This is a genomic window from Bacillus sp. NPDC094064 (genome assembly GCF_050279585.1).
Taxonomy (GTDB): Bacteria; Bacillota; Bacilli; order Bacillales; family Bacillaceae_G; genus Bacillus_A.
Map to the genome: position 1 here is coordinate 1 of NZ_JBNNUI010000001.1, position 57,671 is coordinate 57,671.

General features: G+C 36.6%; 51 protein-coding genes and 2 pseudogenes. 41 read left to right on the top strand and 12 right to left on the bottom strand.

Features of this window, described 5'->3' with window-relative positions:
- Together ACQKNI_RS00005 and ACQKNI_RS00010 are read left to right on the top strand one after the other, a co-directional pair.
- Window positions 1-409 (top strand): RNA-guided endonuclease InsQ/TnpB family protein (locus tag ACQKNI_RS00005; RefSeq protein WP_427282084.1); only part of this gene is annotated, 409 nt, incomplete at its 5' end.
- A 160-nt stretch (window positions 410-569) separates the two neighbouring features.
- Window positions 570-1,289 (top strand): class I SAM-dependent methyltransferase, encoded by a 720-nt coding sequence (locus ACQKNI_RS00010; RefSeq protein ID WP_088229882.1) that lies wholly within the window; start codon window positions 570-572, stop codon window positions 1,287-1,289.
- Window positions 1,290-1,329: 40 nt separating this feature from the next.
- On the opposite strand, the gene ACQKNI_RS00015 is transcribed toward ACQKNI_RS00010, so the two are convergent.
- Complete coding sequence (locus ACQKNI_RS00015; RefSeq protein WP_088229881.1) at window positions 1,330-1,728, bottom strand: hypothetical protein; 399 nt, start codon at window positions 1,726-1,728, stop codon at window positions 1,330-1,332.
- Between the two features lie 137 nt (window positions 1,729-1,865).
- Here ACQKNI_RS00015 and ACQKNI_RS00020 point away from each other — a divergent pair, with 137 nt between their 5' ends.
- From ACQKNI_RS00020 to ACQKNI_RS00035, 4 genes are all read left to right on the top strand, one after another.
- Window positions 1,866-2,201 (top strand): hypothetical protein, encoded by a 336-nt coding sequence (locus ACQKNI_RS00020; RefSeq protein ID WP_088229880.1) that lies wholly within the window; start codon window positions 1,866-1,868, stop codon window positions 2,199-2,201.
- A 250-nt stretch (window positions 2,202-2,451) separates the two neighbouring features.
- On the top strand, window positions 2,452-4,548 hold the full coding sequence (locus ACQKNI_RS00025; RefSeq protein ID WP_088229879.1) for a vWA domain-containing protein: 2,097 nt from the start codon (window positions 2,452-2,454) through the stop codon (window positions 4,546-4,548).
- Window positions 4,549-4,629: 81 nt separating this feature from the next.
- Entirely contained in the window at window positions 4,630-7,992 is a 3,363-nt protein-coding gene (locus ACQKNI_RS00030; RefSeq protein WP_088229878.1) for a tubulin-like doman-containing protein, read from the top strand.
- A 57-nt stretch (window positions 7,993-8,049) separates the two neighbouring features.
- Window positions 8,050-8,184: a phosphonate ABC transporter permease gene (locus tag ACQKNI_RS00035; RefSeq protein WP_088229877.1), complete on the top strand. Its 135-nt coding sequence runs from the start codon at window positions 8,050-8,052 to the stop codon at window positions 8,182-8,184.
- A gap of 79 nt (window positions 8,185-8,263) precedes the next feature.
- On the opposite strand, the gene ACQKNI_RS00040 is transcribed toward ACQKNI_RS00035, so the two are convergent.
- From ACQKNI_RS00040 to gerSA, 3 genes are read right to left on the bottom strand one after another with little or no spacing between them, the layout of a single operon-like run.
- Window positions 8,264-9,400 (bottom strand): Ger(x)C family spore germination protein, encoded by a 1,137-nt coding sequence (locus tag ACQKNI_RS00040; protein WP_088229876.1) that lies wholly within the window; start codon window positions 9,398-9,400, stop codon window positions 8,264-8,266.
- On the bottom strand, window positions 9,401-10,498 hold the full coding sequence (locus ACQKNI_RS00045; protein ID WP_088229875.1) for an endospore germination permease: 1,098 nt from the start codon (window positions 10,496-10,498) through the stop codon (window positions 9,401-9,403).
- On the bottom strand, window positions 10,495-12,033 hold the full coding sequence (gerSA, locus tag ACQKNI_RS00050) for a spore germination protein GerSA (protein WP_088229874.1): 1,539 nt from the start codon (window positions 12,031-12,033) through the stop codon (window positions 10,495-10,497). The genes ACQKNI_RS00045 and gerSA overlap by 4 nt, the downstream gene beginning before the upstream one ends.
- Before the next feature lie 447 nt (window positions 12,034-12,480).
- Between gerSA and fdhF the strand changes: the two genes are divergently transcribed.
- The 17 genes from fdhF (at window position 12,481) to ACQKNI_RS00135 (ending at window position 28,000) form a co-directional block, all read left to right on the top strand.
- Entirely contained in the window at window positions 12,481-15,420 is a 2,940-nt protein-coding gene (gene fdhF, locus ACQKNI_RS00055; RefSeq protein ID WP_088229873.1) for a formate dehydrogenase subunit alpha, read from the top strand.
- A 15-nt stretch (window positions 15,421-15,435) separates the two neighbouring features.
- Window positions 15,436-15,918: a DUF1641 domain-containing protein gene (locus ACQKNI_RS00060; RefSeq protein ID WP_088229872.1), complete on the top strand. Its 483-nt coding sequence runs from the start codon at window positions 15,436-15,438 to the stop codon at window positions 15,916-15,918.
- A 115-nt stretch (window positions 15,919-16,033) separates the two neighbouring features.
- Entirely contained in the window at window positions 16,034-16,378 is a 345-nt protein-coding gene (locus tag ACQKNI_RS00065) for a DUF2294 domain-containing protein (RefSeq protein ID WP_088229871.1), read from the top strand.
- Window positions 16,379-16,394: 16 nt separating this feature from the next.
- Entirely contained in the window at window positions 16,395-17,195 is an 801-nt protein-coding gene (gene fdhD / locus ACQKNI_RS00070) for a formate dehydrogenase accessory sulfurtransferase FdhD (protein ID WP_088229870.1), read from the top strand.
- Between the two features lie 16 nt (window positions 17,196-17,211).
- Window positions 17,212-18,228, top strand: a complete 1,017-nt coding sequence (moaA, locus tag ACQKNI_RS00075) for a GTP 3',8-cyclase MoaA (RefSeq protein WP_088229869.1) — start codon at window positions 17,212-17,214, stop codon at window positions 18,226-18,228.
- A 192-nt stretch (window positions 18,229-18,420) separates the two neighbouring features.
- Window positions 18,421-19,200, top strand: coding sequence for a formate/nitrite transporter family protein (locus ACQKNI_RS00080; RefSeq protein WP_088229867.1), 780 nt, complete (start codon window positions 18,421-18,423; stop codon window positions 19,198-19,200).
- A gap of 24 nt (window positions 19,201-19,224) precedes the next feature.
- The gene (locus ACQKNI_RS00085) at window positions 19,225-20,241 is read left to right on the top strand and encodes a molybdopterin-synthase adenylyltransferase MoeB (protein ID WP_088229866.1); all 1,017 of its coding nucleotides are present in this window, start codon (window positions 19,225-19,227) and stop codon (window positions 20,239-20,241) included.
- An 18-nt stretch (window positions 20,242-20,259) separates the two neighbouring features.
- Window positions 20,260-21,567 carry a molybdopterin molybdotransferase MoeA gene (locus ACQKNI_RS00090; protein WP_088229865.1) on the top strand — a complete coding sequence of 436 codons (1,308 nt, stop codon included), beginning with the start codon at window positions 20,260-20,262 and terminating at the stop codon, window positions 21,565-21,567.
- Entirely contained in the window at window positions 21,548-22,012 is a 465-nt protein-coding gene (moaE, locus tag ACQKNI_RS00095; RefSeq protein ID WP_088229864.1) for a molybdopterin synthase catalytic subunit MoaE, read from the top strand. Before ACQKNI_RS00090 ends, moaE begins: the two co-directional genes overlap by 20 nt.
- Window positions 22,013-22,015: 3 nt before the next feature.
- Window positions 22,016-22,252, top strand: coding sequence for a molybdopterin converting factor subunit 1 (moaD, locus tag ACQKNI_RS00100; protein WP_088229863.1), 237 nt, complete (start codon window positions 22,016-22,018; stop codon window positions 22,250-22,252).
- 86 nt (window positions 22,253-22,338) lie between these two features.
- The gene (locus ACQKNI_RS00105) at window positions 22,339-23,388 is read left to right on the top strand and encodes a P-loop NTPase (protein ID WP_088229862.1); all 1,050 of its coding nucleotides are present in this window, start codon (window positions 22,339-22,341) and stop codon (window positions 23,386-23,388) included.
- A gap of 15 nt (window positions 23,389-23,403) precedes the next feature.
- The gene (locus ACQKNI_RS00110; RefSeq protein ID WP_088229861.1) at window positions 23,404-23,628 is read left to right on the top strand and encodes a group-specific protein; all 225 of its coding nucleotides are present in this window, start codon (window positions 23,404-23,406) and stop codon (window positions 23,626-23,628) included.
- Window positions 23,629-23,670: 42 nt separating this feature from the next.
- On the top strand, window positions 23,671-24,078 hold the full coding sequence (locus ACQKNI_RS00115) for a hypothetical protein (protein WP_088229860.1): 408 nt from the start codon (window positions 23,671-23,673) through the stop codon (window positions 24,076-24,078).
- Window positions 24,079-24,260: 182 nt separating this feature from the next.
- Window positions 24,261-24,509 (top strand): DUF1294 domain-containing protein, encoded by a 249-nt coding sequence (locus tag ACQKNI_RS00120; RefSeq protein ID WP_088229859.1) that lies wholly within the window; start codon window positions 24,261-24,263, stop codon window positions 24,507-24,509.
- Window positions 24,510-24,600: 91 nt separating this feature from the next.
- Window positions 24,601-25,542, top strand: a complete 942-nt coding sequence (gene rarD / locus ACQKNI_RS00125) for an EamA family transporter RarD (protein ID WP_088229858.1) — start codon at window positions 24,601-24,603, stop codon at window positions 25,540-25,542.
- A gap of 79 nt (window positions 25,543-25,621) precedes the next feature.
- Entirely contained in the window at window positions 25,622-26,047 is a 426-nt protein-coding gene (locus tag ACQKNI_RS00130) for a divergent PAP2 family protein (RefSeq protein ID WP_088229857.1), read from the top strand.
- Window positions 26,048-26,146: 99 nt separating this feature from the next.
- Window positions 26,147-28,000: a terpene cyclase/mutase family protein gene (locus ACQKNI_RS00135; RefSeq protein ID WP_427282085.1), complete on the top strand. Its 1,854-nt coding sequence runs from the start codon at window positions 26,147-26,149 to the stop codon at window positions 27,998-28,000.
- 73 nt (window positions 28,001-28,073) lie between these two features.
- On the opposite strand, the gene ACQKNI_RS00140 is transcribed toward ACQKNI_RS00135, so the two are convergent.
- The gene (locus tag ACQKNI_RS00140; RefSeq protein WP_140417291.1) at window positions 28,074-28,223 is read right to left on the bottom strand and encodes a YfhD family protein; all 150 of its coding nucleotides are present in this window, start codon (window positions 28,221-28,223) and stop codon (window positions 28,074-28,076) included.
- 133 nt (window positions 28,224-28,356) lie between these two features.
- Here ACQKNI_RS00140 and fabG point away from each other — a divergent pair, with 133 nt between their 5' ends.
- Entirely contained in the window at window positions 28,357-29,097 is a 741-nt protein-coding gene (gene fabG, locus ACQKNI_RS00145) for a 3-oxoacyl-ACP reductase FabG (protein ID WP_088229855.1), read from the top strand.
- A 51-nt stretch (window positions 29,098-29,148) separates the two neighbouring features.
- Here the strand turns inward: fabG and dhaS are convergent, their stop codons facing one another.
- Window positions 29,149-30,633 carry an aldehyde dehydrogenase DhaS gene (gene dhaS, locus ACQKNI_RS00150; RefSeq protein WP_088229854.1) on the bottom strand — a complete coding sequence of 495 codons (1,485 nt, stop codon included), beginning with the start codon at window positions 30,631-30,633 and terminating at the stop codon, window positions 29,149-29,151.
- A gap of 273 nt (window positions 30,634-30,906) precedes the next feature.
- On the opposite strand from dhaS, the gene ACQKNI_RS00155 reads away from it, so the two are divergent.
- The 6 genes from ACQKNI_RS00155 (at window position 30,907) to ACQKNI_RS00180 (ending at window position 37,414) form a co-directional block, all read left to right on the top strand.
- The gene (locus ACQKNI_RS00155) at window positions 30,907-31,185 is read left to right on the top strand and encodes a YhdT family protein (protein ID WP_088229853.1); all 279 of its coding nucleotides are present in this window, start codon (window positions 30,907-30,909) and stop codon (window positions 31,183-31,185) included.
- A 3-nt stretch (window positions 31,186-31,188) separates the two neighbouring features.
- The gene (gene panF / locus ACQKNI_RS00160; RefSeq protein WP_088229852.1) at window positions 31,189-32,622 is read left to right on the top strand and encodes a sodium/pantothenate symporter; all 1,434 of its coding nucleotides are present in this window, start codon (window positions 31,189-31,191) and stop codon (window positions 32,620-32,622) included.
- Window positions 32,623-32,744: 122 nt separating this feature from the next.
- The gene (locus ACQKNI_RS00165) at window positions 32,745-33,677 is read left to right on the top strand and encodes a nucleoside hydrolase (RefSeq protein ID WP_088229851.1); all 933 of its coding nucleotides are present in this window, start codon (window positions 32,745-32,747) and stop codon (window positions 33,675-33,677) included.
- Window positions 33,678-33,794: 117 nt separating this feature from the next.
- Entirely contained in the window at window positions 33,795-34,904 is a 1,110-nt protein-coding gene (locus ACQKNI_RS00170) for a serine hydrolase (protein WP_098357649.1), read from the top strand.
- A gap of 101 nt (window positions 34,905-35,005) precedes the next feature.
- Window positions 35,006-36,514: an argininosuccinate lyase gene (gene argH / locus ACQKNI_RS00175; RefSeq protein WP_088229849.1), complete on the top strand. Its 1,509-nt coding sequence runs from the start codon at window positions 35,006-35,008 to the stop codon at window positions 36,512-36,514.
- 66 nt (window positions 36,515-36,580) lie between these two features.
- Window positions 36,581-37,414, top strand: a complete 834-nt coding sequence (locus ACQKNI_RS00180; protein WP_088229848.1) for a GNAT family N-acetyltransferase — start codon at window positions 36,581-36,583, stop codon at window positions 37,412-37,414.
- 35 nt (window positions 37,415-37,449) lie between these two features.
- Here ACQKNI_RS00180 and ACQKNI_RS00185 read toward each other — a convergent pair whose 3' ends face one another.
- Complete coding sequence (locus ACQKNI_RS00185; RefSeq protein WP_088229847.1) at window positions 37,450-38,199, bottom strand: (S)-benzoin forming benzil reductase; 750 nt, start codon at window positions 38,197-38,199, stop codon at window positions 37,450-37,452.
- Window positions 38,200-38,315: 116 nt separating this feature from the next.
- Here ACQKNI_RS00185 and ACQKNI_RS00190 point away from each other — a divergent pair, with 116 nt between their 5' ends.
- On the top strand, window positions 38,316-45,788 hold the full coding sequence (locus tag ACQKNI_RS00190; protein WP_427282086.1) for a DUF7507 domain-containing protein: 7,473 nt from the start codon (window positions 38,316-38,318) through the stop codon (window positions 45,786-45,788).
- Window positions 45,789-45,836: 48 nt separating this feature from the next.
- On the opposite strand, the pseudogene ACQKNI_RS00195 reads toward ACQKNI_RS00190, so the two are convergent.
- Window positions 45,837-46,030, bottom strand: a pseudogene (locus tag ACQKNI_RS00195) (CatB-related O-acetyltransferase); the annotation flags it as partial.
- 116 nt (window positions 46,031-46,146) lie between these two features.
- Between ACQKNI_RS00195 and ACQKNI_RS00200 the strand changes: the two are divergent.
- The 7 genes from ACQKNI_RS00200 to ACQKNI_RS00230 all read left to right on the top strand — a co-directional run bounded on the left by ACQKNI_RS00200 (window position 46,147) and on the right by ACQKNI_RS00230 (window position 50,543).
- The gene (locus ACQKNI_RS00200) at window positions 46,147-46,488 is read left to right on the top strand and encodes an ASCH domain-containing protein (protein WP_088229845.1); all 342 of its coding nucleotides are present in this window, start codon (window positions 46,147-46,149) and stop codon (window positions 46,486-46,488) included.
- Window positions 46,485-46,880, top strand: a complete 396-nt coding sequence (locus ACQKNI_RS00205) for an NUDIX hydrolase (protein ID WP_088229844.1) — start codon at window positions 46,485-46,487, stop codon at window positions 46,878-46,880. The genes ACQKNI_RS00200 and ACQKNI_RS00205 overlap by 4 nt, the downstream gene beginning before the upstream one ends.
- An 86-nt stretch (window positions 46,881-46,966) precedes the next feature.
- Complete coding sequence (locus ACQKNI_RS00210; RefSeq protein ID WP_088229843.1) at window positions 46,967-47,587, top strand: acetate uptake transporter; 621 nt, start codon at window positions 46,967-46,969, stop codon at window positions 47,585-47,587.
- Window positions 47,588-47,725: 138 nt separating this feature from the next.
- Entirely contained in the window at window positions 47,726-48,169 is a 444-nt protein-coding gene (locus tag ACQKNI_RS00215; RefSeq protein WP_071711416.1) for a flavodoxin, read from the top strand.
- 16 nt (window positions 48,170-48,185) lie between these two features.
- Window positions 48,186-49,085, top strand: coding sequence for a WD40/YVTN/BNR-like repeat-containing protein (locus ACQKNI_RS00220; RefSeq protein WP_088229842.1), 900 nt, complete (start codon window positions 48,186-48,188; stop codon window positions 49,083-49,085).
- Between the two features lie 215 nt (window positions 49,086-49,300).
- The gene (gene cspB, locus ACQKNI_RS00225) at window positions 49,301-49,501 is read left to right on the top strand and encodes a cold shock-like protein CspB (protein ID WP_001179150.1); all 201 of its coding nucleotides are present in this window, start codon (window positions 49,301-49,303) and stop codon (window positions 49,499-49,501) included.
- Window positions 49,502-49,688: 187 nt separating this feature from the next.
- Window positions 49,689-50,543: an exonuclease gene (locus ACQKNI_RS00230; protein WP_088229841.1), complete on the top strand. Its 855-nt coding sequence runs from the start codon at window positions 49,689-49,691 to the stop codon at window positions 50,541-50,543.
- Between the two features lie 133 nt (window positions 50,544-50,676).
- On the opposite strand, the pseudogene ACQKNI_RS00235 reads toward ACQKNI_RS00230, so the two are convergent.
- Window positions 50,677-51,204: pseudogene (locus ACQKNI_RS00235) on the bottom strand (DUF3898 domain-containing protein); the annotation flags it as partial.
- Window positions 51,205-51,623: 419 nt separating this feature from the next.
- Between ACQKNI_RS00235 and ACQKNI_RS00240 the strand changes: the two are divergent.
- Window positions 51,624-52,316 carry a hypothetical protein gene (locus ACQKNI_RS00240; protein ID WP_088229840.1) on the top strand — a complete coding sequence of 231 codons (693 nt, stop codon included), beginning with the start codon at window positions 51,624-51,626 and terminating at the stop codon, window positions 52,314-52,316.
- Between the two features lie 595 nt (window positions 52,317-52,911).
- Here the strand turns inward: ACQKNI_RS00240 and ACQKNI_RS00245 are convergent.
- Both ACQKNI_RS00245 and ACQKNI_RS00250 read right to left on the bottom strand, forming a co-directional pair.
- Entirely contained in the window at window positions 52,912-53,988 is a 1,077-nt protein-coding gene (locus ACQKNI_RS00245) for a DUF3900 domain-containing protein (protein ID WP_088229839.1), read from the bottom strand.
- A gap of 117 nt (window positions 53,989-54,105) precedes the next feature.
- Window positions 54,106-54,435 (bottom strand): hypothetical protein, encoded by a 330-nt coding sequence (locus ACQKNI_RS00250; RefSeq protein WP_088229838.1) that lies wholly within the window; start codon window positions 54,433-54,435, stop codon window positions 54,106-54,108.
- 443 nt (window positions 54,436-54,878) lie between these two features.
- Between ACQKNI_RS00250 and ACQKNI_RS00255 the strand changes: the two genes are divergently transcribed.
- Both ACQKNI_RS00255 and ACQKNI_RS00260 read left to right on the top strand, forming a co-directional pair.
- On the top strand, window positions 54,879-55,790 hold the full coding sequence (locus ACQKNI_RS00255) for a VanW family protein (protein WP_088229837.1): 912 nt from the start codon (window positions 54,879-54,881) through the stop codon (window positions 55,788-55,790).
- 191 nt (window positions 55,791-55,981) lie between these two features.
- Complete coding sequence (locus ACQKNI_RS00260; RefSeq protein WP_088229836.1) at window positions 55,982-56,890, top strand: VOC family protein; 909 nt, start codon at window positions 55,982-55,984, stop codon at window positions 56,888-56,890.
- Between the two features lie 47 nt (window positions 56,891-56,937).
- Here ACQKNI_RS00260 and ACQKNI_RS00265 read toward each other — a convergent pair whose 3' ends face one another.
- Window positions 56,938-57,456: a GNAT family N-acetyltransferase gene (locus ACQKNI_RS00265; RefSeq protein ID WP_088229835.1), complete on the bottom strand. Its 519-nt coding sequence runs from the start codon at window positions 57,454-57,456 to the stop codon at window positions 56,938-56,940.
- Between the last annotated feature and the right edge of the window lie 215 nt (window positions 57,457-57,671).

A 57,671-nucleotide genomic window follows, 5' to 3' on the forward strand; every position in this document is an offset into this window, starting at 1 on the left:
GAAAGCTGAGCACCTGCGGTTATCTAGGAAAATTACGAATATCCGAAATAACCATATCCATCAAGCAACAGCTAAACTGGTGAAAACCAAACCAAGGAGGATTGTTGTGGAAGACTTATCTATCTCAAACCTGTTAAAAAACAAAAAACTATCGAAAGCATTTTCCTTTCAAAAATTACACTTCTTCTTTCAATGTTTATCATACAAGTGCGAGAAGTATGGCATTGAGTATGTAAAAGCTGATAAATGGTTCGCCTCAAGCAAGATTTGCTCATGTTGCGGCGTAAAATACGACCATTCCGTTCAATCAGAAGGACAGTGGAGTTTAAAGATTCGTGAATGGGACTGTGTTCCATGCAATAGCCATCACGATAGGGATGTAAATGCTGCGATAAATTTATCAAGATGAGTAAAATAAAAGCTTGATAATAGGAGGTAACGATACTGCCTCGTGTGGAGTGTTATACCCCTCGTCCCTTCGGGGTTGCGAGAACACGGTGAAGCACTAACTTGTATAAATTTGATTGAATTGTATAGATTTAGTTAAGTTTATCGTATCGGAGAATCCCATGAGACGAAACGTATATATAGATTTTCTAGCTTATTACGGAATAGGGAGTGCCCATCCTGGTGGTTTTACATTAACGAAACAATTGTTAGAACAACTACCTCTTAGACATGAAGCGAATGTTCTTGAGATAGGTTGTGGCACTGGAAAAACAGCGGCGTATATGACAAAAAGATTTGGTTATAAAGTAACAGCGGTTGAAAAGAATGAAATTATGATTCAAAAGGCGAAAGATAGATGGATGTTTGAAGGATTGAATATACAATTAATTCAAGGGGATGCAGAACAATTACCTTGCCTAAACGATTCATTTGAGTTTGTGCTTGGGGAATCGATACTAGCTTTTACAGATAAAGAAAGAGCTATATCGGAGTGCTATCGTGTGTTACAGAAGAGTGGCAAGCTTGTTGTTATTGAAATGATTATTGATACACATATTGAGAAAAAAGAGGAAGAAAAAATTACCCAGTTATATGGGATGAAAGAACTATTAACTGAGAGAGAGTGGGTACAATTATTCCAAAAAGCAAATTTTAAAAGAGTTAAAATTGCTGGCGGTGGTACAATTGCAGAAACGATCTCCAGCTACACAGAAGAGCCAGAATGGAATGTATCATCATATATTCCAAACGATTTATATGAGGCGTGGGTACAGCATGAACATGTAAGACTTATGTACCAACATGTTTTAGGACATCGCATATTTATATGTGAAAAATAAAGAAAAAGAGTTGGCTAAAGATAGCCAACTCTTTACTATGTTAAATGAAGAATAATGCAGCTAAAGTAATTCCGAAGATAAAACCAAATCCGAGTTCAACGCCCCAGCCACAACCACCGCCGCCCCAGCCGTCTCCGCAACCACAATTACCGCAACCACGACCTCCACAGCCGCAGCTACTAAATCCACCACCACAACCAAATCCACAATTGTCACATCTGCTAAGGCCACCACAAAGGTCGCAACCACCGTTTGCATATGCATCGTAGTATCCGAATCCTGTATCAAAAGATGAGCGTTGTTGCACTGGTTCAATCCATACAGAGCTTCGTGTCACATCGATTATTTTTCCTAAATGAACCCGCCCATCACGGTCTTCAATCCGAACAACTTTTCCGAAGTACCGCTGGCATGTATCATAACATCTTTGTCTATGCATGTTCTTTCCTCCTTCCCCATTACAGTAATACGATATGTAAGGGGGACAAGTGCGGCTTGTACGAATGACCTATCTCTTATAATTGTTATGTGAAAGGGGAAATATAGGAAAAGGATTATAGTAAGGAGGAAAAGGTAATGAAATCTACAGATCAGTTTCAGACATACGAAGTACCGTGGGAAGCATTTATTGAGGCCTTACGGGATGAAATGAAAAAACAAGTAGGGGCAGATATTATTGATACGGTAGTTTGCAATTTAGAAGATGGCTTTGAAGTGTATACATATATACAAGGTGATTTAGAATTTGAATATAAAGAAGCGCTTGAAAGAAAATACGGAAGTGATGCAAAAACGCCTAATGTGTTAACAATTATGTTATTAGCTAGCATTTATAGTACAAGTGAAGAGAATATACGCTTGCATGCTGATAATAAAGATAATCCAATTGTCGAAGTGTATGTGAAGAAATAAATCGAACTTTTTGTTATGTGTTTTCAATATGAAAAGTAGGAAAAGTCTGTTTTAAGTGTAGAACTTAAACAGGCTTTTTTACCTATATAGTGGGATAGGAAATGGTAGAAGAAATATTACCAAGTTTATATTCCTGTTTACATAATAAAGTTATGATAGGTTAGTTGTCCTAAAATACAAGTCATATATCTTGTTTCCTCTCATAAATTTAAACATAGGAATTTGTCTACAAAGGTGGCGAAGCCTCATCATGAAAATCCGAATTTGTGCCACGTTCATGTTGTTTCTATTTATATGTTTACCTTTATCAGCTTTTGCAAAAGGAGAGGGGGCAAAGGAAAGGGTCGTTTCACTTGTATATGATGATTCAGGCAGCATGAGAAATAACGATCGCTGGAAATATGCCAATTACGCTTTGCAAAGTTTAGTTGCGCTATTAGATGAAAAAGATACATTTTCTTACGTTCCAATGAGCAAACCGAATAATCCGTTAAATATTTCATTAACAAAGGATAAAAGACAAACAGAAATTGCTGGAATTGGAGCGTGGAAAACATATTTAAACACGCCATTTAGCGCAGTAGAAACGGCGATGGAATCTATAAAAAAGGAAGCAGATATAGATGGAAAACGTGAATTTTGGCTTATTGTATTAACTGACGGGGCATTTAATGATTTAGAAAAAGATAAAGTTGGCGGAAAAGAACAAATTACACAGAAGTTAGCGCAGTTTAAGAAAGAAATGGATGCAAAAAAGATATCATTACATCCAGTCTTAATTACGATGGAAGAGGATTTAGAGCAGCAAGAAAAAAATCAACTAAATACGTTTAAAGAAATATGGAAGAAAGAGATAAATGGAGTTACGATGCCATCAAGTGGTGAGGATGGTATTGTAAAAAGTGTAAATCAAGTAGCAGCGTTAGTTGCAAATCGTGATCCGTTTTCCTCTGTTGAATCGATTGTAAAAACGAAAGTAGTAGGGAAAAAAGTAGAGATTACGACACCATTTCCATTAAAGCGTATGACGCTTGTACGACAATCTCCTTCTTTGCCCGATTATCAGGTCACGAAAATTTCTAAACCGTTACAATTACAATCTTCTTTTTCCATACATGCACCAGGAGAAGCGAAATTATTCGGTAATATAGTTCATATCAGTACGGAAAATCAGGAAGTCATTAAGCCAGGAACATATACGATAGAAGTGGACCAGGACATTGAGAAAGAAGGGTTACAAGTACTTGTTGAACCGGCGCTAAACTATACTGTTTCTACTTACGACAAAGATGATAAAGATCGAAAAAATGTTGAGGAAATGTATGAAGGTGTGACAGCTGTTATTGAAGCAAAACCTACCGAATTGCCAGTTCAGTCATCTTACTTCCAAACAGAAATAGAAATAAATGGAAAACAATATGCGATGAAGTGGGACGATAAAAGACATGTGTTTTATTACGAAACGAAGCTTGCTAAAGGGTTAGTGCGTGGGAAAGTTCATATGAATATAAAGGGATTTTATAGACAAACGAAAGAATTCAAAATTGAAACAGCTAAAAAGCCAGCATTATCACTTCAAACTGTTACGAAAGATTATGAAGAAAAAGTAACGAATTTAGAGAATAGCAAACCGTTCATTTTACAACCAAAGTTAGATGGTAAACCGATGACAGAAGAAGCTGTAAAAAAACTATTAAAATCTACTGGTGTCACATCTAAACAATCAATCAACTATGAAATAAAGCAACACGGTAATCAGATTTATGTTTACCCTCGTCCACATTACTCCGACACATTCAATTTTACAGATACCGGCACCGTAGAAGCTACCATCATAGTGCAGGATTCAAAGTTACAAGAAGTGAAGAAAAAAATATCGCTCCATATTCAAAATGCACCATTTTATGAAAAATATGCGCTTATTTTTAAGTTTGTTATTCCTATCACTTTATTACTGTTAATAGTAGGAATAATCGTTTTAGGATGGATTGTTCGCCCGAGATTTCACCGGAAAGCACTATTATACTATGAATGGGATCAAGAGGTAGCGAAAGATTGGCTATATCAATCAGAACCAGAATTACTTCGAAATAAATGGTGGAAACATTATTTTGGTATCCCATTTAGAGCGGAAAGAAAAACTGTGCAATCCGTTACGTTTATAGCAAAGAAAGGATCAAAATCGATATTTGTAGCAAAAGAATCACAAGTAGTAGGAATGATTATTGATGGGATGTTTATAACAGAGGACGAAGTAGGAATGGAACATAAGACACTATACCCAAATGAACTGTTAGTAATTGATAGAGGATATGGTAAGGAGATTTACAGGTACGAATGTGAATAGTAGATCGGGATAAGAGGGTAGTGGATTCGTTACGTCCTTTCTCCTTCTTTTTAAACAAGCAAGAATAGGAAGGTGGTTCACATGACATTACAAGTTCCAACGATATTAATTGGTTTAGGTGGAATCGGTAGTACTGTGACACATCAAATATATGAAAAATTACCAGAAGAACGTCGTAAGAAGGTAGCAATGCATGTATTTGATACAGATGTGAATACATTGAGTAAGTTTGATCATATTCGGAAATTTAAGACGCAAACGAGTTCAAGTAAAACGCCGAGAGAGTATATTGCGGGAGATCCAACGATTCCAGAGTGGTTTCCGATGGATCCGACTATACTTGATAAACCGTTAACAGAAGGTGCAGGACAGTTACGCGTCATTTCCCGTTTAGCATTACGTGCTGCGATGAAAGAAGATAAATTGACATCCTTTTGGCAAGAAATTGAGAAGATTTTTCCGGTTACAAGTGATCAGACAGAATATGGTGTGCGTGTCATTATTGTAACATCACTAGCGGGCGGAACAGGTTCAGGAATGTTTTTACAAATCGCATTATATTTGCGTGAAATGCTTCGGAAAAAATTACAGCATCATAACATTTTAATACGTGGTGCGTTTTTAATGCCGGATGTTTTAGTGAAGACGAGGACGGTTAGTGCGAAAGAATTTGAAACTGTGCAAGCGAATGGCTATGCGTCTTTGAAAGAGTTGCACGCTATTACGCTCGGTTCTACTGGGGAATTATCAAAACGTGGTGGTGTAACAATTGAATTAGAATACCGTCCTGATCAAGTGGATGAGGATGGAAGAACGAATCATACAATTAAACAACACCATTTACCATACAATTATTGTTTCTTGTATGATTACGAAAACTTACATGGACATCATTTGCACAACTTATCGGATTATATGGAGCAAATGGCAAATACGATTTATTTACAATTATTTAGTCCAATGTCCACGAGTCATTTTGCACAAGAAGACAATCAAATTCAGCAATTGGCGGAATCAAGTGGGAAAGGGCGATATTGCGGAGCAGGAACGGCAAAGCTCATTTATCCATATGAACATGTGTTAAAATATTGTGCTTTAAAATGGGCTGTGCAGGGATTAGATGAATCGTGGCTTCATTTAGATCAACTGTTTCAAGAGAAGAAGCAAAGATATGACCAAGATGTAAAGCGTGGTATGCAACGTGAAAAACCAGAGCGAGGTAAAAGTTATTTAGAGGACTTAGAGCATCTTGCTACTCGCCCAGAACAAGCTCATATTTTCTATAGACAAATGTACAATGAAACACGTGAAGGAGCAGAGGGCGGTAAGCTCGGAGTTGCGAAATCTAAACTGTTTTTAGAGGCTGTAGAAAGTTATGTACAACGAACGGTGCAAAAAGATGAGGAATTAAATCGTCTGCAGCACGAGTGTAAAATTTCGGCTGCGAAACTGAAAATGATGGAACAAATGAAAGGGGAAGTAGCAAGAGTTGATCATGCGGTTCGTTTATATGCGTATGCGATTCCGAGTCGTGTACATGAACATGTAACAACTCTTTTATATGACATGATTGAATCGGACCGTTTTTCACAAAGCGGATCTGAAGGACAGTCCTATCAATTAAATACATGGTTTTTAAAGAAAACAGACCCTGTTCATCCAGTAGCAGCACGTTTTATGTTATACGAAATTCGAAAGCAGTTAGTAGAAAAAATGAATCGATTACATGAAAATAATGAACAAAAGCGTAATTTAATTCAAAACTACGATAAGAAATTTAATGTGAGTAATATTGATGGGACGGTAACGGCTGTACGCCGAGTAGAAATTGCTCAGCAACAAGGTTGGTTCGGAAAAATGGTGAATAATCAGCAACGTCTATTCAAAAAAGAGTTTGAAGACATCGTAACGCAATACGTACACAAATTAAATGAGTATCGTAAAGAAATGTTATTAGAACTTGTGTATCAATCACTATATCAAGCAGTTAATAAAATGATTCAATATTGGGAAAGGTTTTTTGATAATTTACACGAAACACGTGAAAATTTATTGTTTGAAATTCAAAAACGAAGCAAGGAATTTGAAGGGAAAACAAACCCGACGAATGTATACGTATTAGCTGAAGAGAAGTTGCAAGAAAAGATTTGGCAAGATATGCAGCAACATTTAAATTTAGGTGTATTACCGAAAGATATATCTGCGGAAATTTATATGAGTTTGTACGGAGAATATTGCAGGGATGCAAAGACGGAAGAGATTCAGTCGAAAAAGGTTGAAGATTTCTACCGTGAACATATACTGAGCTATTGTTATGACGAACTACAAGTACGCTATCGTGATAAATTAGAGCTGAATATTGTAGAGGCGTTACGAAAAGAAGCAGATTATAAGAAACGTGACCGTGATGAATACGTTCGCGAAAAAATTGAAGACCTTTTCCATTTAGCAAGCCCATTCGTGCCGAAAGTTTCCCATCATAGAGAATTACAATATTGGGGTATACATCCATCTTTAAAGAAAGAACTGCAAGAGGAATTAATTCAAGAGATGTTTAAAGAAAAAGATACAGTGCATGAAGCCTTTTCGCCATTTGAAGTAATCTGTTATCGGGCGCATTACGGCTTGTCGCTACAAGACTTTCCTAAATTATCATCAGGACATATTGCGAACGGGTTTATGAATGATAAAGGTGACTACTTCCAATCGTATTATCGCCGCGTGAACAAATTAAATAGTAAAAAATCTAGTTTAACACCGCATTTAGATAAGTATTGGCACTTACCGGCCTTTATGCCAGACTTGAATGCGACTCAAACAAAATTAGACTACGATAAATGCAATCGAGCTCTTCTATACGCGTATATGTATCGCTGGATTAGTTTAGTTGCGGTTGATGGGCAATTTGTGTATCAATATAACGGCGTTGGACGTAGCTTCTTAATTCAGTCGATGGGGAAAAATATTTCAAGTGAAAGTTATAAATTACACAGAGCATTACTTCATAATCCGTTCATTTATGAAAATATCTTATCCAGGTTTGAAGAAGAACAAGAAAAAGCGATGATACAAGGTGGACATTTATATACACATCCGTTCGTATTAGGAGCCCAAGATGTAAGATGGCTCAGAAAAGAACACGTACACAATATTTTAGATATGATTTTAATGTACGATCGTGAAGCCAAATATGATCCGACGTTAGAAGAAACGTCAGATGAATTATTAAGGTTATTCCTTGATGAAATTGAGTTATACTTCCAAAACTATTACGGTACAGGTGCCGACATGGTTGCAAAGAAAGAAAAAGAAATGTTTATTAAACAATTATGGGATCGTTCGTATGCGAAAGGGTATGTGGATCCAAATAGTGCACCGTATAAAAAGTGGCAAAATTTATTACACGTTCATGATGAAGAAGAAACTCCAAAAACGAATGTATAATGAATGAAAAGGGAATCCTTAAAAGTGGCAATACAACTTTAGAAAAGAGGGATTCTGATGCCGTTTTTAGGAAGTGTATATCAAATATTTGGATTATATCCGGAAATTTATTATGGGATGATTTCAGCTGAAATCGCAGAGCAACAAAGGTTGGAACAGGCGGAAAACGAAGAAACAGAAACAGAAGCATGACTATATAGGAAGCTTCAAAATAGAAATGATAACACTCTATTTGCTCTTTGAACGTATAAGAGCAAATAGAGTGTTTTTACTATTTAATAATACCGCTTTCTAAAATTTTAATTGTAGGTGTTACTTTTACACTTGCCTTTGAAAAAGATTTCGGCCAATCATCTTCAACCTTTTTCCATTCTTTATATTGAAATGCTCTCGCATAATCACCAAATCCGAATGGATCAAGTTGCTGTTTTTGAATTTTGTGGATTAATTCATTTAAATCTTTATTTAGTTGTTTTGTAATAAGTGCAGTTAATTTCTTTTGGTCTTTATATATATCCATGTTGAATGTCATCTCAGCTATGGATATATTAAAATTCATTTTAATATTAAATTGGAAATGGTTATCGTTATAGCCGGTCCCAATCATACGTTTGATGGTAAGAACGTTTATTGTTATGAAATCGCCGCCGTCTGTATCTTTTAAAGCACTATTACTTTCAACCGAATCAGAAGGAATCTTCATTGTAAGAGAAACAGGTGTATTAGCTTTCTTTTGTAACAAAAGAAGAAGGGCGCTTTCATAACGATTTAATGACATTTTATAGATCCCTCGAGAAGTTAATAATGCAGAACCAGTAACAATTACGTCTTTTTTTCCTTTTTTTATTTCTGAAATTGCAGGTGTAATCCCTTTATTAAACGTTTGTCTGTGAAATTCATGGAATGTGGTAAAAACAGTCCGATTGTATAGTTTGTTCGTGTTAATTAAATCTGTTAAATACTCAGGAAGAGCGGGCTTATCTTTAAAGTTATTATATATAACAGAAGAAATAGGACCATTTACTGCAACCATGCGCATGTTTCCAGTGTTTTTGGGGTCACGATACCAAACATCAAGGTAAGGCATAGCACCTTCTTGTTTTAAAAAATTTGTGCTAAATAAAATGAGCTGTAACTTTTCTGTAGATACTAAACCGCCACTTGAACTATTAAAAGCTGCTTTTGCTTCTCGAGGTGTACGTACTTTCGCTTCATGTGTTTCGTACTTTTTTTCTACGTCTTCATTAAAAATAGGATTTACGTGGTACACAATTAAATTTCCTTTCGCTCTTGCGTCAAAACCGTAAATTAATGAAATCGATTGTTTTTCTAAGTCTAGCCGATCTCCACAGCCTGTTAAAAAGGTTATGAGAAAGCAAAGTATAGTGAAATGAATAAAGCATCTCATTTAAATTTTTCTCCTTTTCCAATACTGATAAAGTGTCATGTATAAGAGAAATACGACTGGGAATAGAAAAACGATAAAATAACTGGCAGTTCCCCAAAAATCCCGCAACGCATTTATTTGGTAAGAGGAAGGGATATAAAAGAATAAAACGACAATACACCCGATTAATAAAAACCAAATAGGTAACGAACTCCCTTGTTTGTTACGTAATTGATTGATTCCATCTGAAGCAGTGAAAATATAAGGAATACAAGAGTCAAAAATAATGAAGAGATAAAATGATAAAAAGATAATTTCAAATCGTTCCAGAAATGAAAAGTGAAATGGTGTAACAAGAGAAAGCGTAGGCCATAAAAACTTAGTTATGCCATCTGGGCTAAAATAAACGAAAGAAACGAACGTAACTTGTAGGTAAACGAATAACGTAATCATATTTGCGAGAACGATGCCTTTTTTTGCAGCTGATTTGTTAGTTAGATAGGGATAAAGGACAAATGCAAACTCGAATCCGAGAGACGCAATGATAGTTGATTTCACTGTGGTAACAACTGGTAGCCATCCTTCCTTTAGAAAGGGAAGAAGATATATCCAATGACCATCTTTAAGAGGAATAAACAATAGTAATGGTATCCAGAGGGTAAAAAGCACAGTGAAAACGGCAAAGCGACTAATAATAAGTACACCTTTACATGCGAGCATCAGCATTGGAATAGATAGTAAAATCATAATTAAAAACATTGGAGTTCTAGGTAAAATCCAAATATGGATGACATATAAAAGAGAAAAGATTAAGGAGACCGCAGCAAGTATAGCGTATAGAATCCAAAGAAGCATAGCGAATTTTCCTAGCCACTTCCCAAGATAACGAGTCAGCACATCAAGTAAAGTATATCCAGGATGCTTTTCCATAATTTTCACAATGCATAGACTGACTAAAGTAGTGATAGCGCATCCAATAATAATAGAAATCCATCCATCTGTATTTGCTCCTTGTGCAACTTCACGAGGGAGTGTAAGGACACCGAATCCTACTTGAACACCACTAATCGTTAAAATGTATTGGAATAAACTAATCTCCCTCTTTGCAAGCTTTGTCACTTATCTTCCTCCATTTCCTCTATATCCGGTTGTCGATTGTCTTGTTTTAAGTTAAGGGATAGTGGGCGTTTCTTCATTATTTTCCATGGTAAACGTACAAGAATATCTTTTAAATCCGAAGCAAATAACGGAGAAAAAGGACTACCATAAGGAACACCGAGAGATTCCATAGAAAGAATATGAATAATGATGATTGCCATCCCAACCATAATGCCAATGACACCAAATAAAGAAGCAATCATCATCATTGGGAATCGAAGGAGCCGAATTCCTGCAGACATCTCCAGGTTAGGGATAATGAAAGAAGCAACCGCAGTAATCGATACGACGATAACCATAACGTTACTTACTATTCCTGCTTGAACTGCAGCTTGTCCGATTACAATTCCTCCTACGACCCCGATTGTTTGTCCAACGGGACCAGGAAGCCGAACTGCGGCTTCACGAAGCATTTCGAGTACTAATTCCATCAGTAGTGCTTCAAGTATAGGAGGGAAAGGGATTTTAGCTCGAGATTCTCCAATTGTTAATAATAACTTCAGTGGAATGACTTCATAATGAAAAGAAATCATAGCAATATAAAGAGCGGGAGCAAAAATTGCAATAAATAATCCGGTGAAACGAAGGAGTCGTATAAAAGATGGGATCATTGGTCTAAAACTATAATCATCTATCGTCTGAAAAAAAGATGAAAAAGTCATAGGACCAATTAATACGCCTGGTGAGCGATCTACAACAACAGCAATTCGTCCATCCAGAATGTGATGGGCCGTTGTGTCAGGGCGTTCAGTTATTGATAATTGTGGAAAGAGAGTATAGGAGTTATCTTCAACAAACCCCTCTAATTCACCGGTAGTAATAATGGCATCTACTTTTATTGACTCGATACGGGATGCCATTTCTTGTACGACATCTTCGTTCGCGACATCTGCTAGATAAAGCAAAAAAACTTTTGAAGTTGCTCGTTCGCCAACAGTGAATTCTTTCACTTTCAATTCTCGATTTGGAATATATCGACGAATAAGAGCGAGACTGTCGCTTGCTACTTCATTAAATCCTTCATGAGAGCTTTTTATGGAGCTCTCTGTTGTAGGTTCTTCAATACTCCTTTTTGGCGCCGCTTGCGTATCAAGCTTTAAAGCGGATGCTTGCCCATTTATAAATAAAATGCTTTTGCCATGTAAAATGGACTGTTCAATGTCTGTCCACTGTTGAACCTTTGTAATATTTCCGATAGAAACAGAGGATTCCCAAAAATCGTCCTCATTCCATTCTTTAAATAAGAGAGGACGAAGAATGTCTACGTTAATAACAGTTTTATCTACAAGTCCTTCCATATATATAAGTGCAGCTTCTTGTCCGTTTTTTAACGGGAAAGTGCGTGTAATTAATTCTGGAATACCGCTAAACAATTTGGACAAGTGCTTTAGATTAAGTGGAAGAGAAGAAGAAATAGGTTTACTTAATGTATGATTAGCTTGCTCTTGTGCGGAAAAAGATTTTTCTCCACGTATCCATTTGTTATAAGACCCCATTTGTTTGCTTACCCCTTGTTATGTATTATCCCACTATTTGTAGGCAGTAAGACCCCACCTCAAAATTCAGCGAAAGCAAAGAAGTTAGGTGGGCGTGCTGCCCATAAAAGTCCGATTGGTGAAGGCGAATAATCAGTGGGGGATGAACGAACCCCCGCTGATTAAAGTTTCACTTTATATGGGTTATTATGGATAGTTCCATGCGGACATATGCGTAATTTAAATTTTATATTGTATATTTTTAGTTTTAACGCTATAATCATAGTGTTAAAGATGGAATCGTGATATGACCTGTTATGAATCTATCGTTTTATTTATGAATAAATGGATTGGTATTTTAGCAAGATTTGCTAATAAACTACTCCACCATGATGATAGCGTGCCCAAAATGTGGTGCGTATATTTTCGTGGTGGAGTTTTTTTTATTCTCAAAAAGGGGGAAAGACCATGAATAACAACATGGTTCATATTACAATTGACGGAAAAAAGTATACAGCGGAGCCCGGTTCAACAATATTGAGTGTTATTAATGGAAATGGGATTGAACATCCGCAAATTTGTTACGTGCCAGAAGTAGATCCTATTCAAACATGTGACACTTGTATTGTAGAAGTTGACGGAAAATTAATGCGTTCTTGTTCGGCGGTGGTCACGGACGGTATGAATATTGAACTGGCTTCTGGTCGTGCGAAAGAAGCGCAAACAGAGGCGATGGATCGGTTATTAGAAAATCATTTATTATACTGTACGGTATGTGACAACAACAATGGGAACTGTAAATTGCATAATACAGCAGAGTTAATGGAGATTGAACATCAAAAATATCCTTACGAGCCAAAAGTAGATGTAAGTGAAGTGGATATGACGCATCCGTTTTATCGTTATGACCCTAATCAATGTATCGCATGTGGTCAATGTGTTGAGGTATGTCAAAACTTACAAGTAAATGAAACGTTATCAATAGATTGGGAAGCGGAACGTCCACGAGTTATTTGGGATGAAGGAGTAAATATTAATGATTCTTCATGCGTGAGCTGTGGTCAATGTGTAACCATTTGTCCATGTAACGCTTTAATGGAGAAAACAATGCTCGGTGAAGCTGGATTTATGACGGGATTAAAGCCAGACATTCTTGAACCGATGGTTGATCTTATTAAAGAAGTTGAGCCTGGATATAGTGGTATTTTTGCGGTATCAGAAGTGGAAGCGGCCATGCGTGATACTCGTACGAAGAAAACGAAAACAGTATGTACATTTTGTGGCGTTGGTTGTTCATTTGAAGTGTGGACGAAAGGGCGTAAAATCCTTAAAGTACAGCCATCTTCAGATGCGCCAGTTAACGCCATTTCCACTTGTGTAAAAGGGAAATTCGGTTGGGATTTCGTAAATTCTAAAGAACGAATTACGAAACCTTTAATTCGTAAAAATGGAACGTTTGTTGAATCTACATGGGAAGAAGCACTGAATGTAGTTGCAAGTAAATTAGGATCCATTAAAGAAGAGCACGGTAAAGACGCTATCGGCTTTATTTCTTCATCTAAAATTACAAATGAAGACAATTATGTTATTCAAAAATTAGCTCGACAAGTATTTGAAACGAACAATATTGATAACTGTTCACGTTATTGTCAATCACCAGCGACGGACGGATTATTCCGTACAATTGGTATGGGTGGTGATGCAGGAACGATTAAAGATATTGCACAATCTGGTCTTGTTATTATTGTAGGTTGTAATCCGACAGAAGGTCATCCTGTTTTAGCTACACGTATTAAACGTGCGCATAAATTACACGGACAAAAGTTAATTGTGGCTGATCTTCGTAAAACAGAAATGGCAGAGCGTTCAGACGTCTTTGTTAGTCCAAAACAAGGAACAGACCAAGTGTGGCTAATGGCTGTTACGAAATATATGATTGAACAAGGTTGGCACGATCAACAATTCATTGATGAGAATGTAAACTTCTTTGAAGATTTTAACGAGAGTTTGAAAGAATATACGCTTGAATATGCAGAAGAAGTGACAGGCATTTCAAAAGAAACACTTATTCAAATGGCTGAAATGATTCGTGATGCAGATGGTACATGTATTCTTTGGGGGATGGGGGTAACGCAAAATACAGGTGGATCTGATACTTCCGCTGCGATTTCAAACTTACTTCTTGCAACAGGGAACTATCGTCGTACAGGAGCAGGTGCATACCCACTTCGAGGTCATAATAACGTACAAGGTGCTTGCGATATGGGTACTTTACCAGGATGGCTTCCAGGATATCAGCACGTTACTAACGATATGGAACGTGCGAAATTTGAAATGGCTTACGGAGTGAAAATTAATAATGAACCGGGCCTTAATAATATTGAAATGCTTCGCGCAATTGACGAAGGGAAAATGAAAGCTATGTATCTTGTCGGAGAGGATATGGCTCTTGTAGACTCTAATGCGAACCATGTACATGAAGTGTTATCAAGCCTTGATTTCTTCGTTGTGCAAGATATTTTCCTTTCTAAAACTGCTCAATATGCAGATGTTGTATTGCCCGCAGCACCATCTCTTGAGAAAGAAGGTACTTTCACAAATACAGAACGCCGTGTACAAAGACTATATCAAGTTCTTCCTACGCTTGGAGATGCGAAGCCAGACTGGTGGATCGTGCAGGAGGTTGCGAATAAATTAGGTGCAAACTGGAATTATAGCCACCCAAGTGAAATCTTTGCTGAAATGGCAAGTTTATCACCACTATTTTCACAAGCAAGCTATGAAGTACTGGAAGGATGGAATAGTTTCCATTGGGGAAGTTTTGAGGGCACGAATACACCGCTTCTGTTCCAAGATGGATTTAACTTCCCAGATAAAAAAGCTCGTTTTGCTATTGCTGACTGGGTACGTCCAGCTGAGTTCCCAGCTGAGTTCGATCTTCACATTAATAACGGTCGTATGCTTGAACATTTCCATGAAGGGAATATGACAAATAAATCAACAGGTATTCAAACGAAAGTACCTGGTGTTTTCGTTGAAATTTCTCCAGAACTTGCAAAAGAACGTGGAGTGAAAACAGGTTCATTAGTTCGTCTTGTCTCTCCTTTTGGAGCATTAAAATTACGTGCACTCGTTACAGATCGTGTAAAAGCGAATGAGTTATATTTACCGATGAACTCTACAGATAATGAAACGGCAATTAATTTCTTAACAGGTCCTGCTGTTGATACGCGTACGAATACACCTGCGTATAAACAAACGAAAGTACGTATGGAAGTGTTAGAGGTTAATGGCGAAAATCCGATGCCAAAAGCGAACCCGCGTAATAAAAAACGTCATCCTCAAGCAGGTATTGAGGTTAATCGTAAGTGGGCACGTCCAGGGTATGTGCATTTAACGGATAAGTAGGGAGGAGAAAAGAATATGGCTGCACCTATTAAAACGATTCAAAGACAAGAACAAACTGAGGAAGAAATAAAACAGCAAAAGTTAGATGATTTAAAAGAACTTCTAGCTAATAATGAAGAAGCTCTAAATCAAATGTTTAATATAGTAGGGGAATTGAATGATATTGGCATGCTAGAAGCAGCAAATTCTATGCTGAAAGCGAAAGAACCAATCGCAAAGATTGTCCTCGGTCAAGTAACTCGTGAACCTGTTACAAATTTAATTAATAATATGATGGGTGCTGCAGGTGCTTTAACAGAACTTGACCCAGAGCTTACGAAAAAACTTATAGCTAGTTTATTAGTAGGATTGGAAGAAGGTAATGAACATCTAGAAAGTAATAAAAAAGTCGGGGTATTCGATCTTATGAAGGTATTGAAAGATCCAGATATTAATCGGGCTATTGGTTTTGGTCTCCATTTCTTAAAAGGTATGGGTAAAGGATTAAAAGACGAATAAGCTTCAAAAAGTGAACCTTTTCGTCCAAATGTTTGTACAAAATAGTTTGGATGAAAGGGTCATTTTGGTAAAATATATATGAAAGTAAAATGAGTGTTTTTGGGGGTATGATTGTATGTCAAAAAAAGTACATGAATTTAATGATATGATACGAAAACTTCGAAAGGAACTTTTCGGAAAAGGACCGGAACGAATTCATACTGTATTTGCTGAAAATATGGCTATTGCAACTCTTTATGGAAATTTAACACCTACTGAAAAATTTATTTCCAGTACGATGGATGGTGCGGAAATGGTTCATATGGCTAGAACGAAAATGATTCAAGAAGTGTATGCTGCAAATTCAGGTGAACATTTGGAGGAACTTGTAGGAGCGAAATTAGTGAATCTATTTTCAGATATGAAAGTAGAAGAAGATATCGCAGTTTCTGTGTTTGTTTTTGATAAAAATATAACGTGAGGGAAGGGTACTGATCGTGAAACCGATACAGGTAGAAAGAGAAGTTTTCCGTTATGAACAAGGGGCATTTAAGCATATAGAGGACAGCATTGTAACAGAGTTTCCAGTCACGATTAAAATGAACGGACAGGAGTTTGTTACAATGGTTAGTACTCCAGAATATATAGAAGACATGGTAATAGGCTTCCTAGCATCTGAAGGAATCATTCGGAAGTATGAAGAGATTGATGACATATGGGTACAGGAAAAAGAAGGATTTGTACATGTAACGACGACAAAAGTAAACCCGTATTACGAACAAATGCAAAATAAACGTTATATTACGTCGTGTTGCGGTATGAGTAGACAAGGATTTGTTTTTGCAAATGATGCACTAAGCGCAAAGAAAATGAATGGTGTCCATGTACAGGTTGGTGTGGAAGATTGCTTCCGATTAATGAATGAGATGCAACAATCTGCGGATACGTTTCGTCATACAGGCGGGGTTCATAATGCAGCTTTATGCGATGTAAATGGTATTATTTTAAGTCGAATGGATATTGGTAGGCATAATGCACTAGATAAAATTTACGGTTATTGTTTAAAAAATAATATTTCGATAAAGGATAAAATCATTGTTTTCAGTGGTCGTATTTCTTCGGAAATATTATTGAAAGTTGCAAAGATTGGTTGTGAAATTATCCTGTCAAAATCAGCTCCAACCGAGTTGGCGTTGCAGCTAGCAGAAGAGTTAGGCGTTACCACAATAGGGTTTATTCGTAATCAGTCTTTAAATGTATATACGCATCCAGAACGTGTTTTAAATATAAAAAAGTAAAAGTGAGGCAATGAAGATGAAATCAGTTACATTAGACAAATTGCAACGTCCGTTAAAGGATTTACGTATTTCAGTTACTGATCGCTGTAATTTTCGCTGTCGATATTGTATGCCAGAAGAAATATTTGGTCCTGATTACTCGTTTTTGTCTAATGATAAAATTTTATCTTTTGATGAAATTGAAAGGATAACCCGTATTTTCGTTTCTTTAGGCGTGAGAAAGTTACGAATCACAGGAGGGGAACCGTTACTTCGAAGAGGGCTTCCAGAGCTTATCGAGCGGCTTCATAAAATAGATGGTGTAGAGGATATCGGTTTAACAACAAATGGATCGTTACTTAAAAAGTTTGCTCCTGAATTATATAAGGCGGGTTTATCACGTGTGACAGTTAGTTTAGATTCCTTAGAAGAAGAGCGATTTTTCTATTTGAATGGTAATAGGAGCAAAGTACAAAGGGTTTTGGAAGGAATACAGGCTGCGGCTGAAGTTGGTATGAAAGTTAAAATAAACATGGTCGTGCAAAAGGGAAAAAATGAACAAGATATTTTGCAGATGGCACAATATTTTAAAGAAAATAAACATATTCTTCGTTTTATTGAGTATATGGACGTTGGAAATTATAACGGCTGGGAGTTAAAAGAGGTCGTCTCTAAACAAGAAATAGTAGATGCCATTCATAAAATTATGCCATTAGAACGGATAGAAGCGAATTATGCTGGTGAGGTTGCTACTCGTTATCGTTATATTGGAAGCGATGAGGAAATTGGAATCATTTCATCTGTAACAGATTCTTTCTGTTCATCGTGTACGAGAGCTCGCATTTCTGCGGAAGGGAAATTGTATACTTGTTTGTTCGCTTCTAAAGGAAATGATTTGAGAGAATTACTTCGATCTGGGTATACTGACGAAGAAATTACAGATGTAGTGCGCGATATATGGAATAATCGAGAAGATCGCTATTCAGATGAACGCTTAAGTAACAGTAACAAAAAACCTATGCCTAAAATTGAAATGTCACATATCGGTGGTTAATATATAAAGCTGACATAATAGTGAAAAATGGAAAGTGTGCAAGAGATGTGGACTTTCTATTTGATAGTAAAAGTGATGATTGATATTTCTGTAAAAAAATGTGCAGAGAGATTAAGCAGCATTCAAAAACCTTTATTTTAAATAGGTTTTTTGAAGCTGCTTTTTTATGTGGAGAAAATGGAGGAATTAGTAATGGCATTTCATAAACCGGAACAAATTGCTGAACTCGTAATTGAGGCCGGTGTTCAAAAAGTGAGTCAGACGCTGCCAGCAATGCTTATTCTTGGTTTTTTAGGAGGCGCGTTTATTTCATTTGGCTGTTTACTTAACATTCGAGTTTTAGGTAATTTACCTGAGCGCTGGGGGAGTTTGGTGAATGTTTTAGGAGGCGCGGTTTTTCCTTTTGGACTCATGCTCGTAGTATTGGCAGGAGGAGAATTAATTACCGGAAATATGATGTCATTGTCTATGGCGCTTTATGCAAAGAAAATTACATTGGTAAATGTACTAAATAACTGGGTTTGGGTTACTCTTATGAATTTTGTTGGAGCTATTTTCGTTGCATATTGTTTTGGGCATCTTGGTGGATTAACAGAGGGAGATTATTTAAATAAAACGATAGCGATAGCGGAAGGAAAGTTACATGAATCATTTGAGAGAACTTTAATTTTAGCAATTGGTTGTAATTGGCTCGTTTGCCTGGCACTTTGGCTTGCTTATGGGACGAGTGATTTGGTCGGAAAGATAGTTGGAATATGGATTCCAATTATGGCGTTTGTTGTAATTGGATTTCAGCAAGTAGTGGCAAATATGTTTGTCATCTCAGCAGTTATTTTTGCAGGCCATCTAACGTGGATAGACCTTGTTAAGAACTTTGTTCCTGTTTTTATTGGGAATGTAATTGGAGGAGCTGGGTTTGTTGGGTTTGCATATTTTGCTTGTTATCAAAAACAACATTCTAAAGTGAAATAGATTTCTTGAAAGGAAGGGTATGCAATGGAAGAGCGGTATTCCCGGCAACAGTTGTTCAAACCGATTGGGAGTAAAGGCCAAGAAAAAATTCGAAATAAACATGTGTTAATTATAGGAGCGGGTGCATTAGGAAGTGCAAGTGCAGAGAGTTTCGTACGTGCAGGTATTGGGAAGTTGACGATTATTGATCGTGATTACGTAGAATGGAGTAATTTACAAAGACAACAACTATATTCTGAACAAGATGTGAGAGACAAAATTCCGAAAGCAATAGCGGCTAAAAATCGCTTAGAACAGATTAATTCGGAAGTGAAAATACATGCTTTCGTAATGGATGCATGTGCAGAAAACATGGCAGGGCTATTAGAAAATGTCGATGTAATCATTGATGCAACAGATAATTTTGACATTCGATTTCTAATAAATGATTTATCACAAAAACATAATATTCCGTGGGTTTATGGTTCTTGCGTTGGATCATACGGTATGAGTTATACGATTATTCCGCAAAAGACGCCGTGTTTACATTGTGTACTGAAGAATGTTCCGGTTACAGGTGTGACGTGTGACACGGCTGGGATTATTAGTCCGACAGTTCAAATTGTTGCAGCATATCAAGTGGCAGAAGCACTCAAAATTTTAGTGGAAGATTTTTCAGCAATTAGAAAAACGTTTTTCATGTTTGATATATGGAGTAATCAAAATCATTGTATCAAATTAGTAAAAATAAAAACGGACGATTGTCCATCGTGCGGTTTGAATCGAACTTATCCTTATTTATCATATGAAAATCAAACGAAGGTAGCCGTTTTGTGCGGAAGAAATACAGTTCAAATTAGACCAGTAGAAAATAGACAGCATAATTTTGATGATATTGAAAAAGTATTAAAAAAACTTGGGAAAGTAGATCGAAATCCTTATTTACTATCTGCCCAACTAGATGATTACCGCGTCGTTATTTTTCAAGATGGTCGTGTTTTCATTCATGGTACAAATGATATTCCGAAAGCGAAACAACTATATTATCGCGTATTCGGTTAATAGAAAGGGTTGTCGATAATGGAAAGAAGAGTGCCAATTACGGTTGAGGAAGCTGTGCGTAAAGTAATGGGATTTGCTAGTAATGGCTTAAAGGAGCTACTACCTATTGAATTAGCTTACGGACGTATATTAGCAGAGGATATAGTAGCTGACCATGATGTACCTTCATTCAATCGTTCACCATATGATGGGTTTGCTATTAGAGCAGAAGATACGACTTTAGCGAGCTATGAAAAACCAATTGCATTTGAGGTAGTTGGAGAGATTGGAGCAGGCTCGCTATTTCATGAAGAAGTAGGTCCGTTTCAAGCAGTTCGAATTATGACGGGAGCGCAAATTCCGAATGGGTGTGATGCGGTTGTTATGTTAGAGCTGACTCGTCAATATGAGGAGGCTGGAAACAATTATATAGAAGTGAAGCGATCATTCAAAACGGGCGACAATATTTCTTTTCAAGGTGAAGATGTTCGTAAAGGAACGGTTCTTGCAAAGAAAGGATCATACATTAATCCAGGTATTTCAGCTCTTCTTGCTACGTTCGGCTATAGCAAGGTGCCAGTGGCGAGAAAGCCTGTACTTGGATTGTTAGCGACCGGTAGTGAATTACTGGATGTAAATGATTCATTACAGCCAGGGAAAATCCGAAATAGTAATACGTATATGATATTGTCTCAAATTCGAAGAGCGGGCGGAAGAGTAAAATATTTTGGGAAGTTTAGCGATGATTTTCATACATGTTTCAAAGCTGTAAAAGAAGCGTTAAGCCAAGTAGATATGCTCATTACAACAGGTGGTGTATCAGTAGGGGATTACGATTATTTACCAGCTATATATGAAAAGTTAGGTGCATCTGTTCTTTTCAATAAAGTTGCAATGCGACCAGGGAGTGTAACGACTGTAGCACAATTAAACGGAAAGTTATTATTTGGTTTATCAGGAAATCCATCTGCTTGTTACGTAGGATTTGAATTGTTCGTAAGACCTTGTATTCGGACGTATATGTTTAGTGAAAAAGCACATTTAAAAAGAGAAAAAGCATTGTTAGGAGAAGATTTCCTAAAACCGAATCCATTTACAAGATTTGTACGAGCGAAACTGACATATAACGAAGGGCAATTAACCGCTTATCCGTCAGGTTTTGATAAATCTAACTCGGTTTCTTCTCTAGCGGAGACAAATATATTTATTGTACTTCCAGGTGGAACGAGAGGTTATAAAAAAGGTATGTTCGTAGACGTTCTCTTGTTGGAGGATAACGAGGGTAATGAATGGCCTTGGACATTTTATAAAGTGAGAGGTGGTTCTAATGGGACAAGTTCTATTTGAGATTGTAGATATACCAATTGTGGTTGAAGAAGTAACGAATAAAGTGGCAAGAAGAGAAGCAGGTGCGATTACAACGTTTATTGGTACGGTGAGAGAATTAACAAAAGGAAAACGAACGTTACATTTAGAGTATGAAGCATATAAACCGATGGCAGTAAAACAACTTACGCAAATTGGTGAAGAAATTAATAAAAAGTGGCCAGATGCAAAAGTAGCAATTACACACAGAGTAGGACGACTCGAAATAATGGATATTGCAGTTGTCATTGCCGTTTCATCACCACATCGGAAAGTAGCTTATGAAGCGAATGAGTACGCAATTGAACGTATAAAAAGAATCGTTCCAATTTGGAAAAAAGAATTTTGGGAAGATGGAACGATGTGGATTGGAGATCAACTTGAAAATACGCCTTATCCAGAAGGAAAACCAAAGAAAGAAGAATGAGAAATGATTACAATTTTACTGTTTGCAAATTTGCGTGAGGAAGTCGGATTAGATCGACTAGTAATGTTAGAAAAACAAGAAATGACTGTTGGGCAATTAAAAGAATGGATGAAAGAAAGTTATCAATTACAATCTTTGGAAGCTGTAATGGTAGCAATTAATGAGGAGTTTGTAACAAATGGAGAGACGATTCAAGCTGGAGATGTAGTTGCATTCATTCCGCCTGTTAGTGGAGGTTAATACGTTTAAGAAGGTAGTATATGATAAATTATTTTATTAGGACATGATGTTATAAAAAATTAAGAATATGAGAAGGGATGAGTGTTATGCTTACTCATGAACAAATTATGAATGCTTTAAAACATGTGGAGGATCCAGAGTTACACAAAAGTATTGTAGAATTAAACATGGTTAGAAATATACAAATGAATGGTACAGAGGTTAAACTTGAAGTAGTGCTAACAATCCAAGGTTGTCCGTTAAAAGCAAAAATTCAACAAGATATTGAAGAATCACTTCACGCAATTGGTGCCTCTAAAGTGGATGTAACATTCGGTTCTATGACAAAAGAAGAACGTGCAGCTTTAACAGAGAAGTTAAAGAAAAATAATAGAACAGAAACTGGTATGCCGAGCATGCTTCGCCTTGATTCAGGAGTACGGTTTATTACTGTAACGAGCGGAAAAGGTGGAGTCGGAAAATCAACGGTGACAATTAATCTTGCAACTGCACTAGCTCGCATGGGAAAAAAGGTGGGGATATTAGATGCAGATATATATGGTTTTAGTATTCCAGCTATGATGGAAACGAATCAAAAACCAACGATGATCGATCAAACAGCAATTCCAGTCGTTAGTCACGGTGTTAAAATCATGTCGATGGGATTTTTTACAGAAGGAAATAACCCAGTTATGTGGCGTGGACCGATGTTAAATAAATGGATTCAAAATTTCCTTGCGAATACGCACTGGGGAGAATTAGATTATTTACTGCTTGATTTACCACCTGGTACAGGAGATGTTGCCATTGATGTTGCAGCAATGATCCCGCAAGCGAAAGAAATAATTGTTACAACGCCGCATAATGTAGCTTCATTCGTTGCTTCAAGAGTCGGTGTAATGGCAAAACATACGAATCATGAGATTTTAGGTATTGTGGAAAATATGGCTTATTTTGAAGAGCAAGATGGATCGAAAAATTACCTCTTCGGAAAAGGTGGCGGTGAAATGCTCGCAGAACAACTGCAAACAGAAGTAATTGCCAAAATACCTTTTGCAAAACGTGAAGAAAATAACGGTTCATCTGTATATGATGAAGATTCTCTTGTTGGAGAAGTATTTACATCGTTAGCGGAAGATATTATTTATAGAGGATAGAGGGGGAAGTTTAGTATGGCGTGTAATATCGATCATTCTATGGAAGATGTAATGAATAAGCTTGAAAGTCAGAAGAGTTTTTTATCTAAAGAGATTTTTGCAGGATTGAAGGTTTTTTTGCAAGGTAATCATTCACAGGGAATATTAAATGATATATTTCATCTTTTAAAAAAGTATGACTTAGTTAGTGAAGAAGAACGAGAGACGAGAAAAGCACAATTATTGCACATGATGAGGTAAATACCCTTTAGCTTTAGAATTTTTTCAGGAGGGGTGAATGTGATGGATATGAAAAAGATGATTGAAACGATAGAAGCAACAAAAATGAATGACGTAACATTATCGATTCCTCAGTTACATCAAAAGCTTGTGAAGTTGTATAGCCAAAAAGATAGTGCAGCGTATACGGAGCTATTAAAATATATTTTATCATTATCCGTGCAACTTGATTTACATTTCGTATTGAAATATTTTGGGGTGCGACCGGTTGTTGTTGCAGATGAACGTATGCAATTTCAAGAGATATTTAAATGTTTAGCTAAGAAGGATGATAAAGGGGAATGGTTTTTAAATTTGGTTTCTTTATACGTAGGTTTACTTGTAGTACTTCATTTTGATGAGAAAGAGATTGAGAGAAGTTTTTTTGGTGATATGACTACAGTAGGTGAAGGAAATGAAAAAGAAATATAAATATATACTCATAATATCTTTCTTTTTAATAGCTGTAATCGCACTTTCTATTGGTTATGTAAATATGAAAGTAATGAATTAATATCGACCAACTAAACTAGTGTGCTAAAAAGTGTTCTTCAGTTGTTTCCATCGTTTTTTCATGTTACCATTAAGCGAATTTTTCATAGGGAGAGAAAGCGATGAAATGGATTTATTTTATTATTATTAATGTTATAGCTTTTAGCCTTATGGGGCTTGATAAACGAAAAGCGAAGAAGAAACAGTGGAGAACACCAGAAAGTACGCTATTTTTATCAGCGGCAGCTGGGGGAGCAGTTGGTGCTTGGATCGGTATGTATATGTTTCATCATAAAACACATAAAAAGAAATTTGTTTTCGGTATACCATTACTTGTCGTTATAACAGTATGTTTATTTTTTGCTGTATGAGAAGTGTCGAAAGAATTGCGGATTGATTATTGGTAAAGTAAGCATGTGGGACCGTATAATGGAGAAAAATGAGAAGAGGAGAAAATGGAAGATGGGGAGTCAATCAGCAGAGCAAAAAAAAGGGATCATATATGCGGCTGGTGCTTATACGATGTGGGGAATTCTACCGATTTATTGGAAATGGGTTGAGGAAGTCCCAGCAGATGAAATATTAGCGCACCGCATCGTTTGGGCGTTCGTTTTTATGTTACTCGTATTAGGTGTTACGAGGAGATTTCGCCAGTTTATCGGAGAGTTTGTGAATCTTTTTAAACGACCTAAATTATTAATGTCATTAACAATAGCTTCAGTTTTGATTAGCGGAAACTGGTTTGTTTACATATGGGCCGTAAATCATAATCATGTCATTGAAGCAAGTCTTGGTTATTATATTAATCCACTTATTAGTATTTTACTTGGTACAGTCGTTTTAAAGGAAAAGTTAAACTTTTGGCAATATGTTGCAGTTGGTTTAGCTGGGGTAGGGGTTATCATTTTAACAGTACGTTTCGGATCTATTCCGTGGGTTTCTTTATCACTTGCTTTTTCATTTGGACTATACGGATTAACGAAAAAATTGTTAAATTATGATGCGACAATTGGACTTACGATGGAAACGATGTTAGTGACGCCATTTGCGATTCTTTATCTCGTTATGACAGGAGCACATGGTTTCGGTTCATTTGGTTCTATTTCTATGGTATCGACGTTACTTTTAATTGGAGCAGGCATTGTTACAGCATTGCCACTTTTTTATTTCGCAAAAGGAGCGCAGCTTATTCCACTTTATATGGTAGGTTTCTTACAATATATTGCACCAACAATTAGTTTAATTTTAGGTGTATTTGTATTTGGTGAACATTTCACATCTACTCATATGATGGCGTTTTTCTGTATATGGGTTGCTTTATTTGTATTCTCGGTAGCAAAAACAAAGTTTTTAGTGCAGAAACAACCGAAATTTATTAAAAATAAATCAGCAAAAGTGTCATAATGCGTAGTATTTTCTACGCATTTTTCTTTATACTTATATTATATAGAATTTTCATTATAGCTAGTAGGGAGCTGAGAACGTGGAAACAATTTTACATAATGATCCGATTATGGCTGCTGTAATTTCGTGGTTTTTAGCACAGTTAACGAAAGTTGTCTTTAAATTATTTAAAACGGGTGAGTTTGATTTTGCGAAGTTTTTTGCTTCAGGCGGCATGCCAAGTTCTCATGCTTCAACTGTTACAGCACTTGCGACAGGTGTTGGAGTTGTGGAAGGTGTGGAAAGTTCCATGTTTGCGATTGCTGCCATTTTTGCCATTATTGTTATGTATGACGCTTCAGGAGTAAGGCTTGCGGTAAGTAAACAAGCGAAAATATTGAATGAATTTTTTCACGGTAGACAAACAGAATATAAGAAGTTAAATGAACTTGTCGGACATACACCGTATGAAGTAGTAGTCGGTGCTTTATTAGGGGTTATTGTCGGAGTAGGATATTGCTTATAAGCAGAACATACTATATGTTCTGCTTTTCTTTGTTTTTATACATATTCACCTGTCTTATTGAATATCGTTATACGGATTTCGAAAAGGCGGGTGAGTAACTTGTTATTATATGAAAAAGTGCATGAAGAAATAGTGAGAAGAGCAACTGCACTTCAAACGATGCAAAGGCAAGATGGTACGTGGCGGTTTTGTTTTGAAGGAGCGCCATTAACAGATTGTCATATGATTTTTTTATTAAAATTACTAGGTAGAGATAAAGAGGTAGAACCGTTTGTGAAAAGATTAGCATCACTTCAAACAAATGAAGGGACATGGAAGTTGCACGACGATGAAATGGGTGGCAATTTATCAGCTACTATTCAAGCTTATGCTGCGTTACTTGCTTCGAAAAAATATACAAAAGAAGATGCGAATATGAAGCGAGCGGAAATGTTTATAAAGGAGCGTGGCGGGGTAGCACGTGCTCACTTTATGACGAAGTTTTTATTAGCGATTCATGGAGCATATAAATACCCTCCGATCTTTCATTTGCCAACACCGATTATGTTTCTGCAAAATGATTCCCCCCTTAGTATATTTGAATTAAGTAGCGCAGCTCGTATCCATTTAATTCCGATGATAGTTTGTTTAAATAAAAGGTTTCGTGTTGGAGAAAATTTATTGCCAAATTTAAGTCATATTGAAGGCGGGGGTGGAGAGTGGTTTCGAGAGGATCGATCTCCGGTCTTTCAAACGGTAGTAAGTGATGTGAAAAAGATTATATCGTATCCGCTTTCTTTACATCATAAAGGATATGAGGAACTAGAACGTTTTATGAAAGAGCGTATCGATGAAAATGGAACGTTATATAGTTACGCAAGTGCTTCATTTTATATGATTTATGCTTTACTTGCATTAGGACATTCGATTCAATCGCCAATTATTCAAAAGGCAATAACGGGGATAACATCTTATACATGGAAGATGGAAAGAGGGCATCATTTGCAAAACTCGCCGTCAACTGTCTGGGATACAGCATTACTTAGCTATGCATTACAGGAGGCTCATGTTTCAAAGGAAAGTAAAATGATTCAAAATGCAACAGTGTACGTATTAAAAAAACAGCATACAAAAAAAGCTGATTGGGGCGTACATGCACCGGCTCTTACTCCAGGTGGTTGGGGTTTTTCGGATGTGAATACGACAGTTCCGGATATTGATGATACAACGGCTGCGTTAAGAGCGTTGGCACGAAGTAGGGGGAACGAAAATGTAGATAATGCTTGGGGAAAAGGAGTTAATTGGATTAAAGGATTGCAAAATAATGATGGTGGCTGGGGCGCTTTTGAAAAAGGGGTAACGAGCCGATTATTAGCAAATTTACCAATCGAAAACGCAAGCGATATGATAATAGATCCTTCTACACCAGATATTACAGGGAGAGTGTTAGAGTTTTTCGGGACGTATGCACAAAATGAATTGCCTGAGAAACAAAAACAAAGTGCGGTAAATTGGTTAATGAATGAACAGGAGGGAAATGGATCTTGGTATGGAAAATGGGGTATTTGTTATATATATGGCACTTGGGCGGTGATGACTGGTTTACGGTCACTAGGAATTCCTTCTACACACCCTTCCTTGAAACGAGCCGCTTTATGGCTTGAACATATACAGCATGAAGATGGTGGCTGGGGAGAATCTTGTCAAAGTAGCTTGGAGAAAAGGTTTGTTACTTTACCATTTAGTACACCATCGCAAACAGCATGGGCGTTAGATGCTCTTATTTCCTACTATGATAAAGAAACACCAGCTATTCGAAAAGGAATTTCATATTTACTTGCGAATCCTAATAGGAATGAAAAATATCCTACTGGTACAGGTTTGCCGGGTGGATTTTATATTCGTTATTATAGTTATACCTATATATATCCATTACTTACATTTGCGCATTATGTAAAAAAATATAGAAAATAAACCGAGAGATATCTCTCGGTTTATTTTGTTGGGTAGTAGGTCCCTGTTGAAAAGAATAAGGTTATGATTTACCTTATTTTTCTGTTGACTGGCGTTTTTGACGTGCATTAGCGGCATTTGCACGTGCGTTTGCTTCTAAGTCATTGTGGTCAGCGAGTTCTCGAGAGAACTCGACATCAATGCCATCAGCAGCTTTGCTCTGTTTGAAATTCTTTTTGTTCATTCGATACAATCTCCTTGTGCATTATGCGACGTTGCAAAGTTAGTTTGACACAAATAGACTTTTTTATACAAAGAGGATTTGGAAAGCAAGGGGCAGAAATATACAGTATAAGTAATAGAAATGGGGGATAGGGATGGAGTTTTTAACTGGGAAAACAGCTGTTATAACAGGTGGTGCACAAGGAATAGGAAAAGAAATAGCAAAGGTTTTTGGAAAACTAGGGGCGAAAGTATTAATAAGTGATGTGAATGAAGAAAAGTTACAAGAAACGACAAATGAATTAGTGGCAGAAGGATATGAAGTGAGGCAGTATCGTTGTGATGTGAGTAATCAAAATGACGCGAAGACATTAATTGAATATGCAGTTCAAACATTTGGTGAATTACATATTTTAGTGAACAACGCAGGTATTACACGAGATGCTATGTTACATAAAATGGAGAAATCAGCATGGGAACAAGTACTGCAAGTAAACTTAAGCGGTGTTTTTTATTGTATGCAGCCAGCGCTTCTTTATATGAGACAGCAAGGATATGGAAGGATTATTAATATTTCTTCTATTAGTAGGGATGGGAATATTGGACAAGCGAATTATGCAGCTACAAAGGCAGGAGTTGTAGGTTTAACGAAAACAGCGGCGAAAGAAGTTGGAAGTTTCGGTATTACTTGTAATGCAATTTGTCCAGGGTTTATGGATACAGATATGACAAAAACGATACCAGATAAAGTGAAAGAAAAGATGGTTGGAGCGATTCCAGTTGGTAGAATTGGAACGCCAGATGATATTGCGAACGCAGCGGCCTTTTTAGCGTCAGAATATGCATCCTATATTACAGGAGAAGTATTAAATGTGAGCGGAGGGCTGCAAGTTTAAAGGAATACAAATTGAAAAGAACCTGACCGAGTGGGTCAGGTTCTTTTCAATTTAATTTAAGTTTAACCAAACGCTCTTCACTTCTGTATAGTTATTTAATGCATAAGAGCCCATTTCACGGCCAAGACCAGATTGTTTAAATCCTCCAAATGGAGATGCTGCATCAAAGACGTTATAACAGTTTACCCATACTGTACCTGCGCGTACTTTACTTGCAACATAGTGTGCTGTCTTAACATTTTCTGTCCATACACCAGCTGCCAAGCCGAATTGTGATTTATTCGCACGTTCAATTACTTCATCAATATCGTTAAACGGTATTGCAGAAATAACTGGACCGAAAATTTCTTCTTTTGCAATCGTCATTTCATCATTTACATCAGCGAATACTGTAGGGGAAACAAAGTAACCTTGATCGAATGGATTACTTCCTCCGCAAAGTACTTCAGCGCCTTCTTCAATTCCTTTTTCGATATAGCTCATTACACGTTTTTGTTGTTCTTCGGAAACGAGAGGCCCGATTGTTGTTTCAGGGTTAAGACCGACACCTTGATTTAGTTTTTTAGAATAGAGGACGAGATCAGCCATCACGTTATCATACATTTTCTTTGGAACAAATAAGCGTGATCCAGCAGAGCATACTTGTCCTTGGTTAAACATAACACCAGAAAGTGCACCAGGAATCGCGCGAGATAAATCAGCATCTGGCAAGATGATATTTGGTGATTTACCACCTAATTCAAGTGTAACGCGTTTTAATGATTCGGATGCTTGTCTCATAATTTGTTTACCAACTGGAGTAGAACCAGTAAATGCAATTTTATCAACGAGTGGATGATTAACGAGAGCTTGTCCAGCTGATTCACCGAATCCAGGAACGATATTGATAACACCTTTCGGGAATCCAGCTTCTTCAATTAATTCAGCTAAGTATAGAGCGGAAAGTGGAGTTTGTTCTGCAGGTTTTAAAACGATTGTACATCCTGTAGCAAGTGCTGCTCCCATTTTCCACATTGCCATAAGAAGTGGGAAGTTCCAAGGAATAATTTGACCGACAACACCGACAGCTTCATGGCGTGTATAGTTAAAGTAATCACCGGAGACAGGAATTGTTTGACCAACGATTTTCGTAGCCCAGCCAGCATAATAGCGCATATGTTCAATTGCAAGTGGTATGTCTGCTGCCATTGTTTCACGGATTGGTTTTCCGTTATCTAACGTTTCGAGCTGTGCAAGCTCTTCTTTATGTTCTTCCATTAAATCGGCAAGCTTGTACATAAGGCGGCTTCGTTCAGCGGTACTCATGCGAGACCAAGGACCTTCGTCAAAAGCCATGCGAGCCGCAACTACAGCTTTATGAATATCTTCGCGACCAGCTTCAGAAACGACGGCAAGTGTTTCGCCAGTTGCTGGGTTAGGTGTTTTAAATGTTTTTCCGGAAGCGCTTTCAATGAAAGATCCATTCACATATAACTTTTTCGTGCCTTGAAGAAACTTTTCTACCTTTTCATGAAGATTTACAGCTAGTTGACTCATTGTATAACCCCCTTGAAAATATAATGTAAACGCAGTACGAGACGGCGTTTATTCCGAAATCAAGGATGTGGGAACTAGATGAAAAGCCTCTAATTCAAATCATAATTAATAAATACTGAAAATTCAAATTTCATTTGTGTTACAATTGTAAAAAATATGTAATGTAAGAAAATCTTCTATGTAATTATAAAAAATCCTGCTTGTTTTTGCTTTCTAGTAGGAAAAACTAGAAGAACAATGGTACAATAATACATCGTGAGAGGAGGGAGAAAAATGAAGGATTATCATGATGATCCACGTTTTCGAATTGCCCATAGAGAAGCGTTAATTGGTCTTGGACTGGCTATTATTAATTTTATAATATGGTACGGATTTGCTTATGGGCTTGGTAGTAAAGATCCAAGTGAATATACATACGTATTCGGTTTTCCAGCATGGTTTTTTTATAGCTGTATTGTTGGATTTATCGTTATGGTTATTTTGCTTAGTTTAGTTGTTCGTTTTGTATTTCAAGATATTTCACTCGATGAGGAAGAAAAAAGTGAGGAATAATAGATGAATTGGTATGTAATCATTCCAATGATAATTTCATTTATCGTTGTATTTTTAATTGGTGTATATGCTTCAAGGCGTGTACAAACAACGGCACAAAATAAATTTTTACAAGAATATTTTCTTGGTGGGCGTGAGCTTGGCGGTTTATTATTAGCAATGACAATGATTGCTACGTACGGTAGTGCGAGTAGCTTCATTGGTGGGCCTGGTATAGCATACAATATGGGGCTTGGATGGGTACTATTATCAGCGATTCAAGTTGTCACCGGATATATCGTATTAACGGTTATTGGTAAAAAGTTTGCAATTATCGCTAGGAAGATGGAAGCAATTACTTTGATCGATTATTTAAAAGGAAGATACAATAATAAAGCAGTCGTGATTCTTTCAGCGTTATGTATTATTATCTTTTTATTTTCAGCAACAGTAGCTCAGTGGGTTGGCGGTGGACGATTAATTGAGTCGCTAACGGGTTTATCGTATACAACAGCGCTATTTTTATTTACTTTTTCTGTACTTGTGTACGTATTAATTGGTGGATTTCGTGCAGTCGCGTTATCAGATACGATATTAGGTATCATTATGCTGGTTGGAACGACAATCATTTTAATTGCGACTGTCATCGCCGGTGGTGGAATTGAAAAGATTATGCACGAACTCGTTCAAATTAATCCGAATTTAATTACACCATTCGGAGCAGATGGTAGTTTAACGAAATCATATGTTACATCGTATTGGATTTTAATTGGAATTGGCGTCGTTGGTTTACCGCAAATTAGCGTGCGTGCAATGTCGTATAAAAATTCAAAAGCGATGCATCAAGCGCTCATAATTGGGACGATTGTCGTTGGTACAATTATGATTGGTATGCATTTAACAGGTGTGTTTGCACGAGTAGTACTTCCGGGTATAACAGTACCAGATAAAGTAATGCCGCTATTAGCAATGGAAGTATTGCCACCTTGGTTAGCTGGAGTTTTCTTAGCTGCACCAATGGCAGCAATTATGTCTACAGTAAACTCGTTATTGTTACTTGTAAGTTCATCGATTATTAAAGATATATATGTAAATTACATAAATAAAGATGCAGCAGACAGTACGATAAAAAAAGGAAGTCTGTGGATTACTGGTATTGTAGGGCTGCTCGTTTATGCAGCAGCGATTAAGCCACCAGATTTCTTAATATGGTTAAATTTATTTTCATTCGGTGGATTAGAAGCGGCTTTTATTTGGCCGATTGTGTTAGGGTTATATTGGAAAAAAGGGAATGCAACTGGAGCACTCGCTTCCATTGTAGTTGGGGTAGGCTCATATATGTGTATTCATCTTTTCTATCCAAATCCGTTCGGTATACATACAGTTGTCTTCCCAATCTGCTTTGCATGTATTGCTTACATCATTGGCAGTATGGTTACTATGAATAAAAAAATCTAGATAAAATGGAGAACGCAGCCCGTATAGGGTTGCGTTTTTTCGTATGAATTTGTTCTTTTTTATTCTGTATACGTATGGGTATTCATAAATTAATAACAATTGAGTGGATGGAGTTGAGGTCGATGAAAAAAGTATTATTTTTAGGAGACCCAGGAATTGATGACTCTTTAGCCATTATGTATGGAATCATGCATCCTGATATTGATATTGTTGGTGTTGTAACAGGGTACGGGAATGTAACACAAGAAAAAGCAACGAGTAATGCGGCGTATTTATTGCAAATGGCAGGACGTGAAGATATACCAGTTATTAACGGTGCGAAAATTCCTTTGTCTGGGGATTTTGTGACGTTTTATCCGGAAATTCATGGTGCAGATGGCTTAGGACCTATTAAACCTCCAAAAGCTTTTTCACCAAATATAAAACCTTTTTGTGCATTTTTCGATATTCTTGAGCAGTATAAAGGAGAATTGATTATTGTTGATGCAGGAAGGTCAACGACACTAGCGACAGCTTTTATTTTAGAAAAGCCGATGATGAAGTATGTGAAAGAATATTATATAATGGGCGGTGCGTTCTTAATGCCAGGCAATGTTACACCAGTCGCAGAGGCGAATTTTCATGGTGATCCGATTGCATCGCAATTAGTCATGCAACATGCTAAAAATGTGACATTAGTACCTCTTAATGTTACATCCGAAGCAATTATTACACCAGAAATGGTAAAGTATATTACGAAACACTCTAAAACGAGTTTTAATAAATTAATCGAACCGATATTTACGTATTATTATAAAGCTTATAAAAAGATAAATCCAAAAATAACAGGTAGTCCGGTACATGATGTTGTTACGATGATGGTTGCGGCGAATCCATCCCTTTTAGATTATGTGTATCGCCGTGTCGATGTAGATACAGTTGGTATTGCAAAAGGAGAAAGTATTGCTGATTTCCGGCCTCAGCCTGACTCAAAAGCATTAAAGAATTGGGTGCGAATCGGTTGGTCATTACATTATAAAAAATTTCTAGAAGACTTTGTGAAAATTATGACGTAGACATGATAGGAGCATACAAGTTAAAATAATGGAGATGGTCATGTAAATGATCATCTCCATTATTTTGTTTTTAAAAGATAGAGAGATAAGAGTTACACAATAGGAGAGGAATTTTACTTGAAAAAAACTATAGTATGCGCAGTGATTGTGGGTATTTTCGTTTTGCTAATATCGGGTAATTTTTTAGTGAAAAAAGTTTGGAGTTCAAATAATGATGATGCACAGTATATAGCATCTTTTATTGAAGAACATAAAGATGAGAAAAATAGTGCGCTTTTAGTAAAGAGAAATGATAAAGTTGTTTATTCTGTAAATCCAAATGTTGTATTGCCAGTTGCTAGTACGATGAAGCTAATAGTGGCACTTGAATATACGAAACAAGTTACAGAAGGGAAAATTGACCCCTCTAGTTTCGTTTCCATTAATGATGTGAATCGTTATTATGTGCCGAATACAGATGGCGGTGCACAAGACAGATGGCAAAATTATTTGCAAAAAAAAGAAAAAATAACTGAAGGAGCAGTCTCATTAGAGGAAGTTGCAAAAGGTATGGTTAAGTTCAGTTCAAATGCGAATACTGAATACTTAATGGAAGTGTTAGGATTGGATAACATTAACCGAAATTTACAAAGTTTATCGCTTCCTGCACATCAACCACTATTTCCGATTGTTTCATCTTTATACATTCCGGGATACTTGCATAAAGAACTACATGTTCCAAAAGATAAAATAGAGAAAAAGTTAAAAGAAATGTCTCAAGAGCAATATCGTGAGTATGCGATGATTATTCATGAACGCTTAAAACAGAAAGGGCCATTATTGCAGAAGGAACTTCCTCTTTATTTGGAGGACCGTTACGATAAAATTTGGTCAGATAGATTGCCGGCTGCTTCTGCAAACGATTATATGGTATTGCTTCAAAAGGCAAATCATAAAGGTGGCTTGACAGAAGCGGAGGAAAAAGTGTGGGCGGATATCGTTGAGACGGATATGAGTGCCAAGAAATATCGTAAAATATTCAGACACGCGGGGCAAAAGAATGGTTATACACCATGGACAGTGACAAAAGCAGTTTATGCAATGGATAAACGCGGGAACTGTACAGAAATAGTGTTCTTAGCAAATGATTTAAATGAGGACGACAGTGCGGAAATACGGAAACATTTAGCAAACTTACATTTCCAAGTGTTGCAAAGTGATAAATATGATGCGACTTTTATTAAATAAACTCGGTGCTTAAAGCACCGAGTTTATTTTTGTGTACAAGCACTTTTTTGCTATCTCTGGGTATGATGGGTAGTAATACTTAGGTGAAAGGGGAAAAGGTGATGAAACAGAGTAAAGAAGAGTTTATAAAGAGTGAAGGCGCTGATTTCCCTGGGAAAACATATGTGGATTGTGTATTACAACATGTATTTGATTTTCAGCGAAATTACTTATTGAAAGATATGTTTGAAGTGCACAAAGCACATATTATAATGTTGACTGAAGAAAATTTAATGAAAAATGAAGAAGCTAAAGTTATATTAAACGCACTAAAAAAGATAGAGGGAATTCCGAAAGATCAATTGCTATATACAGAGCAACATGAAGATCTCTTTTTTTTAGTAGAACATTTAATTTTTCAAGAAGCAAAATGTGATTTTGTAAGTAATATGCATATTGGTAGAAGTAGAAATGATATGGGCGTTACGATGTATCGCATGAGTTTAAGACGATATGTTTTACGATTAATGGAACATCATTTGTTATTGCAAGAAAGTATATTGCAACTTGCCGATGATCATAAGAAAACGATAATGCCAGCATATACACATACGCAACCAGCACAGCCAACAACATTGGGTCATTATGCGTTAGCGATTTACGATACGATGCAAAGAGATTTAGAACGAATGAAAAAAACGTATCAGCTTTTAAATCATTCTCCGATGGGGGCAGCTGCTCTTTCTACAACAAGTTTCCCAATTAAACGAGAGCGAGTGGCTCATTTACTTGGATTTACAAATGTAATCGAGAACTCATATGATGCTGTTGCTGGTGCGGATTATTTATTAGAAGTTAGCTCGTTACTTATGGTAATGATGACAAATACGAGTAGATGGATTCATGACTTCTTATTATTAGCAACGAAAGAATATGATGGTATTACTGTTGCGAAGCCATATGTACAAATTAGTAGTATTATGCCGCAAAAACGAAATCCGGTTTCAATTGAACATGCCAGAGCTATTACGAGTAGTGCTTTAGGGGAAGCTTTTACTGTATTTCAAATGATTCATAATACACCATTTGGTGATATTGTCGATACAGAGGATGACTTGCAGCCGTATTTATACAAAGGAATTGAAAAGACAATTCGTGTGTGTTGTATTATGAATGCAGTCATTCGAACGATGAAAGTAGAAGAAGAAACGTTAAAAAGTCGTTCCTATAAACATGCAATTACGATAACTGATTTTGCAGATGTTTTAACAAAAAACTATGACATTCCATTTCGACAAGCGCATCATGCAGCAAGTGCTATTGCAAATATGTCATTGGAGCAGAAAAAGGAGCTTCATGAATTACATTTCGAAGAAGTAGATCTGTACTTACAAGAAAATTTGAAAGTGCGTTTATTAGAAGAAGAGTGGAAAGAGATTATATCACCCGAAGCTTTTATTCAAAAAAGAAATGTATGTGGTGGCCCGAGTAAAAAAGAAATGGAGCGCATGATTAAAAAACGAAAAGAGTCGTTTCAACAAGAAGAAGAGGTATTTGAAAAGGAAAAACAGAGAATTTTACAAGCTGAAAATGATTTGAATACGTTAGTCTTGAATATTATTGAATCGTAAAAGAAGGATTTAATGAATTAATCGCCAATACTTAATGAAACTATAAATAGAGAGAAGAGATTGTCGATGATTCAATTACATGTGTATGAAGAGATACTTAATTTTAAAGAAGAGGTTACACCATTTTTAGAAAAGAATGAGCAGGAAAATAATCTTATATTAGGGTTATTACAAATGGTCCAAGAACCGATATTTATGGGGGCAGCGAAACAAGGAGAAGAAATTGCGGTTGTATTTCTTCAAACAGAAGAGAAGAAACAAATCATTGTTGCAAATGCTGAAATTTCGGGAGTAGCTATCAAAGTGCTTGCAAAAGAGTTAACGAAAGTATATCCGGATATTCCTGGATTGATTGGTAATAAGAAAATTGTACAGAAATTAGCGGAAGAGATCGCGATGTTAGAAAATAAGAAAACGAATGTTGCAATGGAGCAAGGTATATATGAATTAAAACAAGTAAAGAAAAAGTGGAACGGAGATGGAATCTTTCGAGAAGTAAGTAGTGATGAACTACCATTAATAGAACAGTGGATATATCAATTTTGTGAAGACGTGAAGCTCCCAACTACGAAAGAAGAAGCGAAACAAACAGCACATACATTAATCAATAATAGTCGTCTATTTGGTTTGGAAGTGGATGGAAAACTCGTTTCTGTAGCTGCAAAAACGAGACCAACTAATAATAACATAACGGTTAATTTCGTATATACGCCAAAAGAAGCAAGGAAAAAAGGATATGCGTCTAATTGTGTAGCCGCCCTCAGTCAACATTTGTTAGATGAAGGTTATAAAACGACCACATTGTATACGGATTTAGCAAATCCAACATCTAATAAAATTTATAAAGAAATTGGTTATGAGCAAATTATGGAGTCTGTACTTATATTTTTAGAGGAATAGAATGAAAAAGCGTGCTATTTTAGCACGCTTTTTCGCTATTCATCAATTCTAATAACCTCACCCTGCGGGAAGTCCTCAGTTTCTAGTAAGTTACGTATAGCTTTCGCAACGTATACAGGTGACAGTAGTTTTCCTTCTTCTTTTAATGCGATGAAGCGGTCTAAATTTGTGAAGTCTTCTTTATTTGTTTCACGAATTTGTACTTGCATATTTGTATCAACAACACCAGGTGCAAAAGCGACAATTTTTATTGGGTATTCTTTTTCCGCTTCTTCAGTAGCTACGCACTGTGTAAACATATTTACACCAGCTTTCGTTGTACAGTAAGCGCCCCATCCAAAATAAGGATTTTTTCCTGCTCCAGATGAAATGTTGATAACGCGTTTATCTATTTTCCATTCTTTCGTATGTTTCATGAACGTAGATGTAAGAATCATAGGTGCAAGTAAATTAATGTGAACGTTCGTAATGAGTTGTTCACTTTCTGCTTTTTCAATTGGTTTCATTGGTGCAAGTGTGCCCGCATTGTTAATTAAATGAATAGAGGATACATTGTCTTCTTTAATAGATGAGATGATCTCTTTAAAGTTAGTTTCTAAGTTATGTACATCTTGAAGATCTACGGAATGGAACATACAATTGCTGTTATTTTGTTCTGCAAGTTTAGTAAGCTTTTTATTTTCTCTTCTAGAAATAGAGATGACAGTTGTATTTTTTTCTAATAATTGCGTGGCAATTGCTTCACCTAAACCTTGTGAAGTTCCTGTTATGATTACATAGCGCATAATGTTACAGACTCCTCTCGCATATGCGGAATTTTGTTGGACAACGTACATCACATAGGTTGTCTACATTTTATAGTATAAATCACTTTTTACTATAGATGAAATGAGATGATTATGTGCCTTTTATGAACCGTTTTACAACAACAGTAACTGGTGCTGTCACGTTTACTGGGAACACGTTGGGACTCAGTCCTACATCTCCTGCGCCTGGCAATAACTTTGGTACGATTGATGTGTTTACTACAGTAAATACATCACTTCAAGTGCCAGGATTCCCAGCAGGAACGACAAATGATTGGCGATTAAATTCTTCAAGTGCAATTTTAAACTTGCCAGCAGGGAGTAGTGTATTATACGCAGAACTTGTGTGGGCTGGGACGTACAGGACTGATACTGAGGATGTTACAGCGTTTTTAAATGATAATATTTCGTTTACAACACCAACAGGAACATTTTCTGTTACGCCAGATCCGGCTACTGCCCAGCAAGGTTCAGTAGGGAGCCAGTTTTATTATAGTCGTTCTGCTAATGTAACAAATCTTGTTACTACGGGTGGAGCAGGAACATATACAACGGGTGTCGTACCAGCTACAAGAACATCCGCTGAGACATCAATTAGTCGTTCGGTAGGTTGGACTCTTGAAGTTGTTTATCAAAACGCGAGTTTACCACTTCGAAATTTATCAGTGTATGCAGGTCAAGAAATTATTGAGGCTTCATCACCACCAGTAGATGCTATTATTTCAGGTTTTGCAACGCCGTCTACGGGAACTGTTACAGGAAGGGTACTTGTAACTGCCCAAGAAGGTGATGCTAACATTGTTGGAGATCAACTTCGATTTGGGCCGAGTATGAATGCTACAGTTGCTTTATCTGGACCAAGAAATCCCGCAAATAATTTCTTCCAATCACAAATTTGTAATGACAATGGAAATTTAGATACGAGCGGCACATTTGGAAATTTGAATCAGCCGCTGGGGGCAGCCTTTCCTATCCGAAGACAAGGGTGGGATATTACGAATGTAGATGCCTCATCATCATTGGTAAATAATCAAACGTCAGCCACGGTTCGGTTCGTTACAAATGGAGATGGATACGCTGCAGCTGGATTTGGTGTTCAAATTGATGCGACGGGGCCGATTATAAATCCTGTTAAATCAGTTGATAAAACAGTTGCAGGGGTAGGCGATATTCTTACCTACACGATTACAATTCTAAATACAGGAACGGGAAGTGCGGATAACGTTGTATTACAAGATAGTATTCCGAATGGAACGACGTTTATAGCAGGCAGTGTGACAGTAGGGGGAGTAACCCAGCCGAGCGCGAATCCAGCCACTGGAATTAATTTAGGAATGATACCTAACAATGCACAGAGAATCATAACATTCCAAGTGAGAGTCACAACATTCCCAAGTCCGAATCCAATTCCAAATCGTGCAAGTGTGTCTTATCAATTCCGTCCTTTTGTAGGAAGTCCACTTGTTACAAGTACAGCTTCTTCAAATACAGTACAGACGACAGTAAATCGTGCGAATTTAAGTTTACAAAAGTCTGTAGATTTGCAAACCGCAACAATTAATGATGTATTAACGTACACAGTTAATGTGACGAATAATGGAAATGTCACTGCAAACAATGTGATTTTTGTTGATAGCATACCTGCTGGAACAACATTTGTCGCAAACAGTGTTACGGTAAATGGAGTAGCGCGTCCTGGGGAGAATCCCGCAAGTAGTATTAATATTGGGAGTATTAATGCTTCGCAAACGACGGTAGTGCGTTTTCAAGTTCAAGTAACATCTAACCCGCTTGTAAATCCAATTCCGAACCGTGCAAGTGCAACGTTTAACTTTATTCCAGTTTCTGGTCAACAACCAGTTTCAGGGCAAGCGACAAGTAATACTGTAGTTACTACTATTAATATAGCTGATATAAGAACGAGAAAAACAGTTGATAAAGCTTTTGCGACAATTAATGATGTTCTTACGTATACCATTACAATTGAAAATACAGGAAATGTTGCTGCGACGAACGTTATTTTTCAAGATCCAATCCCAATTGGAACGACTTTTATCGCAAATAGTGTGACTTTGGACGGGGTTTCACAACCTGGGGCAAATCCAGCGACTGGGTTTACGATAGCGAATATATCTCCAGGTGGGAGTAGGACTGTTACATTTCAAGTACGAGTAACATCTACGCCGTCAGGGGGTACGATTGCCAATCGCGGAAATGTATCAGCTAATTTCGTTGTTAACCCGAATCAGCCACCAGTAACGATTAATAGACAAACGAATACAGTTGTGACACAAGTTAATACAGGCGGTTTAAATGTAATAAAAGAAGTGAATACAACACAAGCGGCAGTAGGGGACACTTTAACATACACAATTGCCGTTCAAAATACGGGAAACGTCCCGTTAACAAACGTATTTTTCCAAGATGCTATTTCTTCTGCTGTTTCATTTGTGGCAAATTCTGTAACAATTAATGGAGTACCGCAAAGTGTACTGAATCCGAATACAGGATTTTCTCTTCCAAATATTTCTGCGGCTCAAACAGTTATAGTCACATTTGGCGTATTAATTGTACAGGATCCAGAAAATGAAGATATTTTAAATCAAGCAAATGTAACAGCAAGTTTTCAAGTGAATCCGAGTGAACCACCTGTAACAATCAATGTTCCGAGTAACGTTGTGAATACAACTGTACAATCAGGGAACTTTGAAGTTGTAAAATCAGTAAATACTGATGTTGCAACGGTAGGAGATGTTTTAGTATATACAATCGAAATCATAAATGCAGGTAGTGTACCAGCTACAAATGTATTTTTCCAAGATTCAATTCCGCAAGGGACATTATTTATTGAAAATAGTGTATTTATTAATGGCGTTTTACAAGAAGGAGCAGATCCAGAACTTGGATTCCTATTAAATAATTTGCCTACTGGCGCGAATGTAATTGTTACGTTTGAAGTGTTAATTGATGAAATTCCCCAAGGAAATAATGTTGTAAATAATGCGAATGTCACTGGAGATTTCCTTGTAAATCCAACAGAGCCACCGATTACTGTAACAGTACCAAGTAATACTGTTATGACAGTCGTGAATTCTTCAGGGTTAAATGTAATGAAAAGTGTAAGCGCTACTGAAGCCGGTGTAGGAGATACGTTAACGTATACAGTTCGTATACAAAATAGTGGAACAGTAGCAGCAACAAATGTATCATTCCTTGATCCAATTCCATCTGGAACAATGTTTGTAGCGAATAGTGTAACAATAAACGGAACACCTCAACCAGGTTTAAACCCAACAACTGGACTTCCGCTTGCTAATATTCCAGTAGGGGGGATGGTAACAGTTACTTTTCAAGTAACAATCACGAGTGTGCCACAAAATAGAGTTCTTCCGAATAATGCGAATGTCACTGCGGATTTCCAAGTAAGTCCTCTCCAACCGCCAATTACAATTGTAACGATTAGTAATATTGTTGTGACACGAGTGAATGTAGGATCAATTAATGTAATAAAGAGTGTAAATACACCACAAGCCGGTGTAGGAGATACGTTAACGTATACAATTCTTATTCAAAATACAGGAACTGTTCCCGCAACAAATATTATTTTTCAAGATCCAATCCCAGCTGGAGCTGCATTTGTAGCGAACAGTGTCACGATAAATGGTGTTGTTCAGCAAGGTGCGGATCCTATGGCAGGTTTTCAAGTACCAAATATTCCGGTCGGACAAACGGCTACGATTACGTTTCAAGTTACAGTGACGAGTGTTCCGAGCGGTGGAAATATTAGAAACCAATCGAACGTTACTGCAAGTTTTCTTATAAATCCAGCAAACCCTCCAATAACGACTATTACAAATAGTAATTTTGTAGTGACGCAAGTAAACACAGCACAATTAAATATACAAAAATCTGCATCTGTACAACAAGCAGCACTTGGAGAAACATATACGTATTCTGTTGTCATTCGAAATAACGGCACAGTTACAGCAACGAATGTTTCTTTCGTTGATCTGATTGCACCTGAAACAACATTTGTCGCAAATAGTGTCACGATAAATGGAATGCCTCAACCTGGATTTGATCCGAATGTTGGTTTCCCTCTTCCTAATATTGCAGCTGGAACGCCATTGACAGTAACGTTCCAAGTTACAGTTGTTGCACCGTCTACACGCGGAGCTGTTTTGAATACAGCATCTGCTACAGCTACTTTTTTACTAAATCCTTTACAACCACCTGTAACAACGACAAATTCAAGTAATACGACAGTAGTTACGATACCGTTACCTCCTCCTGGTGAAGTAACAGCAACAAAAACAGTTGATGTTGCAACTGGAACGATGGGGGATGTATTAACGTATACTGTGCTAATTTCGAATGTAGGAGTTATACCTGTTACAGATGTGTTCTTCCAAGACGTAATTCCAGAAGGAACGACATTTGTTGAAAATAGTGTAACAATAGGTGCGATCCAGCAACCAGGTGTAAATCCAGAAATAGGGTTTACAGTTACTCCTTTACTAATTGTTAATGGAAATATTTCAGTAACGTTCCAAGTGACGATTACAGAAATTCCAGATAATGAAGTCATATTAAATGATGCTGACGTTACATTTACTTCACAACCGAACCCGCAGGAACCGCCAATTACACAAATAATATTGACGAATTTAGTCGTTACGACGATTAATATAGCGTTTATTTTTCCGCTAAAATTAGTAGATAAGGAAGTAGCGACTGTAGGAGAAATTTTAACTTACGATGTATTGATTTTTAATTTTGGAACAGTGGCAGCGACCAATGTTCAATTTATTGATACGACTTCCGAAGGTGTAGCGTTTGTACCAGGAAGTGTAAGTATAAACTTGGTACCAGCACCAGGATTAAATCCTTTTAGTGGTTTTACAGTTCCAAATATACCTGTAGATGATTTTGTACGTGTCACCTATCAAGAGATGGTAACGAGCATACCAGAAGGTAGAACAGTTGTTAACTTTGTAGACGTTACAGCTACATTTACTGTAAGTGAAACAGAGCTGCCTATTACGGAAACGACGACAAGTAACACGACATTAACGGAAATAAATGAGTCTGGTTTGAATGTTTTAAAATCAGTAAGTAAGCCAGTTGTTGCCGTAGGCGATATACTCACATATACAACAGTAGTTCAAAATACAGGGACAGTGATAGCGACGAATGTTCAATATAGTGATGTATTACCTTCCTCTATAACATTCGTCCAAAGCAGTGTAACAATAGGCGGTGTGATACAACCTGGATTCAATCCTAATAATGGATTCCCGCTTCCAGATTTAAATCCAGGGGGAAGTGTAGAAGTCACCTTCCAAGTCACGGTTGTCAGTGTCCCAACAAACGGGACTATTGCCAATACAGCACATGCTACTGGAAGCTTTATATTAGTACCAGGAGAACCGGCAGTTGTAGTAAATCAGCCAAGTAACACAACGCTTACAACTGTAAATAGAGGACGCTTTAATGTTATTAAACAAGTAAATAGAACAGCTACACAAGTTGGAGATGTATTAACGTATACGGTGCAAATAACGAATACGGGAACAGTAACAGCTAACAATGTTCAGTTTATTGATACGATTTCAGCAGGAGCGTCATTTGTACCAAATAGTGTCACGATAAATGGAGCACTGCAACCAAACTTAAATCCGATTACTGGATTTGAGGTTGGAGATATACTTGTTGGCGAAATAGTTATAGTGGCGTTTCAAGCGACAGTTACAACGATTCCGTCATCAGGAACAATAACGAACGTTGCAAATATAACTGGAAGCTTTACTTTAGTGCCGGGAGAACCACCAGTTGTAGTAACAGAGCCGAGTAATACGACAATAACAAGAGTAAATAGAGGACGATTCAGTGTTGTAAAAACTGTAAATAAAGAAGCAACTCGATTAGGAGATACGTTAACTTATAGTGTGCAAGTTACAAATACGGGAACAGTACAAGCGGCGAATGTTCAGTTTATCGATGTTCCATCGGCTAGTTTAGAATTTGTTACTGGAAGTGTACAAATAAATGGAATTTCGCAAGTAGGTTTAGATCCTTTTGTAGGCTTTTTATTACCGGATCTTGCGGTAGGGGATAGCGTATTAATCACATTTGAAGTAAATGTAATTTCAATTCCGCCTTCTAATAGTATTATGAATACAGCGAGAGTCACTGGTGATTTTGAAATGATTCCAGGAGAACCACCGTTTACAATTACGAGTCCAAGTAATACGACAGTAACTCCAGTAAATCGAGGTAGCTTAGATATGCTAAAAGAAGTAGACAATTCAATTGTTGGAGTAGGGGAAACGGTAACGTATACTGTTCGTATATTAAATACTGGTACAGCTGATGCGACGAATGTTCAATTTATTGATACTTTATCTCCGGAAGCTACTTTTGTACCAAATAGTGTAATGGTAAATGGAGTCGCGCGTCCTGGAGTAAATCCAGAGGCTGGATTTACGATTTTAGACATTCCAGTTGGTGAAACAGCGATTGTAACATATGAAGCTACGATTACAAGTTTTCCAGATGGCGGTACAGTAGTGAACGTTGCTGGGGCATTAGCAGAATATATTTTAGTACCAGGAGAGCCACCAATTACAGTGATGGACACGAGCAATACAGTTATTGTAACGGTAAATACGGCAATCTTATTTGTTGCAAAAGGAGCAAACTTTGAAGTAGCGATGATAGGAGATGTTGTCACTTACGGAATTGCTGTTATAAATGATAGTACAGTTCCTGTGATGAATATTGTTTTAACAGATATTCTTGATCCTAATACGTTATTTATAAATGGTACGGTAACGGTAAATGATGTACCTCTTCCATTTGCTAATCCGAATACTGGTATCCTGTTAGGTGATTTTCAGCCAAATGATGCAGCAATTATTAATTTCCAAGTTGTAATAACAGGAGGACAAATAAATAATTTAGTTACAAATACTGCTACTGCGAATGGGCTTGCAACTGTAAACCCTAATGAACCGCCTGTAGTAGTTGAAGGTGATAGTAACACAGTTGTAATACCATTTATTCAGCCGAATGTCTCAACGATAGTTGTAAAAAGGGCAGATTTGCAAACAGCAACAATTGGAGATGTTATTACGTTTACGACAGTTATTACAAATACGGGGGATACTGGCATACAAAATATTCGTTTTCAAGATATGTTAGATAGTAGTGTTGGATTTGTCCTTGGAAGTGTAAAGGTTGATAATACTCCAGTGCCAAATGTAAATCCAGTATCGGGATTTTTAATAGGTAGTTTAAGTTCGGGGGAAGCACGCGCAGTTTCGTTCCAAGTAATAGTTGAACGAGCACCAGATGGTTCAGGCAATTATATTAATCAAGCTAGTATTCGCTTTGAATATGAAGTAGGAACAGTATTACCGCCTGTGACACAAATAATAGAAAGTAACATAGTTATCATTCCGTTTGTTCCAACGATTGAACAAATTTGCGAAACAAACTTTAATTGTTTAGATAAAATTCCATTTCAATGTCCCCTATGTAATCACTTGCTTATAAATAGAAAATAAATACCAAAAGCATCCTGCAAGAAAGAATAGGATGCTTTTTTCATATTATGGATAAGTCGTTATCCAATCAACAAGATGCTCACCGCCAAGTGTGAAAACAACTTCTTCTCCTAATGAACAGAACTTACCTATTTTAATTTCGTTTCATCATTCCAAGAAAAAATAGGTGGGCCAACTTTACTATAAATGTAATCATCGATATCATATTTACTATATTCAGATTTTTGATTTAAATATAACATAGCAATTTCAGCATCCTCACTAGAGTAAATAATAGATAGGGAAGTCGAAATGTGTTAATGGATTGGTAATGTGTCAGTATGTTAGTAAGTAAAGTAAATAAAAGGGAGTGGAATGTATGAAACACAAAATGGGATTATATAACAAACCTTTTCAGTCAATTCAATCAGGAAAAAAAGTGTATGAAGTACGGTTATACGACAAAAAACGTCAACTTATAAAACAAGGTGATGAAATTGTATTTACAAACCTTACAACAACAGAAACGATGGTTACAAAAGTAACGGAGATAAAACGATATGAACGTTTTCAAGAAATGTATGAACACATTGATAAAAAATTATTGGATTGTGAAAATAATAGTTTAGAGGAAATGCTAGAAAGTACATACAAAATATATACGAAAGAACAAGAGGAAAATTTGGGAACGGTTGCGATTGGCATTGAGGTAATAAAGTGATAAGACATCGTGGTGCAGCTATTATTGTGCAGGACGGGAAAGTTGCTCTTATAAAACGTATTCGAGAAGATGAGACGTATTATGTTTTTCCAGGCGGAGGAATTGAGGAAGGTGAAACACCTGAAGAGGCAACGAAGCGAGAGGCATATGAAGAATTAGGGATACATATAGAAGTGAGGAGCCTTATTACAAAGGTGAAGTATAAAGGTACCGAATATTATTATGAAGCCTATATTACGGATGGATTCTTTGGAAACGGAAAAGGGGAGGAGTTTAAGCGGAAAGATAGAGGAAGCTATATTCCGTTATGGATGCCGATAAAAGAGTTGGAAAATGTAAATGTAAAACCTTACGAATTGGTCGAAAGTATATTCGATTATTATAAGATATAAGGTCTGACAACATACAAAAAAAACCATTGACATAGCCTTCTGATTTAAGTATTGTATTCGAGTATGTTTATAATCAGGAGGTTTATATGAGCAATCAAACTACTACATATCATGTAAAAATGACAACAGCAGATCCATCTGGAATTGGTCTATTTGGATTAGCAATGGTAACACTTGTAGCATCATCTCAAAAGTTAGGTTTAACAGATGGCGTTTCACTTGTATTACCATGGGCAATCTTTTTAGGAGGATTTGCACAAATCTTTGCATGCATTCACGATGCAAAGCATAACAATACGTTCGGTACAACAGCATTTGGTGCGTACGGCCTATTTTGGTTAGGTGTTGGAACGACTTGGTTAATTCAACTTGGAGTATTTGGCGAAAAACTAGCCCAAACTGCAGATTCAAAACAGCTTGGTGTAGCCTTTATTGGATATTTGATTTTCACAATCTTTATGACGATTGGTGCAATGGAAACACATAAAGTATTATTTATGATTTTCGTACTTATTGATTTCTTATTTATTGGTCTTTCATTAAGTACTTTAGGTGTTATGCCGCACGCAATGCATAATGTAGCAGCATATTCTGAACTTCTTATTTCATTATTATCTTTCTATGGTTCAGCAGCAGCAGTGTTAAATACACACTTCGGAAAAGTTGTTTTACCAGTTGGAAAGCCATTTGGTATTTTTAAAAAGTAATAAAAAAGCACAGATGTCTGTATAGACATCTGTGCTTTTTTATATGGAATAAATAAAAACAAAAATATAATTGAAATTGATTCTCATTATTAATATAATGAGAATGAGAATCATTTATTATTAGAGGGGGATGCCAAGGTGGCGAAAATTTTAATAGCATATGCAAGTATGTCAGGAAATACAGAGAGTATTGCTGATTTAATTAAAGTAAGTTTAGATGCCTTTGATCATGAAGTAGTATTGCAAGAAATGGAAGGCATGGATGCTGAAGAATTGTTAGCTTATGATGGAATCATTTTAGGATCTTATACGTGGGGCGATGGTGAGTTACCATTTGAAGCGGAAGATTTTCATGAGGATTTAGAAAATATAGATTTAGCAGGGAAAAAAGTAGCGGTATTCGGATCAGGTGATACGGCGTATGAGCTGTTTTGTGAAGCGGTGACAATTTTTGAAGAACGTCTCGTAGAACGTGGTGCAGAGCTTGTACAAGAAGGATTGAAAATCGAACTAGCTCCAGAAGATGAAGAGGATATCGAAAAATGCAGTAATTTTGCAATTGCATTTGCTGAGAAGTTCTAAGAATGGGAGTGTCAACGTGGAGACAATGTTAAGTGCAACTGCTATTACAAAGGTAAGAGATGGAAAACTATTGTTAGCTACTACATATAACGGCTTATTCATTGAACAAGATGGAGAATGGAAACAGATTTTAAATGGGTTTCAAAAACGAATTCGAGATTTACATAGTGAAGGTAACGTAGTTTACGGAGTAGGAGACGAAGGAGTTTTTATTCGTAGTATGAATGGTGGGAACGCATGGGAAGTTCGGCGTTTCCCGACGAAAGCAACGAGCTGGAATGTGTGTAGTAATAAGAGTGGAATAGTGGTTGCCCATGGAGAAAAAACACTATATCATTCCAATAATTTTGGCTCTACATGGGAGACCATTCATCCATTTCTTGATTATGGCAGTGATGCACCGTCTATTCGTTCGTTATTTTTATATAAACATTACTTATTTATCGGTACGAAAATACATGCTAAATATGGTGGGGTTTGGCTTTTTGATTTAGAGACACGTAAATTAAAACGGATTAAAATAGTGAAGAATCAGATGATCTCTGCGTTGACTATATATAATTCTTATTTAGTAGCGGCGAGTGGATCGTGTAAAGGAATAAGTGGAAATATTTCTTTTTGTAAAATAGATGAAAGTATTGAGAGCGAAAAAACATATTGGCACACATGTCAAAGCGAGCAGAAAGCGAGTAGCTATTTAGACTTAAGTGTAGACCAAAATGTACTATATACGACTTCAACGCAAAATAAGGCGGGAATTAGTACGATTTGTCGTGTGCACCTTGCTGAAGGAATTGTTACAGTATGTGACTCGGTTAAAGGGCATGGTTGGCGCATCGTTAATCAAAAAGAAGGTTATGTTGTAGCTGGGTCAGGTGAATCAAAAGCGATGCAGTGGAAGAAAAAAGTTGTATAGCAAAAAAAGTTTGCTTTTATTATATTGATATGATATATTATATTTAAACCATTTTACTTTTAATAATATAGAGATTTAAATGAGCTGTAACTTCCGAGGAGGATAGCAATGTTAAATCTCCTCAGAGGTTGCAGTTTTTTAATGTCTGGCTTATTATTGTAAGGTGGTTGAAAATGAATATGTACATATAGGTACATTGTAGGAGGATTTTTTTCATGCAAAACGGTAAAGTAAAATGGTTTAACTCAGAAAAAGGTTTCGGTTTCATCGAAGTTGAAGGCGGAGAAGACGTATTCGTTCATTTCTCAGCTATCCAAGGCGAAGGCTTCAAAACTTTAGAAGAAGGTCAAGAAGTTACTTTCGAAGTAGAACAAGGTAACCGTGGACCTCAAGCTACTAACGTTAACAAGAAGTAATTTTTGAAAAAAGAAGGGCTCGCCCTTCTTTTTTTTGCATTTTTATTGGTGTCCTCCTACCTACATATAATAATAAGACTGAATTTTCGTTCTTTTATTCGGGTTATTTTTGCATAAAGTACATGAATAAATAAATACTGAAAATAGAGTATTGGTGTGAAAAGGAATATAGAAAGAGGTAAATAAATTGAAAAATGCTACACATTTCATTGTGTTCGATATTGAGAGGAATTTCAGACCGTATAAATCAGAAGATCCGTCAGAGGTAGTTGATATCGGAGCTGTAAAAATAGAAATAGGTACAATGAAGATAATTGAAGAATTTTCGGAGTTAGTGAAACCAAGTGCACGATTAACTCGCCATACAACAAAATTAACTGGAATTACAAAGAAAGATTTAATTGGTGTAGAAAAATTCCCTCAAATTATAGAGAAATTTATTCAGTTCATCGGAGAAGATTCTATATTTGTTTCATGGGGAAAAGAAGATTATCGTTTTCTATCTCATGATTGTACGTTACATGATGTAGCATGCCCATGTATGGAAAAAGAAAGTAGAATGGATTTGCAGAAATTTGTTTTCCAAGCGTATGAAGAATTATTTGAGCATACACCAAGTTTACAATTTGCAGTAGAACAGCTCGGTTTAACATGGGAAGGGAAACAGCACAGAGCTTTAGCAGATGCTGAGAATACAGCAAATATACTTCTTAAAGTGTATAGCGAGAGGGATATTTATAAGCGATACAAAAGACATGGTGAGCTTGAACTTGTAAAGGACGGGAAACTAACAGAAAAAGCGAAAAAAAAGATGCGAAAATGGGTATTTAAAGAAATGAGAAAAAATACAGAACGACCTTTCGTATGGAGCACATTTGAAAGTAGTGACACGTGGGAAAGTATAACGGAAAGATATTATATAAGTGAAAATACAGTGGAACTTCTGAAGAAACATTTTCGTACGGCAGTGAGAAAAGCGGAAAGACAGATTAGGTATTTGGCTGAGATGGAGAGGGTGAAGGAAGAGGGAAAGATAACGTAAATGTGTTAAGGTAGCTAAGGTTAGTCCTCTTTTTGTGAGGAGAATTTATTATTGAGCAACGTAAAAACTCCTATTCCATGTATAGATATAGGAGTTTTTAGTATTTACTTTTTAATGGAGTTAATTCGTGGTTCTATTCAATCCCATTCGGATCATACGAAAATTGCTGCTTATTCTCAGTCTGTTCAATCACATCTTGCAATTCATCTGGCTTTAAGAATTAAATAGGAGAGAATCCTTTCTCAAATGTTAGCGTATCTACTTTGATTATAAGTACATATCGATTGTTTACCTTTGCAATATATATTTGATCCCCGAAATCAGCAAGCAGAGCCTTCACAGAGATATGATCTGCTTTTAGCTTTAATTCCACTTCAGGAGCGTGCTCGACGATTTGAGCAGTCGCTTCCGTTACTTCTTCGGTTGAAAACTGTTCCATAATTTCGCGTTCTTCCGTACCTTCTTCAAATACATCTTCAATTTGGTCATATACCATGTACATTACTTGCGTTTTCATAATTTCAGGCATAGAGCGTTCGTACTCAACGAATTTTAAGAAGTCTTCAAAGTAGCGGGCATGTGATGCTTGGTGTATTTTTAGTTCGCCTATTTTCATGATACCTTCTTCAGGCATGTATGGATATTGAATAGATTCGTAATTGATATAGTGGGCTTATATAAATGATTTAATATACAGCGTATCTTTGGTAGTCCAAGTTTTTCCGTTAGATGATACAACTCTTTACGTACACATACTACTAAGTCATGATCGTTATAGTTTCGTTGGTAATACTTTTTCTCATTCGAACGTTGATTTCTGTAAATGAATCTTCCGCTCTTTAACCCATTCGTCCATGTACGCGCTGTAAGTCATCTGTGAAAGGTTTAAGATTTCGTTATCTAAGAATTCTGCTCTTAGCTTAATAAAAGCATCCTCCGCTTCTTATTGTATTTCTTTCGTGGACTCATGACTTTTGATTTTATGTTCCAAATCAAAAAAGTTATTTTCTGTAAACAAAATTCATAATATTTATTTTGAATACTTTTTTCATTATAGAATCTAAAATTGGAGGAACTACGATGCTAAGGAAAAATATAGAAGAAATTCTAACGGAATCTGAACAAAACGGCTGGGGATATGAAGGAATGGCGTTAAGCAGAAATTCACTCATTCATCTATGCTTGAGATTGGAAGATCAAGAAAAAGTTTATCATATTCTGGAACTTGGTGGTGGCCAATCTACTTTATTCTGGAAGTATCTTTCCTCTTCAGGATTATTAAAGATCAAGGTTACAACATTAGAACATGACAAAGATTGGGCAACACAATTATCAACACGTGTAGAAGATCTAGAAAACATTACGGTGTATTCACAAACACTAAAGCAAATTACTGATGAGGAATGGGAAAAAATCTTCTCACATCCTCAATCAGCTCATCTGGATTGGGAATCTTATGGAAAATCAGTTCCTCAAAACCAATACAACTTTTTCGGTATTCACAACGCTTTTTACGCTGAGGTAGATCAGCTAGCTTTGGAACAACAATCCTTTGACATCATGATTTTAGATGGTCCACATGGAAATGGGCGTTCCCTCGCTTATCCTCTTTTTTGTAACTTTTTAAAATCAGATGCACTACTATTAATAGATGATTTTGATCACTATCCGTTTTTGGAAGATTTACATAAAATATTTCACTATGAAGAAATACATCGACAAGCAGTTGGAGAAAAGAGATGGGTGTTGGTCCAGTTACAGGGAAGAAAATAATGAACGTTTTAAGGTGAATATCATCGAGGGTTTTGTTGTAAAGTTTTTTCGAATGAAACTAAACTGTAGAAAAATGAGGTGAGGAGAATGATACATGGGGTATTTTAAAGGAAACAATTATGACTTTACAGTCACAGCCCCGCATGAAAAGGAGGGCACTGCAAATTCTTTGGATTTTTGAAAGTATTAAATCGTACTATCAAAAAAAGGACTCCAACATTTAAAATATGAATATGATATTATCCCCTTAAGGTAGACAGTGTAAAAGGAGCATGAATAAACATGGATGTTACACTTTTACTTGAAGGGGATTTTATTAAGGAAGTGGTTGGTCAGGGATAGGGATATAAAATAACAGGAATTATAGCGCTTCAATATCCGTATATTTTAAGGGAATCTAGAAAAAGTAACCGTTAGTGACAGAAATAAAAAGAGCGCCTAATAATAAGCGCTCATGTTAACTAAAGGATTTCGTTCATATTCGTTTAATGATGGTATTTTTATACGTCTATTCATATTTTTATAGGTCGTCATAGCGGTCACTATTAGTGACTTCTAAAGTCACCAATAGATCACTCTCATATCGATAAAACCTTTATGCGTAAGGGTTTGTAGCCTTATTCTCAATCCGCTCAATCACATCTTGCAATTCATCCGGCTTCAGAAACTCGATAGGAGAGAACCCTTTCTCGAATGTAAGCGTATCAGCTTCAATCATAAGTACATAGCGGTCATTTACTTTCGCGATATGTATTTGATCTCCAAAATCAGCAAGCAGAGCCTTCACAGAGATATGGTCTGCTTTTAACTTTAATTCCACTTCAGGAGCGTGCTCGACGATTTGAGCGGTAGCTTCCATTACTTCTTCGGTTGAAAACTGTTCCATAATTTCGCGTTTCGGACTAGCAGCCCATACTTCCATCGCTTGGTCGAATTGTTCACGTTCTTCCGTACCCTCTTCAAATACATCTTCAATTTGGTCATATACCATGTCCATTACTTGCGTTTTCATAATTTCAGGCATAGAGCGTTCGTACTCGACGAATTTTAAGAAGTCTTCAAAGTAGCGGGCGTGTGATGCTTGGTGTATTTTTAGTTCGCCTACTTCAACCATACCTTCTTCAGGCATGTATGGATATTGGATAGATTTCATATTTTTTGTTGTGATGGCCATTTCAACGTTACGAATAAGTGTTGATTCGTCTGAAATAGAAGCGACTTTCGGTTCGAAGTCACATTTCATGACGAATACGAATGGGTCATCAAAGTATTTGCGTAATTTTGCTTGAGCAATTAAAAATACACCACCACGTACAGCGCTTGTGTCAAGATATGTATAAACGAGAGGTTCGCTCATATCTTTGAAGTTTTCTTTTGTTTCTGCAAAGCGAATACGGTTAAAAAGGTTGTAATGAGGGTTTGAATCGAGTTCGTGCCCTTCTTCTACAATAAAGCGACCGATCTTTGTTGGGGCTTGTTCTGTTTTCGCGTGACGTTCTACTTTTCGCTTTGATATTTTTAATAATTCACCATTCAAAAATTCTTTTAAAGAGCTATCTTCATATTCTTCAGCATCTAAAGTTTGAAAATGTTTATAGCGTTTATCAACTGCTTCACCTTTTCCTTCTACTTGTACTACATAAAAGGAAAGAAAATTTATTTCGAAATCCATATTTATCACCTTGTTTCATTTCGTTAACTCTTATCAGTATAGAGATGGAAAAAACTTTAGTCAATTTATATAAGGAAGGGGGAGTCCCTTCCTTATATAAATTTTTTATTTTTGAATTTAAAAGCCGTCTTCTAGTGCTGAAAATGGAATGTTCAATCTGTTTTCTACTGTACGTAAACGCTGATTTAGGCGGTTTAATCTACGGGTATGACGTTCAACTGTGTTTTCTAGTTGACGTACTCTTTGTTCAAGTTCATTTACTCGTCGTTCTAGTTGACGGTTTCCAGTGCCAGGAAAAGAGATTGGAATTTGAAATTGTCGATTTTGTTCATATGGATTAGCTTGCTCTGATTGATCTATATAAGGTTGATATTGTGCTTGTAAGTCATATTGTGGTTGTTGGTACGCATATTGATTATATGGATCGTATGGATTGTAGGGATACATAAAAACATCCTCCATTTCTTTAAAGTAGGTTGAATTCACCATAATGTATGTGCAAAAGCGGAGCGGCGGCACGGCAAATACCCATATATACAGAAAGGTAAGGGGTATGTACTTATGGGGAATGGCTAAAAATGTTGAAGTAGTATAATAGTTACAGACTTATGTAGTTGAATACAGAGGTAAAACAATAGTGTTTTTAATTTGTATTTCACTTAATTAATGGTATATACTGGATGGAGATAGTTTACATAAAAGTTACAATGTTATTAAACTCAAAAATTTATATAAATATGTATGGACATTTATAAAAGAAAAGAGTAACTTAAATAAAGTGAAAAATAACTTGTAACAATTTATAAATATATTGTAAAATGATTGTAACAAAACATACATACAAATGAAACAATACATAAGAATGATGTTAGAAAAAAGGGGAGAGTATATTGTTCCGTAAAATAAAGGGTATATTAGTTGGGGTGTTATGTGTAGCTGTAGTAAGTGGTTGTGGTACGAAAGTAAGTGATGTTGCACTAGTAAGTGATATTGGCGGACACACTGTAGAAGCTAAGGCAGAAGTGCAGGATACTATTAGTTTAGTTGATGGTCGTACTGGTACTGAAGTGAAAAAGCTAGATTTATCGAGTTTAGGTTATTTTGAAGATGAAGCGAAATTTAAAAAGTCGGTAACGAAGGTTGCAAGCGAAGTTGGGAAAAGCGTTGACAAAAAGATGGTCCCTTCACGTATAGCTCCTGATGGAAGTTGGCAAGAAGGAAAACCTTCGTATGAATTAATGGAAAAAGAATTAGTAGACAAATTGTTGAACGTTGGTATGTGGGATGCTTCATATCAGTTACCTATTGTAGAGAAAAAGCCTACTGCAACATTAAGTGATGCACAAGGAAGTGGTACGGTAATTGGTAGATATGAAACGAATTTAGGCGGCTCAACAGGTGGCCGAATTGAAAATATTCGTTTGTCTGCAGCCAGCATAAACGGAGTTGTATTAGCAAAAGGAGACCGTTTCTCTTTTAATGCATTAATTGGTGATACAACACCAGACAAAGGATATCAATTAGGAAAAGAAATAGTAGATGGTAAATTAGTAGATGGATATGGCGGTGGTGTTTGTCAAACATCTTCAACACTATACAATGCAGCAGATCAAGCTGGTTTGAAAATGGTAGAGAGAACGACACATTCTAAAACAGTAGGTTATGTTCCACAAGGAAGAGATGCGACAATTGCATATCCATATTTAGACTTAGTATTCGAAAATACGAATGACGCACCTGTAAAGCTTTATATGGGCATTCAGGGTGGAAAGTTAGTTGCTGAAGTACATAAAATGAGATAAGAGTTATAACAGGCTGTTTTTTGTAAAGTCACCTTTCTGAAAGTTAGAAGAGGTGACTTTTTTATTATGAAAATAAAATGATTTATAATTCTGACTTTCCTTATTTACATAGGATGATTTTATCTGTATCCTTCATAGTAACGGCTATTATTTATTGGAAAATATAAAGGGACTAAGGGGAGGAGTTATTCATGGTACAAATTCATCCGAAAACACGCATTGGTCATGTGGAATTTAAAGTGAAAGATTTAGAGCGTCAAATTGCTTTTTATGAGAAGGTTGTAGGATTAGAGATAATTAAGCAAGAGGGGAATAAAGCATATTTAGCTGGAAAAGGTGGTAATAATACGTTACTTGTTCTTGAAAAGTTAGAGAATGGGGTACTGCAAGAACCACGTACAACAGGTATATATCATGTTGCTTTTTTAGTCCCAACTCGTGAAGCTTTTGCTTCGGCGCTATTTGGTGTTATTCGTAATAAGAACGTAATTGATAGTCCGGCTGAGCAAGAAGGACGTTATACATATTCAAATGAGATTTTACCAATTTCAAGGTTTAATAGTGCAAGTGATCATACGTATAGCGAAGCATTTTATTTACAAGATTTAGAGGGTAATGGTATCGAAATATATGCAGACCGTCCGCGCGATCAATGGGGAGAAGGGTCAGGAGGGAGTACGCCACTTGATTTAAAAGAACTAGCGACGCTCGTTGATTATGAGTTTGATGGTTTACCGGCGAAGACTGTTGTTGGGCACGTACATTTACGAATAGCGGATGTAGAGAAGTCGCATGAGTTTTATGTAAATACAGTAGGATTTGAAGTACAACAACGTGAAGAGGATTGCTTATTCATTTCTGCAGGAGGCTATCATCACCATATCGGTGCAAATACGTGGAACGGAATCAATAATCCGCACCCACCAGCACATGCAACAGGACTTAAAGTATTTACGATTGTATTACCACATAAAGAAGCGTTAGATGAAGTGAAAGAAAGATTAATAGAAAAACAGCATGAAATAAACGGGACTGCAGATGGATTTACAGTAGTAGATCCAAGTGGTATTACAGTACAGTTTGAAATAGAAACAGTATAAAAGAGTCCAGAAAGTGTGTAATCACTTTCTGGATTCTTTTTGATTATTCATAGCTCAATCCAGAACCTTCTTACAACATTACCATCTTCTTCAGTGAAATCTTCATCACGGAGACCACCGTTATGTAAAATTGTTTTTTCTGAAGCGGTATTCACTTCGTCGCAAACGACAAGTGCTTTCGTGATGTTTAATTCCTTCGTTTTTTCTAATGATAACGCTAGTAACTTTGTAGCATAACCTTTTCTTCTTTCAGAAGGGCGAATGCCATAACCAATATGGCCCCCGGCGTTAAATAGATGCTTAGTTAAACTATGACGTATATTAACAGCGCCTACAATTCTATTAGTGTCTGTAACAAGCCAATACGTAGAATCTGGCACCCACGTTTCAGGAATATTTATTCCATTATGTGCATCCAGTAATTCTTGTATCATAGATGGAAAGTTAGACGGGTCTTTTGAAATAACCCACGGAATCATCGTTTCACCACTATCTTTCCATTCGTTATAAAAATCTAAGTATTCTTCTTGTAAATCGTTAGTAGGTGTAAGCAAAGAGACGTTCATTGTTTGTAGGCTCCTTTAATTGACGTATTATTTCACAAAATTGGGGTATGAAACGAAATTGTTTTCTAGCTTTCTCAACTTCATTTTATGAAATCTACATTTTGTTTTTTTAATTTATTATAATATTTAAAATATCAACATAAAAAGTTCGGTATATTAAGTATATTTTAATAAATTGCTGTTATATCGATAAATGGATGTGTTTGATAAGTTTT

Coding starts and splice junctions, on each gene's coding strand:
- ACQKNI_RS00025 (WP_088229879.1), top strand. CDS start 2,452: ATGAAAATCCGAATTTGTGCCACGTTCATGTTGTTTCTATTTATATGT.
- moaA (WP_088229869.1), top strand. CDS start 17,212: ATGAAATCAGTTACATTAGACAAATTGCAACGTCCGTTAAAGGATTTA.
- ACQKNI_RS00245 (WP_088229839.1), bottom strand. CDS start 53,988: ATGGATTTCGAAATAAATTTTCTTTCCTTTTATGTAGTACAAGTAGAA.
- ACQKNI_RS00040 (WP_088229876.1), bottom strand. CDS start 9,400: ATGAGATGCTTTATTCATTTCACTATACTTTGCTTTCTCATAACCTTT.
- ACQKNI_RS00260 (WP_088229836.1), top strand. CDS start 55,982: ATGGTACAAATTCATCCGAAAACACGCATTGGTCATGTGGAATTTAAA.
- ACQKNI_RS00035 (WP_088229877.1), top strand. CDS start 8,050: ATGCCGTTTTTAGGAAGTGTATATCAAATATTTGGATTATATCCGGAA.
- ACQKNI_RS00060 (WP_088229872.1), top strand. CDS start 15,436: ATGGCTGCACCTATTAAAACGATTCAAAGACAAGAACAAACTGAGGAA.
- ACQKNI_RS00185 (WP_088229847.1), bottom strand. CDS start 38,199: ATGCGCTATGTAATCATAACAGGAACTTCACAAGGTTTAGGTGAAGCA.
- ACQKNI_RS00115 (WP_088229860.1), top strand. CDS start 23,671: ATGGATATGAAAAAGATGATTGAAACGATAGAAGCAACAAAAATGAAT.
- ACQKNI_RS00210 (WP_088229843.1), top strand. CDS start 46,967: ATGAGCAATCAAACTACTACATATCATGTAAAAATGACAACAGCAGAT.
- ACQKNI_RS00110 (WP_088229861.1), top strand. CDS start 23,404: ATGGCGTGTAATATCGATCATTCTATGGAAGATGTAATGAATAAGCTT.
- gerSA (WP_088229874.1), bottom strand. CDS start 12,033: ATGGGGTCTTATAACAAATGGATACGTGGAGAAAAATCTTTTTCCGCA.
- moaE (WP_088229864.1), top strand. CDS start 21,548: ATGGGACAAGTTCTATTTGAGATTGTAGATATACCAATTGTGGTTGAA.
- ACQKNI_RS00165 (WP_088229851.1), top strand. CDS start 32,745: ATGAAAAAAGTATTATTTTTAGGAGACCCAGGAATTGATGACTCTTTA.
- ACQKNI_RS00105 (WP_088229862.1), top strand. CDS start 22,339: ATGCTTACTCATGAACAAATTATGAATGCTTTAAAACATGTGGAGGAT.
- rarD (WP_088229858.1), top strand. CDS start 24,601: ATGGGGAGTCAATCAGCAGAGCAAAAAAAAGGGATCATATATGCGGCT.
- fdhF (WP_088229873.1), top strand. CDS start 12,481: ATGAATAACAACATGGTTCATATTACAATTGACGGAAAAAAGTATACA.
- ACQKNI_RS00030 (WP_088229878.1), top strand. CDS start 4,630: ATGACATTACAAGTTCCAACGATATTAATTGGTTTAGGTGGAATCGGT.
- ACQKNI_RS00265 (WP_088229835.1), bottom strand. CDS start 57,456: ATGAACGTCTCTTTGCTTACACCTACTAACGATTTACAAGAAGAATAC.
- dhaS (WP_088229854.1), bottom strand. CDS start 30,633: ATGAGTCAACTAGCTGTAAATCTTCATGAAAAGGTAGAAAAGTTTCTT.
- ACQKNI_RS00065 (WP_088229871.1), top strand. CDS start 16,034: ATGTCAAAAAAAGTACATGAATTTAATGATATGATACGAAAACTTCGA.
- ACQKNI_RS00090 (WP_088229865.1), top strand. CDS start 20,260: ATGGAAAGAAGAGTGCCAATTACGGTTGAGGAAGCTGTGCGTAAAGTA.
- ACQKNI_RS00180 (WP_088229848.1), top strand. CDS start 36,581: ATGATTCAATTACATGTGTATGAAGAGATACTTAATTTTAAAGAAGAG.
- ACQKNI_RS00250 (WP_088229838.1), bottom strand. CDS start 54,435: ATGTATCCCTACAATCCATACGATCCATATAATCAATATGCGTACCAA.
- fabG (WP_088229855.1), top strand. CDS start 28,357: ATGGAGTTTTTAACTGGGAAAACAGCTGTTATAACAGGTGGTGCACAA.
- cspB (WP_001179150.1), top strand. CDS start 49,301: ATGCAAAACGGTAAAGTAAAATGGTTTAACTCAGAAAAAGGTTTCGGT.
- ACQKNI_RS00120 (WP_088229859.1), top strand. CDS start 24,261: ATGAAATGGATTTATTTTATTATTATTAATGTTATAGCTTTTAGCCTT.
- ACQKNI_RS00015 (WP_088229881.1), bottom strand. CDS start 1,728: ATGCATAGACAAAGATGTTATGATACATGCCAGCGGTACTTCGGAAAA.
- ACQKNI_RS00020 (WP_088229880.1), top strand. CDS start 1,866: ATGAAATCTACAGATCAGTTTCAGACATACGAAGTACCGTGGGAAGCA.
- ACQKNI_RS00240 (WP_088229840.1), top strand. CDS start 51,624: ATGCTAAGGAAAAATATAGAAGAAATTCTAACGGAATCTGAACAAAAC.
- ACQKNI_RS00080 (WP_088229867.1), top strand. CDS start 18,421: ATGGCATTTCATAAACCGGAACAAATTGCTGAACTCGTAATTGAGGCC.
- panF (WP_088229852.1), top strand. CDS start 31,189: ATGAATTGGTATGTAATCATTCCAATGATAATTTCATTTATCGTTGTA.
- ACQKNI_RS00200 (WP_088229845.1), top strand. CDS start 46,147: ATGAAACACAAAATGGGATTATATAACAAACCTTTTCAGTCAATTCAA.
- ACQKNI_RS00155 (WP_088229853.1), top strand. CDS start 30,907: ATGAAGGATTATCATGATGATCCACGTTTTCGAATTGCCCATAGAGAA.
- ACQKNI_RS00140 (WP_140417291.1), bottom strand. CDS start 28,223: ATGAACAAAAAGAATTTCAAACAGAGCAAAGCTGCTGATGGCATTGAT.
- ACQKNI_RS00085 (WP_088229866.1), top strand. CDS start 19,225: ATGGAAGAGCGGTATTCCCGGCAACAGTTGTTCAAACCGATTGGGAGT.
- moaD (WP_088229863.1), top strand. CDS start 22,016: ATGATTACAATTTTACTGTTTGCAAATTTGCGTGAGGAAGTCGGATTA.
- ACQKNI_RS00010 (WP_088229882.1), top strand. CDS start 570: ATGAGACGAAACGTATATATAGATTTTCTAGCTTATTACGGAATAGGG.
- argH (WP_088229849.1), top strand. CDS start 35,006: ATGAAACAGAGTAAAGAAGAGTTTATAAAGAGTGAAGGCGCTGATTTC.